Source organism: Bacillus sp. CGMCC 1.16541, assembly GCF_003184905.1.
Classification (GTDB): Bacteria; Bacillota; Bacilli; order Bacillales; family Bacillaceae_H; genus Priestia.
This window is the reverse complement of the sequence record NZ_QFRU01000011.1, coordinates 1-57671: the sequence shown is the minus strand read 5'-3', so window position 1 is coordinate 57671 and position 57671 is coordinate 1. Positions and strand designations below refer to the sequence as shown.

The window sequence follows — 57671 nt, the reverse complement described above, 5'->3', positions numbered from 1 at the left end:
AGATTATAGTTATTTTCAACTATATGCGTTAAAAAGCACGCTGCAGACGGATATGTTTACAATTGTTGGTGACTTAGCGCAAGGTATTCATTCGTATCGAGGTATTCAAGATTGGAGGATTGTGCAACGCGAGATCTTACCGAGAGCCACGTATAAAACACTACAAAAAAGCTATCGTACGACGGTTGAAATTATGAATACAGCGAATGGTGTGTTGCAGTTGTTAAATTTACAATTGCCGACCGTTGAACCCGTTGTTCGTCACGGATTAAAACCGAGGTTTCAGCTAATGAGTGAAGAGGCGAACGATTCCATTGCATCGCTAGAACGTACGATTGAACAATTATATGAAGAAGGGCATCAAACAATTGCGATTATTAATAAGACAAATCGAGAATGTAAGAAGATGGCACAGTGGTTTAAGCGCTATTCAACGAAAAATGTTCAACTGTTAAAAGAAAATGAAGAGATTAATAAAGAAGCGGTAGTCATTGTGAGTTCGCATCTATCAAAAGGGTTAGAGTTTGATGCGGTCATCATTTGTTTAGTAGATGAAGTGTATGAAGACAATGAGATTGATATTAAGCTTCTATATGTATCCATGACAAGGCCGTTGCACCGACTTGTTTTATACGGGAAGAGAGAAGAGGACTTGCTGCTAGACCGGATTGACGGGGAATTGTATGACTAAACCGTCCTTTCTAAAAGAGAGTAGATTGTTGAAACTTGTTTGTGGTTCATTGGAGCAGAAGGTGCGAGACTCCTGCGGGAGCCGAGACAGGTGAGACCAAACAAGAGCTTACAAATAGGAGGCTTACCGCACGCCCCGCGGAAAGCGAGCAACCTAGAGCGGAAAAGAACCATGACCCACTACTCATTCGTTCAAAAGAAAATGGACAGATAGAACAAAAAAAGAAGGAGCTGACTCCGAATCAGCTCCCATTCAACTAAGGGGGAATACATTTATAGTATTGCCCCTTTTTAATTGTTTATACATGTCTTTTATGTTTCATAGACAAATAGTTTATACATTTGCTTTTGCGAGTTCATTTTGGCGCAATTCGATGCGGCGAATCTTGCCTGATGTTGTTTTCGGTAAATCTTTGACGAATTCGATTTTACGTGGATACTTGTATGGAGCGGTTAATTCTTTTACGTGTTCTTGTAAAGTAGGAATTAACTGCGCATCGTTTTCGTCGATGTCATCTTGAAGTACGACGAACGCTTTGACGATGCTACCACGAATTTCATCAGGGCTTGCGACAACTGCACATTCTTTTACGAAAGGATGTTTCACAAGTGCATCTTCTACTTCAAATGGCCCGATTGTGTAGCCAGAACTAATGATAATATCATCACGTCGACCTTCAAACCAGAAATAGCCGTCTTCATCTTTACGAGCGCGGTCACCAGTAATGTAGTAATCGCCTCTAAACTGCATCGCTGTACGCTCGGCATCTTTATAGTATTCTTTGAATAAAGCAGGTGTTGATACGTGAACGGCAATATCACCTACTTCGCCAATTGGACATACGTCGCCGTCATCGTTAATAACTTCAACTTGGTTTCCTGGTGTTGGTTTCCCCATTGATCCAGGCTTAATTTCCATTCCTTTTAACACACCAACAAGAAGTGTGTTTTCCGTTTGGCCGTAGCCATCGCGCACTTCCACGTTAAAGTGTTTTTGGAATGTGTCGATGACTTCACGGTTTAACGGCTCACCTGCAGAAACAGCGCTGTGAAGAGCTGTTAGTGAATAGTGGTGAAGACCATCTACTTTCGCCATTAAGCGGTATTCAGTTGGTGTACAACACAGTACGTTTATTTGATAGTCTTGTAGAAGTTGTAAATATTTCTTTGGTTCAAATTTACCCTGATAAACATAGCCAGTCGCCCCGCTACCTAAAACCGATAAGAACGGACTCCAAATCCACTTTTGCCAACCAGGTCCAGCTGTTGCCCATACTTTATCGCCTTCATTAATTGCGAGCCAGTGTTGAGCAGCAGTGCGTAAATGTGCGTATGCCCATCCATGTGTATGTACAACACCTTTTGGATTGCCTGTTGTACCAGATGTATAGGAAAGGAATGCATGACTATCACGCTTTGTATCTGCTAGTGGAAGTTCACCAGATTGTTTGACTGCTTCCTCTTCTAGTGAATACCACTCATCTTGTGTACCATCTACGATAAATTTTTGTAATTCATCGTACTCATTAAGGCCTTTGAATTCTTCTACGTACGGTGCAAAAACAACTAATCCCTTCACATCCCCATGTGTCACACGATATTGTAAATCTTTTGTACGTAGCATCTCAGAGCTCGGAATGACCACAAGCCCCGCTTTTAAAGCGCCTAAATAAACGGCATATGCATCAATTAAGCGAGGAATCATGACTAACACTTTATCACCAATTGTTAACCCTTTTGATAATAAAGCGCTTCCAAAACGATTCGCTTTTTCGAGAAGGTGAGCATATGTAATCTCTTGCTTTTCTCCTTCTTCGTTCTCCCATTGAAGTGCTAGCTTTGTCGGGTCTTGTGCGAATTTTTCTACCTCACTTACAAGATTGTACAGATCTGGAGCAATAAGTTCATCTCTTAGCATACATTTTCCCCCTTTGTTAGCTTTCTCTTAAATTATACAAAATATTTAGATTTTTTAAACAGTTAATTCGTATAATCATTCAAGAAAATTCGACAAGGATAGTTGAATGTATTGTCGAATTCCTTATGTGGTAGGGTAGGAGAACTAATATGATAAGGGAAAGTAGTATTTTTATTGAGAGAAAAGAGGGGTTCGATGAGTGAAGTGACACTTCGGTTAGTAAATGAAAAGGAGTTTAATCAATTTTTAGAAGAAGAAAAAGTACGTTACGCTCATAATGTTGCAAAAAGTCGCAACATATCGTTTGAAGAAGCGTTTGAAAGAGGGAGTAAGCAAATTGAGGAGCTACTTTCAGAAGGAATTCATACGCCCAGTCATTATGTGTTTTTAGTAGAAGGACAAGAACAGGTTATTGGAAACGTATGGCTTTATATTAATGAAGAAAATCACAGTTCATTTTTGTACAATATCTTTATTGATGAAAACAAGCAAGGAAAAGGATTTGGAACAGCTGCGTTAAAAGAAGCCGAGAAGTGGTTAAAAGAAAAAGGTGTAAAATCATTTGGTTTACACGTTTTCGCTCACAACACAGGCGCAAAACGACTCTACGAACGACTAGGCTTTGAAGTTACCAGTGTCAATATGATGAAGAAGTTTAATTAGAATAGAAAAACGAGTAACACATAAAAAGAGACTGGTACATAAGTGTTTCAGTTGATAAGATATCCGAACTATTTTGAGTTATATACTCTTGATAATTCAGATGTTTTTTGATTAAAGAAACAAGTTTAAAAGAATAGTGGAATGGAGCGCAATGGAATGAACTTGTTGTTGCAACCTAACAATTATAGAAACGTCATTGTTCGTTTTTGAGAAGGAATTATTTCATTATGTCCCACCCACCGTAAGACAAATAGCTGTAATCTCCCATCGCTATGTCAACAATACAAACGGTTATCCAGTCATTCTACAAAGTTCCCTCAAAGGTCTAAATCAAGAGGGATGACGGCTCTTCCGTCATCCCTCTTGATTTAATATCAATTTAAAACAATTTAGTTGTCCATGACTCGCAGTTCCAAACATCTGTCACCACATCTTGATAAAATTCAGGTTCGTGACAAATGATGAGGATGCTTCCTTTGTATGCTTTTAACGCACGTTTTAGTTCGTCTTTTGCATCGACGTCTAAGTGGTTCGTCGGCTCATCGAGTACTAAAATGTTTGTTTCGCGGTTGATGAGTTTGCATAGGCGTACTTTTGCTTTTTCTCCACCACTTAACACTTCGACTTTACTTTCAATGTGTTTCGTTGTTAATCCACATTTCGCAAGAGCTGCGCGCACTTCGTATTGCGTGAATGATGGAAACTCATTCCATACTTCATCAATACATGTGTTGTAGTTGGCATTTTTAATTTCTTGCTCGAAGTAGCCGATTTCTTGGTAATCACCTTTTTCAACAGAACCAGAGAGGGGGCTAATTTCACCAAGGATACTTTTTAAAAGAGTCGTCTTTCCGATTCCGTTTGCGCCCATTAACGCAATTTTTTGACCGCGTTCCATGCGTAAGTTTAACGGTTTTGATAGTGGCTCATCGTATCCAATGACCAAGTCTTTTGTTTCGAAAATTAACTTACTAGACGTTCGAGCTTCTTTGAAGTTGAATTCTGGCTTTGGCTTTTCATGCGCAAGCTCAATCATATCCATTTTATCGAGTTTCTTTTGACGAGACATGGCCATGTTTCGGGTTGAAACACGCGCTTTGTTGCGAGCAACGAAGTCTTTTAAGTCAGCAATTTCTTGCTGTTGCTTTTTATAAGCAGATTCTAGTTGTTGCTTTTTCATTTCATAGACTTTCATAAAGTCATCATAGTCTCCAACGTAACGATTTAGCTCTTGGTTTTCCATATGATAAATTAAGTTGATGACGCTATTTAAGAATGGGATATCATGCGAAATTAACACAAAGGCATTTTCGTATTCTTGTAAATAACGCTTTAACCACGTAATATGCTGCTCATCTAGATAGTTGGTTGGCTCATCAAGTAGTAAAATGTCTGGCTTTTCAAGTAAGAGCTTTGCGAGTAAGACTTTTGTACGCTGACCACCACTTAAATCGTGTACATCACGTTCAAGACCGATGTCTTCAAGGCCAAGTCCACGTGCAATTTCTTCTACTTTCGCATCAATAATATAGAAATCATTGTTTGTTAAGCTATCTTGAAGGACACCCACTTCTTCAAGTAATTGTTCAAGTTCTTCAGGTGTGGCTTCACCCATTTTTTCATAAATCTCGTTCATTTCTGCTTCCATGTCAAATAAGTACTGAAACGCACTTTTTAACACGTCGCGAATGGTCATGCCTTTTTCAAGTACTGTGTGCTGATCAAGGTAACCAACACGTACTTTTTTGGCCCATTCTACTTTTCCAGCGTCAGGTTCTAACTTACCTGTAATAATATTCATAAAGGTTGATTTACCTTCACCGTTTGCTCCAATTAATCCGATGTGCTCACCTTTTAAGAGACGGAATGAAACGTCGTTAAAAATGGCGCGGTCACCGAAGCCATGGCTTAAGTTTTTGACTGTTAACACACTCATGTTTACACATCCTTGAAATTTATTTAAAACGTACAACGTTATGCGACAAATGGTTTCACAAACTCGATTATATATGAGTTTCTTGGACTTTTAAACTAATTTCTAGACCTATGTAGAAGAGAATAATTGGAACAGTCAAGCGATATATATGGTAGGGAAGGAAGAAGGAGGAAATCATGTGCGATATGAGGATATTCAAGTAGGAGATTGCGCTTCATTTTCAAAGACGATTAGTGAGAGTGATATTTATCAGTTTGCAGGTATAACGGGTGACTTTAATCCGGTCCATGTGGATGCGGAGTATGCAGAGCAGACGATGTTTAAAGAGCGAATTGCTCATGGATTGCTGACAGGAAGTTTTATTTCGACTGTGCTTGGGATGAAGTTACCAGGGCCAGAATCCATTTATCTGTCACAAACTTTTTCATTTAAGGCACCGGTTAAAATAGGTGACACCATTACGGCGAAAGTGACAGTGTTAGAAAAGAAAGAGGCGAAACGGATTATGAAGGTGAAAACAGAGGTGTATAACCAATTTGATAGCCTCGTCATTGATGGAGAAGCAGTAGTGATGAAGTTAGTAAGTAAAAGGCGCTAATGATGAGCGTCTTTTTTATATCTAAAAAGAAAACGCTTTCAAAAGGCGTTGTGCTCACATAATATAGAAGGTGAGGGTCGTTTATGTTAAGGGGGAGAAGAAATGAAAAAACGGTTTGAAACATCAGTCATTCACGGGGGATATGATTCAAAGGAGCATTTGGGAAGTTTAACGGTTCCTATTTTTCAAACGTCTACGTTTACATTTGATACCGCAGAACAAGGGGAAAAGCGGTTTGCAGGGGAAGAGAACGGGTATATTTATTCAAGACTTGGAAATCCAACAGTTACGGTATTAGAAGAGACGATCGCGACGTTAGAAGGAGGAGAGGTTGGCTTAGCCTTTAGCTCTGGGATGGCTGCTGTATCGGCGGTTTTGCTTGCTTTAACGAAAGCGAATGATCATTTAATTTGTTCACCTGGATTATATGGATGTACGTTTGGATTATTAAAATTAATGAATGAAAAGTACAACATTTCTCATGAATTTTGTGCGATGCAAAATGAAGAACAAATTCGCCAGGCCATTCTTCCTGAAACGGTCTGTATTTATGTCGAAACGCCCATTAATCCGACCATGAAAATGATTGACCTTGAGATGGTGGTGCGAGTCGCAAAAGAGTACAACATAAAAGTCGTCGTCGATAATACCTTTTCCTCTCCTTATCTGCAGCAACCACTTACATTAGGATGCGATGTGGTTGTGCATAGTGCAACGAAATACATTTGTGGTCATGGAGATGTAGTGGCAGGCTTAGCTGTTGGAACGGCTGCACTCATGCATGAAGTGGCGATGACCACTCAAAAAGACATTGGTGGTATTATTTCTCCATTTGATGCGTGGTTGTTGTTGCGAGGAATTAAAACGCTACCTGTCAGGATGGATCGTCATTGCGCAAATGCGATGCAACTTTATCAAGCGTTAAAAGAACATCCGAAAGTAAAAGCTGTTTACTATCCAGGAGATAAAGAACACGCTGATTATGAGATTACGAGAAAACAAATGAAACACGGTGGCGGATTGATTTCATTTGAAATAAACGGCACAAAACAAGATGCTCAGAATTTTCTAAATGCTTTACGAATGGTGAAAATTGCGGTGAGCCTTGGTGATGCAGAAACGTTGATTCAGCACCCTGCGACGATGACTCATTCGGTCATTCCTGCTGATGTGCGAGAACGGATGGGGATTACGGATCAATTGATTCGGTTATCTGTTGGACTTGAAGCGTGGGAAGATATATGGGAAGATTTAAATCAAGCATTCTATCAAATTAAGATGGCCGAAACGGTATAAAACATCCTTTCTAGGGCGAGTGGTTTTGCTCGCTCTAGAAGAGTTTCATACATACTTTTCGTTCTAAAGAGGTGTTTCTTTGTATTTACATGTTGAAAAGCTAGCGAATCTTCTTTTACAAGGAGATGAGGATCGTGCGTGGAAGCTAATTTTAGAAGAACATCGTAAAGGTATGAGTAGTGTAACGCTGTTTCAGGAGCTGATTGCGCCATCCATGACGTATATTGGTGAGCTGTGGGAAACGAATGAAATAAAAGTGGCGGATGAGCATTTAGCAACGATGACGTGCGATTATTTGCTTTCTCGTTATCAAATGCTTCAACAGAAAGATCAAAACAAACAACATGTGAAAAAAGCCATGTTTTTATGCCTTGAAGATGAACAACATTACCTCGGAATCAAGATGGTTTCGCTTTTGTTTGAAGAGCATGGGTGGGATACACAGCTTCTTGGAGCGAATCTTCCACTTGAATATACACTTTCAGCGGCAAAAAAGTGGAAGCCTGATGTGATTGGTTTATCGTTTAGCATTCTCTATCATGCGACCAAACTTTCTGAATATGTGATAGAATTGGAGCAGTTAGACCATAAACCAATGATAGTCATTGGTGGTAGATTAGTCTCTCATTATGATTTTTCAAATTATAGCCAAAACCAAACAAAAGTTATTCAGTCTCTAACAGAACTAAGTAATTGGTTGAGCTATGACAAGGGAGGAAAGAAGGTTGTCGACTAACAAATATTTACCTCTTCCCTATTTCAAGATCAATTCTTCCTTTGAGATTCTAGACGTTTCAGATTGTGCGAAACAGACATTTCACATTGGACGTCAATTCTTAGATTTGGTAGATGATGAAAGTAAAGAAAAAGCTAAAAATCATCTTTTACAAAGCGAAGAATTAGAAACAGAGCTTGTCTTGAAAACAAACCGGTCACCATTTGCCCTATTTAAAGTATGTACGAACTGGGTAGCAGAGATTGGACACATTCTTTGTATTGAACAAGATCAACATATTGAGAACTTAATGAAAAAGGTAAATGAGCATAGACAGCGGTTAGAGGAAACGGACATGGCTCTTCTTTTAAAAAAAGAGGAATTAGAAAAGTCACTACAACGAATTATTTTACTGTCAGGTCCAGCGATTCTATTATCGAAGGATACGGTGTTAATTCCGTTATTTGGTGATTTAACAAAAGAACTCATTGAAGGTAATCGCAACAAGTTGTTAAATAGTATAGACAATGAAGACGTTGAGCGCGTCATCATCGACTTTCAAGCAATTGGGTCGCTAGACGAAGAAGGCATTAAGGTGTTTGTTAAATTAATTGCTGACTTTAAGCTGATGGGTGTAACTCCTTATCTTTCAGGTTTAACACCTAAACATGCTGTGACGTTAAATCAAATTGAGATGGATGTAGAAATCGAGTATCTATCGAATTTAATGGAAGCTGTTAATCGGTTTCTTGTGCAACCGTCTTTACAACTATCTGTAAATTAAAAAAAGCGTATGTTCACGATTGTGGGCATACGCTTTTTGTGTCCATTATTCGTCGCTGGCAAGGGTAGTAGCGGATTGGTTCTTTTCAGGTAATGGATCGATCCGGGTCGAGTCTTCACTGTGTAACGCGTTGCGGACAAAGTGAAGGAATACACCTCCGAGCAATAATAAAAGCAAGACTAATGATAGTGTGGCAAGCCAAAGTGTTAACATAGTATCGCCTCCCTTTTGTACACTTATATGCTAGAACAATGATTTTCTTTCCTTCATAATGAGAGAAAGGTAGAACGTAAAAGGGAGATGGGAGCATGAACATTGAACGTATTTTAGTGACGGGACGATTATATAAAGAAATTGAACACATCGTGGAACAGAAGTCACTTCATCAAGAATTTCGGTTTCTTGCAGAAGATGAAATAGGGAAAGAAGATGTGCAGTGGGCAGATGCTTATGTAAGTTTTGGACCAACTGAACAGATGAGTAATTATAAAGGTGTAAAATGGGTGCACTCGTTAGGTGCCGGCGTAGATTCCTTTTTAAGAAGGGGAACGTGGGATGAAGAAGTGTTATTAACGCGAACGATTTGTTCATTTGGTCAGCGAATGAGCGAATATTGCTTAAGTTATGTATTGAGGGATGTGCAACAGCATGATGTCTATGCGAAGCAGCAAAAACAAAAGGAGTGGCATTCACTTGCACCTGTTATGTTGTCGACTCAAACGGTTGTGATTTACGGAACCGGTGAGATTGGGTCGCACATCGGACGGGTGTTATCACAGTTAGGCGTCACCGTCTATGGAGTGTCAGCAAGTGGGGCTCAAAAAGATGGATTTAAACAAGTGGTGTCTCGTTCTAATGAGAACGAAGTGGTAAATGAAGCGAACTGGATCATTAGTACACTTCCATTGACGTCAGAAACAAACAAGATATTTAATGAAGCATTTTTTAGTCAGTTGCGGTCTGCTTGTTTTATGAATGTAGGGCGAGGTGGCACTGTAGAGCTAGAAGCATTACGAAAAGCGCTTGAGACAGGATTTGTTCGTCAAGCGGTGCTTGATGTGTTTGAAGAGGAGCCTTTGCCAAAAGATTTGTGGTTGTGGAATCATCCGAATGTGGCTGTGACGCCGCATATTTCAGCAGTGACAACGCCAGAAGAAGCGGTTGCTTGTTTCGTTGATACGTTAGAGCGAATTGAAAAAGGACAACCTCTTTCTAATAAAGTAAATGTGCAAAGAGGATACTAAAAAGGTTCATGAAATTGAAAAGGATCGGTGCGTGTTTCGTATAAGCAGAATGTTATACTTAAATAGATGAACTGAAAGAGTGTGAGTGCTATCATGTCAGATTCTTTCGAGGTTTGAGAGAGTTTAAGCAAGTATGCGTTCTCTCTTTTTACGAAGTGATGTTTTAGCTAGGAGGAAATCGTCGTGAGTGAACAACGTCTGCTTTATGAAGAGGCAGAGCATTTTATAACCATTTGCTATGAAGAGTTTGGAAAGACGAGTGAGCAAATTCAAGCAAGATTAGCTGATATAAAAGAAGAAATTAACGTACATGGGACATATACGCATACGTTTGAAGAGATTGAGCATGGGGCGCGGTTAGCATGGCGAAATAGTAATAAATGCATTGGTCGTTTGTTTTGGCAGTCGCTTCAGGTTATCGATGCGCGGTCACTGCAAGATGAGAAAGCCATTTTTCACGCGTTAGTGGAGCATATTGACTATGCCACAAACAACGGAAAGATTCGCCCAACGATTACGGTGTTTCAACCAAAGGTGAACGAACAAGATCAAGTACGAATCTGGAATCATCAATTGCTTCGTTATGCTGGATACGAAACAGAATATGGCATAATAGGAGATCCTGCATCACTTGCGTTTACGAAAGTATGTGAGGAACTTGGCTGGCAAGGAGAAGGTACTCATTTTGATTTGCTTCCGCTTGTGATTCAAGTGAACAATCAACAGCCAAAGTGGTATGAGATTCCAAAAGACGTGGTGATAGAAGTACCGATTCAGCATCCAGAGCTTGCGGCGTTTAATGAGCTTGGTATTAAGTGGTATGGGGTGCCAATCATTTCAGATATGCGTCTTGAAATTGGCGGCATCGACTATGTGGCGGCTCCGTTTAACGGATGGTACATGGAAACGGAAATTGGCGCGCGTAATTTAGCAGATGAGTATCGTTATAATTTACTGCCAAAAGTTGCAGACATGATGGGGCTGAATATGAGCTCAAATGCAACGTTATGGAAAGATAAAGCGCTGATTGAGCTAAACATTGCGGTTTTACAATCGTTTAAAGAAAAAGGAGTTAGTATTGTCGATCATCATACAGCCGCTCAACAATTTAAGTTGTTTGAACAGCGTGAACAACAAAGTGGCCGCGATGTCACAGGTGACTGGACGTGGCTCATCCCACCTGTTTCACCCGCGACGACGCACATTTTTCATAAGTCGTATCGAAATGAGATTGTAACGCCAAATTATTTTTATCAGGACCAGCCATTTGAGAATCAGAACTAGCAGATGATTTATATACCTTGCCTTTGACGTTTAGCACCGTCTTTGGGCAAGGTATTTTAGTAAGGACATACAGACAAAAGAGGTGAGTAAGATGAATTCAAAAGATCAAATTCGACATCGCGTGTGGGATGCACTTGTCGAAAACAAACTCGGACGGTTTCCATTTCCGCTTCATAACCGAATTCCAAATTTTAAAGGAGCGGAACAAGCCGCCAAATATATTGTTGAGATGGATGTATATAAGCAAGCGAATGTTGTGAAAGTGAATCCGGATGCACCGCAATTACCGTTGCGAGCGCAAGTGTTGCGGGATGGGAAGGTGTTGTTGATTCCCACACCACGGTTAAAAAATGGGTTTGTTCAAATTAAACCAGAATGGGTGCCAAAAGGAGAAGAACGAAAAGCAGCGAGCTTGAAGCATATGAATTCGTATGGGACGGTGTTGTCTTTAGAGGAAATGCCGCAAATCGATTTGATTGTCGTCGGTTCGGTGGCGATGCATCGTGATGGAAGACGTATTGGAAAAGGAGAAGGTTATGCTGACCGAGAATATGCGATTATTCGAGAGCTTGGTAATCGCCCTGTGCCTGTTATTACATCGGTGCATAGCACACAAGTCGTAGATGATGACTTACCGCGTGATGCGTATGATTTAACAGTCGATTGGATCGCGACTGAGGAAGGATTAATTGAAACGCACACACCGTATGAAAAGCCAACAGGCATTCTGTGGGAGCATGTAACGGAAGAAGAGAAAAAGAAAATGCCTGTGTTGCAAGAGGTGTGGGATATGACACATAAACGGTAAGAATACATAAAAGCCCTGTTACTTTTGACGAAAAGTAACAGGGCTTTTCACTTATTTTCTATGTTTATCTAATAAGTTGGCTAAGATGTGAGTTTTGTAGCTTTCTACTTTTCGGTCTTCGTAGCGACGAACACCTCGTTTTTTTAACTCTTGTACGTACCAACCTTTGCTTCCAGCGTGCATGCTAAACACCCTTTCTTTTCTTATTTCTAGGAATCGAATGAGGTTCATTCTTTGCTCAAATGGAAGACGTCTGTCTTTCCTTGGGCGTTCATTGTAACATCTGAGAAATGCTGAAAAAAGGGGCGATTCGAAAAAAGTTGTTATCAATTCTTTCTTTGGTTTTTAGGAAATGGTTTACAAGATTTTCAAGAAGGGAATAGGTGTACAAAGAAGGGAGAGATGGTGATGAAAGAGCGTTATTATGTAGCGGTTGAGACAGGGGTTATTCATAAGAAGCCATTTGATGATCAAGTGAACTATTATGAAATTAATGCAACGACGAGAGAACATTATGATCTGCAACACATTTTTACAGAATTACGAGAGCTAGAGTATGAGTTTACGCCGATTTTATTAAAACCGTTGAAAGAAAGTGAAGGAATCGAGCGAAGAGAAAAACAACATCAGCTTATCACCAACTTATTCACCGTTCTTTATGATCTTGGAACGGATGAAACGAAAATGAAAATTAAATCGCTTCACATTTTAGACGAGCTGCATACAACGTAAGCTCGTTTTTTTTTGTTTGAGTCGTTTTCTAGAAGGTTTATTTGTTTGCTGAAAGGAAGCAACCTGAAACGAAAATCACTCACTTCTCATTAGTTAGGAAGAAAAACTGATACATACGAAAGAAGCTTTAAATGAAAAAGCGGCTGGGACATAAGTGTTTCAGTCGATAAGACATCCGAACCATTTATAGTTATATTCTATTTATAGTTAGGATGTTTTTTGATTAAAAACAAGTTTAAAAAAATAGTGGAATGGAGCGTAGGACACTCGACTCCTGTGGGAAATAGAGGAAAGGCTGAGACTCAACAGGAACGAGGAGGCTCAGGTTCCTCGCCGCGGAAAGCGAGTGGCTAGAGCGAAATGGAACGAACTTGTTGTTGTAACTTAACGATGATAGAAACGGCATTGTTCGTTTTTGGAAAGAAATCATTTCTTTATGTCCCACCCTCGAGTGAAAAGATTATGTGTCAGATGAACGATTTGATGAAAATAAAAAGGCAAGTTCGTCTTGGTTTTGAATCAGGTCGGCTAACGTGTATTGATCAAGAACGTGGATAAATGCTTGTAGGGCCTCATGTAATACGTTCTTTAGCTTACATGAAGGAGACAAAATGCATTGATTTCCTTCTCGGTTAAAACATTCAACAATATGAAAGTCTTCTTCTGTTTTTCGCACGACGGCACCAATGTTAATGTCAGAAGGAGATTTAGCTAAACGAATGCCACCGTTTCGACCTCTTATCGTTTCAATTAAACCGAGCTTTCCTAGTTCATGAATGACTTTCATTAGGTGATTTTTCGAGATGTTATATGCATCTGCAATTTCTTTTATATTACTTAATTCATCGGGCTTGTATGTGGCTAAATATAGTAATACTCGCAAGGAGTAGTCTGTGTATTGCGTCAACCTCATAAGAAAACCTTCTTTCTTATTAACAATATCTTTATGATAGCACGATAAAGTGCTAAATTGGAACGCTTCTGACTCAAATGTAAAGAAACTGGTAATAAATAGATTTTTCATCTAACTTTGAAGGGACTTAGTAAAACAAGGTAATTGTGACAACTTTTTAAAAGATGTATACAAAATATATCTTTTTTCTTTCTTCTTTATATAATAAAGGTGTATCTAAAATACATCTTTTGAAGTGGATGGGGGAAAAAGCTATGTTAAGTGAACAAACGATTCAAATTGTGAAAAGTACAGCACCCGTTTTACAAGTACACGGAAAAGACATTACAATGCGCTTTTATGAAACATTATTTCGTGATCACCCAGCGCTTTTGAATATTTTTAACCAAACGAATCAAAAAGCAGGACGCCAACAAACAGCACTTGCCAATACAGTGTATGCAGCGGCATTACACATTGATCGATTAGAAACATTGCTTCCGGTGGTGAAGCAAATCGGACATAAGCACCGCAGTATCGGTGTCAAAGCGGAGCATTACCCAATTGTGGGTGAATACTTACTTCGTGCAATTAAAGATGTGTTACAAGACGCAGCGACAGATGACATCATCCAAGCGTGGGGAGAAGCATACGGTGTCATTGCTGATGTGTTCATTCAAGTCGAAAAAGACATGTACGAAGAAGCAGAGCATCAAACAGGTGGATGGGAAGGTTATCGAGATTTCTATGTAGATCAAGTAGTAAAAGAAACGTCTGAAATTACGTCTTACTATTTGAAGCCAAGTGATCATCAACCGCTTGCGACATTTGCGCCAGGACAATATGTGAGTGTGAAGCTAAGTGTTCCACATGAAACATATACGCATATTCGTCAGTATAGTTTATCTGATGCGCCAGGAAAGAATTATTATCGCATAACAGTAAAGCGAGAAACAGGTGTAGAAGAGGGTGTTGTATCGACGTACTTACATGAGCAAGTGAAAGAAGGCGACATTTTACCGTTAAGTGCGCCAGCGGGTGATTTTGTGTATGAAGCGAACGGTGAAAAGCCAGTTGTGTTTATTACCGCAGGTGTAGGAATTACACCGGTTGTGAGTATGATGAAACAACTTGTGAAGGATAAGTCTGCTTCATCAATTACACACATTCATGCGGTGAAAAACAGTGCACATTTCGCATTAAAGAGTGACGTAGAAGCCTTAAAGAGCAACATTCGCTCGTATGTGGCGTACAGTCAACCAACAATTTCAGATTACGAACGCAACGAGTTTGATCTTGAAGGCCGAATTGCTCAAGACGTATTAAGTCAATGGATTGAACAAAGAGATGCGCTTTATTATGTGTGCGGATCAGAAGGGTTTATGAAGTCCATTTTACACACATTAAAGGAGTTAGGTGTACAAGATGAGAGCGTTCATTATGAGTTTTTCGGACCAAAACAAGGTGGATTGATCTAAACAGCTGGACATAACGGAAGGGCTGTTATGTCTCGCTGTTTAGACCTAAGGTTATGACGCCCCCCTTGCGGGGTTGGCGTCATAACCTTTAGGAGATCTTTGTGGGTGTGTTCGGAGAGGTGTGTTGTTTGGGGTATATGATTTGATTAAATAGAATGAAAAAGGGGTAAAGAGCTAATAACGATTACGTTGTTAGCTCTTTTTGTATGGCGGGGCATGTTCTAGAGGTGCTTCGTTTAAACTAAGAGCAACTTATGGAAAGAAGGAAGTGGTAAGGTGAAGCAGAAACGATATGATGTGATTGGCATCGGCATTGGCCCGTTTAATTTAGGGCTTGCGGCACTTTTAGATCCAGTAGATGAGATTGATGCGTTGTTTTTTGATAAAGATCCTTATTTCGAGTGGCATCCTGGCATGCTCATTCAAGGAACAGATTTGCAAGTGCCGTTTATTGCAGATTTAGTGACATTTGCGGATCCAACAAGTCCGTATACGTTTTTAAATTATGCACATACACACAATCGATTGTATTCATTCTTTTTCTTTAATCGCTTTGATATTCCAAGGCAAGAGTACAATGAATATGCAAAGTGGGTGTCCAAGCAGTTGACGTCTTGTCAGTTTGGGAAACGTGTGGTTGATGTAAAGGATCATCAAGGAGACGATGCTTATTATGAAGTAAGCGTGATGAATGTGAAGACCGAAGAGATGGCCACATTTTATGCCAAGCACCTTGTTCTCGGAACAGGAAGTGTTCCATTAGTGCCAGAAAAGTTAGAAGAGGCTTTAAATGAAGACCTTTTACATACAAGTTCATACCTGAATCGTAAAGAGGATGTTAAGAGAGGTAACGTGATTACCGTTGTTGGCTCTGGGCAAAGTGCAGCGGAAGTGTTTCATGATTTATTGAAAGAGCAAGATCGCTGTGGGTATCAGTTGAATTGGTTAACGAGGTCTCCTCATTTTCAACAGCTCGAAGAATCAAAAATCGCACAAGAAGTGTTTTCACCGGATTACGTAAACTATTTTCATTCTCTGTCGTTTGATGAACGCATGAATACGTTAGAGTCGTTAAGACCGTTACGAAATGGTGTCGAAAAGGCAACATTGCAGCAAATTTACGATCTGTTGTATCATCGTTCGGTGACAACAACTGACTTGTCCGTGACGATTCAAGCTTCAACAGAAGTAAAAAGTGTGCAGTCCGTGAAAGACGGTACGTATTCGGTGTCGTGCTATCAGCATCAAACAGATCAAACGTTTGAAATGGAGACGAATAAGCTGATTTTAGCAACAGGGTACAAGCCGTATGTACCTAAATGGTTAGACAACATGCGTGATGAAATTGTATGGGAAGATGAGAAGCGCTTTAAAGTAACGAGAGATTACCGCATTGCGTTTAAAAAGGAGCGAAATAATCATCTGTTTACTCTGACTAATTTAGAGCATTCTCACGGAGCAGGGGCTACAAACTTAGGATTGTCTGTGCAGCGCAATCAGCATATTATTAATAAAATTACTGGGAAAGGGGTTTATCCAATTCCGCAGAACACTACATTTCAGCAATTTACACCAAACACAAAATGACACCGTTCATTTTGTGTTTTTTACGTTTTTTCGGTATAATAATCAGTCAGACTTTTGGCACGTGTCGATGGTGAGAAAGAGTGAAGGGCTAGCTGTAATTGTGTCCATAAATTCTCATTTACAACAAGCAGTCAAACGACTGAGATTTATGGTATGATAAGAAAATATTTTTGAAGTAAACATAAATGAGGTGAAGATTGAAAGTGGATTGGTTTCAAATCATTGATAAAATAAACGAAGTTTTATGGGGTCCATTTATGCTTGCGTTCTTATTAGGAGCAGGGATTTTATATACGTTTCGGCTACGATTTATTCAAATAACAATGGTCAAACAGGCATTTTACCAAACGTTTGGTGGATTGTTTAAAAAGAAAGGAAACGAAGAAGGCGGCGGTATTACATCGTTTCAAGCGCTAGCCACGTCTATTGCTGCTCAAGTAGGAACAGGAAATTTAGCAGGTGTCGCAACTGCAATCGCAGCAGGTGGTCCAGGGGCGATTTTTTGGATGTGGATTAGCTCGTTTTTAGGAATGGCGACGATTTTCGCAGAAGCGGTTTTAGCGCAGAAGTACAAAGAAGAAAAAGATGGTCAAGTTGTTGGTGGACCTGCTTACTATATTCAAAAAGGAGTAGGGAGCAAGGCGCTTGCTGTGTTTTTTGCGGTATCGATTATTTTAGCACTTGGATTTGTCGGAAACATGGTGCAGTCAAACTCAATTGCAGCAGCTTTTGATACGTTTAATGTTCCGAGAATTGCAATTGGAATCATTGTAGCTATCTTAATTGGGTTTATTATTTTTGGTGGCATTCAGCGTATTGCCAAAATTGCGTCAACAGTTGTACCGTTTATGGCGTTATTTTATATTAGTGGAAGTTTAATTATTGTCGTAGCGAATTTTGCTGATGTGTTAGCAGCCTTTGAATTGATTTTCTATGCAGCGTTTAATCCAGAAGCCGCAACAGGTGGGGTGATCGGTGCGACCATTAAAGAAGCGATTCGTTATGGAGTTGCGCGTGGGTTATTTTCAAATGAAGCGGGAATGGGTTCAACGCCTCATGCTCATGCTGTAGCGAAAGTGAAACATCCAGCGGAACAAGGGTTAGTGGCGATTATGGCGGTCATCATTGACACAGTCATCATTTGTACGCTTACTGCTCTTGTGATTATTTTAACAAAGTCGTATGAATCAGGGATGACAGGTATTCAGCTTACGCAAGAAAGCTTTACGCGTGGATTAGGTGAATTTGGTTATCCGTTTATTGCGATTTGTTTATTCTTCTTTGCCTTTACAACCATTTTAGGTTGGTACTATTTCGGGGAGACAAATGTGAAATACTTATTTGGTCAAAAAGGAATCAATCCGTATCGGACACTTGTTCTTTTATTTATTGTGGTAGGTACAACGATTAACGTTCCTCTCGTATGGGAGCTTGCGGATACGTTTAATGCACTGATGGTGTTTCCAAACATTTTAGCACTCTTCATCTTAAGTCCAGTAGTTGTAAAAATCTATAAGGATTTTAAAGCAAAATAAGTGTAAAGGGGCTGGGACATAAGTGTTTCAGTCGGTAAGAAATCCGAACTATTTATAGTTATATTTTATTTATAGTTCGGATATTTTTGATTAAAAAACAAGTTTAAAAGAATAGTGGAATGGAGCGTAGGACACTCGACTCCTGCGGGAAATAGAGGAAAGGCTGAGACCCCACAGGAACGAGGAGGCTCAGGTTCCTCCCCGCGGAAAGCGAGTGGCTGGAGCGAAATGGAACGAACTTGTTGTTGTAACATAACGATGACAGAAACGTTATTGTTCGTTTTTGAGAAGGAATCATTTCGTTATGTCCCACTCTCTTTTTTTTGTGTGCGTGTGTTTAGAAAGATGTCTGTAGGGTATCTTATTTGTGTGATACATGTTCAGGATTAAAAAGAAGGAGTGGTTGAATCATGAGTAAAAAAATTGCTGTTTTGATTACAGATTTGTTTGAGGACTCGGAATACACAGAACCAGCCGACGCATTTAAAGAAGCTGGACATGAACTAACAACGATTGATGTGGAAAAAGGAAAAAGCGTAAAAGGAAAACAAGGAGAAGCGACAGTTACAATTGATAAAGGAATTGATGAGGTCAATCCTTCTGATTTTGACGCGTTGTTTTTACCAGGTGGCTTTTCACCAGATATTTTACGTGCTGATGATCGCGTTGTGGCGTTCACAAAAGCATTCATGGATGACAAAAAGCCTGTGATGGCGATTTGTCATGGACCACAGCTGTTAATTACAGCAGAAACGCTAAAAGGGCGCGATGTGACAGGATATAAGTCGATTGCGGTTGATTTGAAAAATGCAGGTGCGAACTTCCATGATAAAGAAGTGGTTGTATGTGGCAATCAATTAGTGACAAGCCGTACACCTGATGATCTTCCTGCATTTATTCGTGAGTCAGCAAATTTGTTGAAATGATAAGTGAGACATGTTAAAAAAAGATACAGGGCCTCTAGATGCAGAGGTCCTTCTTTTTGTTGTTCATGAAAGAAACATAGGATTTTCGGACAACCTATAAGCAATAAGTATGAATAAAGGGGAGTTTTTATGAAGCAGATTACAAGTGTCTTTTGGATTACGCTTACGCTTGTTGCGATTTTAGTAGCATTTGGCGCAGCGTTTCCAAAGGGTTTAGAATCCTCCACCGCAGCGCTGCAAGGAGGCATTATTGATAGCTTTGGTTGGTATTATTTAATCATTGTGACCGTGTTTGTGGTCTTTTGTATTTATCTTATTTTTTCAAAGTTTGGTGATGTGAGACTAGGAAAGCCAGATGAAAAGCCAGAATATAAAAATCTCACATGGTTCTCGATGCTGTTTAGTGCAGGAATGGGAATTGGACTTGTCTTTTGGGGAGTAGCAGAGCCGATCAATCACTATTTAATTAATGCTCCAACCGCTGAAACAGGTACACCTGAAGCGATCCGTGAGTCGATGCGCTATACGTTCTTTCATTGGGGGGTTCATGCATGGGCCATTTATGCGTTAGTCGCGCTTTGTTTAGCTTATTTCAAGTTCCGTAAAGGTGCACCTGGCTTGATTAGTGCGACACTTATGCCGATTTTTGGCGACAAGATGAAAGGCGGACTTGAAAAAGCAATCGATGTGATTGCGGTATTTGCGACGATTGTTGGGGTTGCGACCACGCTTGGTTTTGGGGCCGCGCAAATCAATGGTGGATTGTCATTTTTATATGATATCCCATCAAGTTTTACCGTTCAGTTTATCATCATTGTCATTGTCACCGTTTTATTTATGATTTCGGCTTCTACAGGCTTAAATAAAGGAATTAAAATTTTAAGTAATACAAACATGGCGATTACGGCGCTGTTATTTCTGTGTGTGTTATTCCTTGGACCGACTCAATATATCTTAAATACATTTACAAACACGCTTGGTGCTTACTTGCAATACTTACCGCAGATGAGCTTTCGCATTGCGCCAAACTCACCAGAAGCACGAGAATGGATCAATGGATGGACGATTTTTTATTGGGCTTGGTGGATTGCATGGTCACCATTTGTCGGGATCTTCATTGCACGTGTATCTCGCGGACGAACGATTCGTGAGTTTTTAATTGGTGTCCTACTGTTACCTTGTTTAGTTGGATTTCTATGGTTTTCAGCGTTTGGCTCAAGTGGGATTAACCTTGAACAAAACGGCCTTGCGAATTTAGCGGATTTAGCAACAGAAGAGATGTTGTTCGGACTGTTTGCAAACCTTCCGCTTGGAACTATCTTATCCATTATCGGTATTCTTTTAATTGGTACGTTCTTTATTACATCAGCAGACTCTGCAACATTCGTTTTAGGGATGCAAACGACAAACGGTTCGTTAAACCCGTCATCAAGTGTTAAATTAACGTGGGGAATCGCGCAGTCTGCTATCGCAGCAATTCTACTATATACAGGCGGACTTCAAGCATTGCAAAATGCACTCATTTCAGCAGCATTCCCGTTTTCAATCATTATGATTTTAATGATGTACTCACTGTACAAAGCATTAAATGAGGAGAAAATTGAACGAGTGAAAAAGACACGAATATAAAAGTGATGAAAAGCCTCTTTGCAAATCAGCAAAGGGGTTTTCTTTTTGAGATAAAACGACAAAAAGATACATTATTTGTAAGGATAGTTGACAATGTTTTAAAATTTCAGATAACATATAATTGTATAAACATAAAGGGGGAAGCTTATGGGAGAAGTAATTCAGTCAGTATGGGGGAAAATGTGGGGGATACATCACAAAGCGAAAAAGACATTGATGATGTCGAGTGATGCGCCAACACCAACAACGGAGTCAGCTAAAGGGGAGCTGAACAACGTAAACAGAGAAAAAAAGCCGAACTATACAACGAGACAAAAAGTAGGGTTGTTTTTAGGGCCGGCGTTGTTTTTATTCATTTTGTTGTTTTTAAGTCCAGAAGGTATGTCGAAAGAAGCCTTAGCCGTTTTAGCGAGTACGGCATGGATTGCCACATGGTGGATTACCGAGGCTGTTCCGATTCCAGTTGCTTCATTGTTGCCGATTGTGTTGTTTCCATTAACAGGAGCAGTTGAGTCAGCAGGTACGATTACGAGTGCGTATGCCGATGCGAATATTTTTCTTTTCATGGGCGGTTTTATGATTGCGCTTGCGATGGAAAAGTGGAATTTGCATAAGCGAATTGCGATGAACATTTTACTTGTGATGGGGACAAGCACAGAGCGTCTTATTTTAGGATTTATGGTGTCTACAGGCTTTTTATCGATGTGGATTTCAAATACAGCGACAGCGATGATGATGATGCCAATTGCGTTAGCGGTTATTTATCAAGTACAAGATTCAATGAAAGAGTCAAAAGAACAAACGACGAATTTTAGTAAAGCGATTATGCTTGGGATTGCATACGGAGCATCAATCGGTGGGCTTGGAACGTTAATCGGAACACCTCCGAATACGATTTTCGCATCTGTTGTGAAGCAAATGTATGGCATTGAAATTTCGTTTGCGAAGTGGATGATGTTTGGGGTACCGTTAGCGGTTATTTTATTAGGAGCAACATGGTTTTACTTAGTGAAGATTGCTTTTCCTACTAAAATGAAAGAGCTACCGGGTGGAAAGCAAGTGATTCAAAACGAAAAGAAAGCATTAGGCACACCAAGCTTTGAAGAACGCTTAATCTTTGTCGTATTCGTTTTTACAGCATTTTGTTGGATGACACGTACGTTTATTTTAACGAAGTACATTCCCAATTTAGATGATACGATGATTGCGATCTTTGCAGGAATTCTTCTCTTTTTACTACCAGCGAAAAACAAAGGAGAAACGCGTATTTTAGCGTGGAGTGACGCAAAGAACCTTCCATGGGGCATTTTGCTTTTATTCGGAGGAGGTCTTGCGATTGCGGCTGGATTTAAAGAAACAGGATTAGCGACGTGGATTGGAGAGCGATTAACAATTTTACAAGGTGTTCAATTTATTATCGTAGTAGCGATGGTTACGGCACTTGTTATTTTCTTAACCGAGCTAACATCCAATACAGCGACAGCAACAATGATGTTCCCAATCATGGCATCATTAGCGTTAGCACTTAATGTTCACCCGTATAGTTTAATGATTGCAAGTGGTGTGGCAGCATCTTGTGCATTCATGATGCCAGTAGCAACGCCGCCAAATGCGATTGTGTTTGGTTCAGGTATGATTAAGATTGGCGATATGGTGAAAGCTGGGTTCTGGATTAACCTCTTCTGTATCGTATTAATTACGTTAATGATCTTTTACGCCCTTCCAACGATTTGGGGAATTGATTTAACGACATTTCCAGAAGCATTAAAAGGATAATTATCCATAAAGTTGTAGGAAGACCTTATTTTAGGACGTTCTGAAGAGGAAACAACCTTTTTAGAGCGTCTTTTTTGATGACTTATATAACATGCATATTACAGTTAAGTTACGGAAGCATTTGTTTGCATTTTTGACATTTTTACGAGCCTTACAGCCTCAAGTGCTGAGCGTGGTGGAAAAGTTTTGAAACTAAATTTAGCTAAATTATAGTGAATATTGGTAGCGATAAAAGGTTGATAGAGTACCAGTTTTCATGAAACAATGAATGTGCGTTACAAAACAGCGCAACAAATTAGCGCGTTGCTTTTTAACGAAGTTCAGTAAGACTTACAAGTAAACATGTTAAGGAGGAATTCACTTTATGAAAAAGAAATTCCGCGTAGCCGCAATTGCAGGTGCCGTATCATTAGGGTTGTTAACAGCGGGACAAGCAAGTGCAGCCACTCCAAATTGTAATGTAGGTCAAGCCCCAACTCCACAACAAGGGCAGCAAGAACAAGTTCAACAAATGCAACAAGTTGATCTACAACAATTATTTAATCAGTTAGGTGTGAATGTGTCAGCGAAATAAAACAACATTGATTGTTTTTTCATAGATCGATTCATTAAGACGTACGATTAAACATCTTAAGGAGGAATTCATTATGAAAAAGAAATTTCGTGTATCAGCAATCGCAGGTGCCGTGTCATTAGGTTTATTAACAGCAGGACAAGCAAGTGCAGCAACGCCAAACTGTAATGTAGGTCAAGCTCAAGCGCCACAGCAAGTACAACAAGAGCAAGCGCCACAAGCGCAACAAATTGATTTACAGCAATTAATCAATCAATTATGTCAAACTGCTCCAACGAAGTAAGACTATCTAACGTTTCGTTTTTAATAGAGTAAGAGTTTTAATTAAAAAATGACTATTGGTCATAAAATCCAAGGAGGAATTTTTATTATGAAAAAGAAATTTCGTGTAGCCGCAATCGCAGGTGCCGTATCAGTAGGTTTATTAACAGCAGGACAAGCAAGTGCAGCAACACCAGCAACTCCAGACTGCAATGTACCTAAAAACATCACAGTAAAAGATGCACAAGCGGCACAAAACATTAACGTAGACGAGTTAATGAAAAAGTTTAACGTTCAAGCACAAGCTCAAGCACCACAACAAGCAGCACCAGCACCAGCACCAGCGCCAGAAAAACAAGCTGAAGCTCAACCACAAGAGCAAGCACAAGCACCACAGCAAGCTGAAGCGCAACCAGCACAAGAGTCAGAGCAAACAGAACAAAAAGCTGAAGCTGGTGATGTAAGTGAGTATGAGCAACAAGTCGTTCAATTAGTAAACCAAGAGCGTGAGAAACAAGGTTTAAAACCGTTAGAGTTAGATAAAGAGTTAAGTGACGTTGCACGTGAGAAATCAAAAGACATGAAAGAAAAAGGATATTTTGATCACAATTCACCAACGTACGGTTCTCCATTTGATATGATGAAGCAATTTGGCATTGAATATACAGCTGCAGGTGAAAATATCGCAAAAGGTCAAAAAACACCTGAAGAAGTAATGGAAGGCTGGATGAACAGTGATGGTCACCGTAAAAACATCATGAGCCCTGACTTCACACACATCGGTGTAGGGTATGTAGAAGGTGAAATGCCTCACTGGACTCAAATGTTTATCGCGAAGTAATGAATGGTAATTAAATGAAAAGCTCACTCCATTTGGGGTGAGCTTTTTACATGTTTTCTGTTTGAATTTTAGGGTATAGTAAATATAAGAAATCGTAATGAGAGGTGTCGAATGATGAGAAAACTAATTCGTCGTATTTTAGTGGCAGTCTTTCCGATCCTTGTAAAAGAAGGATATAATTATTATAAAACAAGAAAACGAACGCCTAGAGGGCCTAAGCATTATAAATAAGCAAATCTAGATGAAATCATCTTTTTTAAAATCCAGTACATAATGGATTTAATAAAACATAATGAGTACATGAAAAAGCAGTTCTATTCAATTGAATTAAGGTCCCCTAAAAGTAAGATATGGTTATTCCGCTAGGTAGCTTTCTCAAAATGAGTTCGGTATTGCACCGGACTCATTTTTTTATCTAAAATAGGCGAGAAAACCTCTACTTCAAGGAATGCTAATGAGTAAGTGAGGGTAGTTCAAACATTTAAGCTTATTGAATAGTAGTTGTTTAGTGATAAATCAAAAGCTGATGAAGAAAAGGTGAGCTACGTGAAAAAGGATTTAACTATCAAACAGCGAATAAAGAAATCAGTGCTATTATGGGAGATGATTCACATGAAAATAATGATTAAAGAATTACCAAAATATGAGGTAGCATTTGTTAGACGAACAGGAAGTTATTTTGAGCCACAAGATCATTGGGGAAAATTATTGCATTGGGCAAACGAACGTGGACTTTTTCCACCTGATCAATCATTTATTGGCCTATCATTAGATAACCCTGATGTTGTTGAAAGTCATCATTGTCGTCATGATGCTTGTGTTACGATTCCTGAAGGCTTTCCAAAAGAGAGTCATCCTACTATGCGATTCAAAACATTAGATGGCGGGAAATATGTATTGTATCCCTTTTATGATCAGCCTGACAAGTTGAATATCGCTTATAAATATATGTTTGAACAATGGTTGCCATGTAGTGAGTATGAAGCAGATGACAATCGATATAATCTAGAATTTACGATGAATAACCCGTGGGAAGATGCGGAAGGAAAATTAAAGGTTGATTTACTTATACCAATAAAAAAGCGAACAAGCTAAAAACTCGAAGCATCGATTGCTCCGAGTTTTTGTTTGCTCATTCTTTAAGCCTGTTGTCATTTCATTATTACTTATCAATCTTCCCATGTTCCATGTATTCAAATAAGAAAGATTGTCCGTTTCGGTAAAAGCGTGGGTCATAGATACCGAATGTGTTGTCGTCTTCAACGACAACAACAAATGGTGCCCATTCGTATAGTGTTTTGGCACGTGGGTTTTCGGCAAATAATTGGTCAAGGTTTGCGTCATCACTTGATTTGATGACGTCTTTAATCTTGCCTTCTGTGAAAATTGTTTCGTCAATGATGTTCACTTGATCGCCTGATTTAGCAATGACGGAAAAATTCCATGGTACAAAGCTAGCAGAAAGCGCCACTTGCTCGTAATCTTTGTCGTATTTGTGATAAAGGGCATAACCTTGAGCGGATTGAATGAAAACATGCAGGGCGATGAGCGCCCAACCGACTCGGTAGATTTTGACGCGCTGTTCTTTTTGCTTTCGTGATAGAAGAAATGCCGCAAGAAACACGAACCAAATGACAAAGTCGACAATAGGAATTGTCCCTAGTGTAAGGCGAGCGGTTGAAAATGGCTCTAGATAACCTGTTCCCCACGCATTAAATACGTCACTTGTGTTATGAATGATGACGGCAATGAGTGCGGTGAAAAAGATGGTCTTGCTTTTAAATTTAAATAGAAGCCAGCTCACGACGTAAAACAGAATAGCCCAAATTGGTGTAAGGAAAATTGAATGTGTAATGCCCCGATGCCACATTTGGTAGCGGCCGTCTGTATCCCAAAGTTGTGAAATGACGTCAATGTCCGGGATTTGACTTGCGCCAACAGCGGTTAAAAGGAGCACACGTCTTTCTTTTTTGGACATGTGCTCTTTATTAATGGCTCCGTAAATACCAAGCCCAAACAGCGTATGTGTAATAGTATCCATGTGATCACCTGCTTTCATGAAGGATAAGCATCTTCATTATAAGGGCACGTGGATAGACTGTAAAAAAATAAGCCTACGCTTCCACCTTAAGATGTTGAAACGTTTTAACATTAAATAATCCTTTATCGGTTAATTTTAAAGACGGAATGACTGGTAGACTTAAAAACGAGAGCGTTAATAACGGATTAAATGCCTCGGTCACGTCAAGCTCATGTAACGCTTCGTGCACATGTGTAAGTGTGTCGTTTACTTCATTTACGTTTTGCGTGGACATTAAACCACCGATGGACAGTTGAAGTGAATGAAGCACGCAACCGTCTTTTACAAGCACAATACCTCCGCCGATTTGTTGAATCGTTTGGACCGCAAGTACTAGATCTTCATCGTTTGTACCAACTGCGACAATGTTGTGAGAGTCATGCGCAATCGTTGTCGCAATCGCACCGCTTTTTAGCTCAAATCCTTTCACAATGCCTAATCCAATGTTTCCTGTGAGGTGATGGCGTTCAATGACGGCCATTTTGAGCTGATCACGCTCGGTAGACGGCTCAAAGTATCCGTTTGTTGTTTGAACATCTTCGACAAGGTGGTTCGTTACTAAACTGTTTGGGATGATCTCCATTACATTCGCTTTTCCCGTTGAAATCGGTAACTGAAAGGATGTCGTTGTAATTTCTGGTAAGTGAACTGATTGCTGCAGGGATGATGAGTCTGTTGTTTTGTTGGAGTCGTTTAGGAACTCATTCTTTTTAGCGACAAGCATTCCGTTTTTATAAACACTGTCAATTTCAAGTGTGTGAAGATCGTTTAGTAACACCAAGTCTGCATCGTACCCTGGTGCAATTGCGCCTTTTCCGTTTAGTTGGTAGCACTCGGCTGCATTTAACGAAGCCATTTGAATCGCAATCAGTGGGTCAAGTCCTTCTTTAATCGCTAAACGAATGTTGTGATCGACAGATCCTTCTGTTAATAAGTCGTCTAAGTGCTTATCGTCTGTGCAAAATAAAAAGCGCCGCGCGTTTCGTTCTGTGACCGCAGGAAGAAGCTGTTTTAAGTCTTTTGCGACAGAGCCTTCGCGAATAAGGACGTACATGCCACGTTTCACACGATCGAGTGCTTCGTCAGCTGTGATGCATTCGTGATCCGTTGTGATGCCTGCTGTTCGATAAATGTTGATACCTGTTGCATCTAACCCCGCACCGTGACCATCAATGACGGCACCGCGCTTTTTCGCCATCAACAGCTTATCAAGCATGTCATTTTCGCCATCGCGAACCGATGGAAATTCCATGACTTCTGCTAGTCCAAGAACGCGAGGATGTGAAAAGAAAGGTTCTAAATCGGCAGCACGTAAAACGGCACCTGCGTTTTCAAATGGTGTGGCCGGTACGCTTGATGGTAAATTGACGAATACATCAAGCGGAAGATCTTCTGAATCATCAAGCATGAACTGAATGCCTTTGCTACCAGCGACATTCGCAATTTCATGAGGATCGGTGATGACGGTCGTCACACCACGAGGCACAACTAATTTCGCAAACTCACTTGGTGTAACCATCGAAGATTCAATGTGAACGTGGCCGTCAATAAACGTTGGTGAAATATATTTTCCGTTCGCATCAATCGTTTGAATGCCTTCATAATCACCAATTCCAACGATTTGACCATTATGAATGGCAATATCACCTTCAATGATACTGAGTGTAAAAACATCGATGATTTTTCCGTTTTGAATGACGAGATCAACTGGCATTTGTTTGTTTGCACTTGCAATTTGTTTTTGTAGAAAAGTGTTATTCATGAGAAACGCTCCTTTATTTTAGAATAAAGGACTAAAAAGAGTAGAACATCCTGAAGATAAAATGAGGGTATGAAAATGTTCAACTCTCGTAGTCCAACTATTTACGGTAGTTTGGTAGAGACTCTTGGACCTTATTTCCAAGATTATACGAGAAAAATAAAAAGTATTGCGGTCTATTCTATAAGGGATCCAATCATTCGTCAATCCTCTTTGTGCAGGAAAATGAAAGGAAACGGTAAGAGAGTAGAGACAGTATATGCAGGCTATTATAAAAAAACTCACATGTAGCGGGTACATGTGAGGGGAAAGAAGCACTTTGTTCTGTTATCTAAATTCAATCAAGATAGGGTAATGGTTGATTTCTGCTTCAGGTTGCTCGCTTTCCGCGGGGCGTGCGGTGAGCCTCCTCGTCGCATAAAGCTCCTGTGGGGTCTCACCTGTCCCGCTGCTCCCGCTGGAGTTTCGCACCTTTCGCTTCAATCAATCACGTCTAATGTTGCGGAACGAACTATTTGCTAAAATACATTACAACGTGCTATCAAGATCTTCATCGAATCACCCAAAAAGGTCTAAAAAATACACCGTGACAGCTCTACCGTCACGGTGTATTTTTTAGATCAATTTATTTACGTAAAGAGCCTAGTTCTTCTGCGATGGCTTGCATTTCGCTCGGACTGAACGAGTCTTTTTTCATGACCATTTCGTACAGGTACTTTAAGTCTTCGTATGTTTCTTCGTCAAACGCGGAGCCTTTAATGGCACCCATGTTTAACATGCGTAGTTTTTCACTAATCGCGTTTACCATGTATTCAATGTTTTCAGGTGTGTTTTTTGATAAATCCACTTTGTTCATCCTTCCACGTTCTTTTTTTCTTATTGTAACACGTTTTCACTGAATGAACAGGCTGTTTCAAATTAAGCTTGTTCTGTTGGTGAAAGGGGAGTGTCATGCGAATGTATGGTGTATAATGTTTGTAAAAAGCAAAAGGAGTCGAGACTATGATTAACGTATTATTTGTGTGCCTAGGGAATATTTGTCGTTCTCCAATGGCCGAAGCGGTATTTCGGGATTTAGTCGAAAAGAGAGGGCTCTCACATAAAATTCAAGTCGATTCTGCCGGAACAGGCGACTGGCACATCGGTCACCCGCCTCATGAAGGAACGCGAAACATTTTAACGAAAAACAGCATTTCGTTTGAAGGAATGAAAGCAAGACAAGTAGTTGAGAAAGACTTATCTTCGTTTGATTACATTATCGGGATGGATGCAGAGAATATCGGCAATGTACGTCGACTTGCTGGATTCAACAAAACAGGCTACATCGGTCGTTTGTTAGATTTTGTTCCAGAAGCGAAAGTAGAAGATGTACCAGATCCGTACTTTACAGGTAACTTTGATGAAGTTTATGACCTTGTAACAGAAGGGTGTCGTCGATTACTTGATCACATTGTAAGCGAAAAACTAGATGTTTAAGAAAAGAAAATAAAGGAAATGAACAAATAGGAGAGTGAAACAATGGTGAAGAAGAGTAAATTACTTGATGGGATTTTAATTGGTGCATTGGTTGGGGCAGCTGTCTCGATGTTACATAAAGAAACACGTGAACATACCATTCAACAAAGTAAGAAATTAAAAGACAAAACGATGTTTGCCGTTCAAAACCCACAAGTGGTGACGGCAACGTTAAAAGAAAAGTATGAAGACGTCCGAACAACGATTGAACAAGTATCAGAAGATGTGGCATTTATTGCTGGCAAAGTGGAGCAGCTAAAAGAAGCAACACCACAAGTGATGGAAATTGTGCAAGATACGAAAGAAGCGTTTACCGCAAAAGCACAAGTAGACGACGAGAAGTAACTTGAAAAGAGAGGTGAAAGGATGGGCGATGTAAAGAAACGATCTGTTTTATCGTTTGGAAAAGAGTTAGTAGCGCGTATTCAACGAGACGAAATCCCGAGTTTGTCAGCCGAGCTCGCGTATTACTTTCTACTATCAATGTTTCCGTTTTTAATTTTCTTGATTACGCTAATTGGCTTTTTACCTCTCCAAGTTCCTGATATTTTACAAATGATTGATGAGTTTGCGCCTGAACAGACAATGAGCATGATTGAAAGCAACTTAACGACCGTTATTGGTCAACAAAACGGCGAGCTCTTATCGATTGGTTTAATTGCGACGATTTGGTCTGCATCAAACGGAATTAACGCGATTGTCCGTGCGTTTAACCGAGCGTATCAAGTAGAAGAGAATCGACCGTTTATTGTCGCAAGAGGCATGTCAATTTTATTAACGTTTGCGATGATTTTTATTATTGTCGTTGCCTTGTTGCTTCCTGTGTTTGGTCAGATGATTGGGTTGTATTTGTTTTCAACGTTAGGATTATCGGAGACGTTTTTAGCCATTTGGTCTGCGTCAAGGTGGATTATTAGTTCCGCTATTTTATTTATTGTCTTCATGGCTCTTTATTATTTTGCGCCTAATAAGCATTTACTTGCACGTAATGTCGCAAAAGGTGCGGCGTTCGCGACCATTGGTTGGATGGCCGTTTCATTAGCATTTTCGTATTATGTGAACAATTTTAGTAACTACACCGCGACATATGGAAGTCTTGGTGGAATTATTGTGCTTCTCATTTGGTTGTACCTTTCAGGAATGATCATCGTCATCGGTGGCGAGATCAATGCGATGTTTTATGAGCGTCGCAAACGAGAAGCGTAGACACATATTGGCAACGTGTTTCCTCTTTCTTGCGCACATACTAAGCGTACAAGGAAGGAGGGGTACACAATGACAAAACATACGAAAAAAGATGGAAGCAACACAAAGCAAAATAAAAAAAGTAGCCCTAAACATAAAACAAGCAACAGCCAAAACGGACAAAACGGTTATCACTAAACCGTAGGCTTTGCATACGAAAAGGCCCCGCCACATGAGGACGGGGTCTTTGTCTTATTTCAGTAATCGTAATCCATTTAAAATAACAAGAATTGTACTACCTTCATGACCGATGACGCCAAACGGCATATCTAAAATTTGCAGGAAGTTCGAGCAAATTAATAACACGATGACACTAATTGAAAAGATAATGTTTTGTTTGACAATGCGGTTCATTCGTTTAGACAGTTTCACCGCTTCTGCGATTCGTGATAAATCATTTTTCATTAACACGATGTCGGCTGTTTCAAGGGCGACGTCTGTTCCTTCGCCCATCGCAACGCCAACGTGAGAGGTGGCAAGGGCAGGAGCGTCATTAATGCCATCTCCCACCATTGAAACGGTATCATACTTTGTTTTTAATTGTTTAATGTGTTCCACCTTGTTTTCAGGCAAGCATTCTGCGATGTAGTCATTGACGTGTGTTTCTTTTGAAATGGCTTCCGCTGTTTTTTCGCTGTCACCTGTTAACATGATTGTATATACACCAAGCTCTTTTAACTGTTCAATTGCTTGAATCGCTTCTTCGCGCACGATGTCTTTTAACGCAATAAGACCGACAATTCCTTCATCGTCTTTTGCGTAGACGACCGTTTTTCCTTCTTCAGCAAGTGTGGATGCGATATTTTGCTCAAAGTTTTCAACCAGCTCTTTTCCAACAAAATCCGCTTTTCCAATCTTCCACGACTCATTACCAACCGAACCAATGACGCCCCAACCTGGTACATCTTCTAATGAATCTGGCTGCACGAGTTGAAGTCCTTTTTCAACACGTACGTACTGTACAATTGCTTGAGCAAGCGGGTGATTTGATTGACGTTCGATTGAGCCGATTTTGATTAAAAAGTCGTCTTCACTGATAGATGGACGAACTACAACGTTTGTAACTTCAGGTGTTCCTTTTGTCAGTGTTCCTGTTTTATCAAATGCGATTGCTTTTAAGTGAGCGAGTCGCTCGAGATGAACGCCACCTTTAAACAGCATTCCTTTTCGCGCGCCATTTGAAATCGCTGATAGTGACGCAGGTGTAATTGATGCGACAAGCGCACAAGGGGAGGCGACAACGAGTAAAATCATCGCACGGTAAAATGTTTCCGTCCAGCTCCAGCCAAGTACGTAATGAGGAAGAACCATCATAATAGCAACAAATGTAAGGACGAGTTTAACGTACAGCCCTTCAAATTTTTCGATAAACAATTGCGAAGGTGATTTTTCGTCTTGTGCACTTTGGACGAGTTGAATGATCTTTTGGAATAACGTATCTTCACTCGTTTTTGTGATTTCAACGGTAATGGCACCTTTCATATTTACCGTTCCTGCGAACACGTCCATGCCGATGTTTTTCAGAACAGGCACCGATTCACCAGTAATGGCCGCTTGGTCAATCGTTGTTTGACCTGAGACGATCGTTCCATCAGATGGAACACGCTCTCCTGGTTTGACTAGAATACGGTCTCCGATGCGTAAATCAGCCACTGAGACGATTTCTTCGTTACCGTTTGTAATACGCGTTGCTTCTTGTGGCTGTAGTTCCATAAGGGCCGTGATTTCACGGTTACTTTTGTTCATTGTATAGGTTTCAAGCGCACCACTTAAGGCGAAGATAAAGATCAACATCGCCCCTTCTGCCCAATAACCGATAATTGCTGCGCCAATGGCTGCAAAAATCATGAGCATCTCGACGTTTAATTCTTTGTTTTCGATCGTTTCTTCAATACCTTCTTTCGCTTTGGCGAATCCACCAATTACATAAGCTAATACAAAGAATGTAACAGATAACGTTCCTTGATCTGCTTTTGATAATAGCCAAGCAATTAAAATAAGTACTCCACTTGTAAGTGCGGCGATTAATTCACCGTGTGTCGTAAGAGAGGAAAGAAATGGAGATTGACCTTCCTCTTTATCTCGACTTTTTATTGAAACTTTTGCTTCCATACACATCTCTCCTTCTTTTTCTGTTTTTCATTGAGAAGAATAATCACAATCATTACCCCTAAAAAAGCACGAAAGCTGCCATCTAAGCGATAGCAGCACATTTCATTGGTTTTATATCTAGTTGTTTATTTTATTTAGAATCATTATAACATGTGCATGGCCTTCTATAAATAGAAAAAATAAAAAATGCCCTTGCTTATGACGAGATAAGCAAGGGCATTTGATTATTATTCAGCGATTTGCTCATAGAAGTAATAAGTTGAGTTATAGATGTGTTCAACGTCTGCGTCTGTCATATACATTAATGTTTCGCGGTCAGTCCCTTTCATTCTCTCAATAAAATCGATCATGTTTTTCCGTTCTTGTCTGCTCATGTTTATTTCCCCTTTCAATCTGTTTTAATACAGTTTATTATATTTATTTGTATTATATAACAGAAAAATGATTTTGTGTAGACTTTTTTTCAAAATAGGCAAAAAAATAGGCTGTACTCATAGATATTCATGTTTACTAGGTGTAAGAATCCGTATCGTTCACGCAACTGTTATAGAACTGTAAAACAGACAACAACAAACAAGCACTCCGCTCTAGAGTGCTTGTTCGTTCTGTTCCATTGAATTTGTTGCGACGACTGTTCCTTTTTTTGAAAAGAAAACGGCACAGAAGATAAGTAAAATGAGCCCGCTTAAAATATGAAAGAAACTTAGCTGTTGGACGTATTGAATAAAAAAGCCACCAACGAATGGTCCAATTAAGCTACCGATGCTAAAGAAAATGCCGCACATGAGGTTTCCTGTTGGCAATAAATGAGCTGGCGTTAAATCAGTCATATACGAAATACCGAGGGAGAAGGTCGATCCTAACAACATTCCTGCAAACGATAAGCAAATGACGAGTCCGATAAAGGAATTCTCCATAAAGCTTGCGCCCAAAAAAGCAAGGAAGCCGAAGAATAAAATGAATGTTAAAATGTTTCGGCGGCCGTATCGGTCACTAATGATGCCCAATGGCAATTGTGTCAAAATGCCTCCAACCGCAAACGCAGTGAGTAAAAAGGAGATCTCCTTTACTTCCATGCCGATTCGTAATCCATAAACAGGGAAAATCCCGTTAATCGATGTTTCTAAAATTCCATAGCCAAGCGGAGGCAAAAATGCAACCCATGCATATTTCCATGCTTGTGAGAATCGTTTCATGCTTTGTGAAAACGAACTGACGCCCATATCTTGTTCGGGGTATTCGTTTTTTAAGAAAAACACAAATGCCCAGCCGATGAGACAAAGAGCTGACGATAACATAAACGGTAAGGCTGGATTAATGTCCACAAGAGGTGTCATTAACGGTCCAGCGGCAAAGCCAATGCCAAAAAATAAGCCATATAGTGCAATGTTACGCCCGCGACGTTCGTGTGGAGAAGACGATGTAATCCACGTTTGTGTTGCAAAGTGCAGAGCGTGATCTCCAATCCCAATAAATAAGCGTAAAACAAACCAAAACCAAAATGAGTGCCAAAGTGGAAATAACCCAATCGATACAAATACAAGCAGTCCACCAAAAATGATAATTGGTCGGTACCCAAACTTTCGTAAAGGCTGTTCCATAAAAGGTGATGCGAGTAAAATTCCAATGTATAAAGCGGCCGCGTTCAAGCCATTTAGAGAGGAAGACGTGCCGCTTTTTTCGAGCATCACCGCTAAAAGCGGCAACAGCATGCCTTGACTAAATCCTGAAATGGCGACGATGCTAACTAAAATCCAAAATCGAAATTGATTCATAGCGTTACCTCGGTTGATGTGTAATAAGTGTTCTTATTCCGTTCCATTGTTCAGTATAGCAGACAAACCTTGTCCACATATATGGATTTACAAAATCTTAAGACGGTATATTTGTGAAAGAAAGGAAGACATGATATAAAGAGAAAAATGAGTGCAAGAGAAGGAGTGTTCGTCATGGAATTTAAAATGAAACAAGAACTTGGGTTTACAACGGAACTATCATTTGGTGAGCTTCATGTCGCAGGAGACGAGGCGCACGGCTTTCGTCCCTTTCAATTAATGGTGTCATCAATTGCGGTTTGTAGTGGTGGCGTGTTGCGTACGATTTTAACGAAAAAGCGCATTGAGATTGAGGACATGACGATTAAAGCAGATGTGACACGAAACGAAGCGGAAGCAAATCGCATTGAAAAAATCCACCTTCACTACATGATTAAAGGTGAAAACCTTCAGGAAGACAAGATTGAGAAGTCAATTGAACTGGCTCGTAAAAATTGCTCGATGCTTCAATCGGTTGTAAATAGCATTGAGGTAACGGAATCATTTGAATTAGTTTAGTATAAGCAAAAGCCCCTTACGCATGTGAGGGGCTTTTTTCTGTCGTTAAATCTCTTCAGCTTCACTACCTGCTTTATCGAAGTAAAGGATGCATTCAGGCGTTAGTTGCAGCAACACGTAGTTTGGATCATCCGGGCCGCTAATCCATTCACGTAAGTGGTCGTTCCAGAACTTTTCTTTTAATTCGCTTCGTTCTTCGACGTTTGCTTTTGCTTCAATTTCAACATAAGCGTCATTCCACCCTTGTCCTTCATAGCCAAGTAAAACATGTACGTATGGATTTTCTTCAATATCTTCGACTTTATGTGTGTTCTTGTTTGTTGCCGTATAAAGCACGAGATCTTCATTAAAAAACATCATGAAACGAGAGTACGGCTTGCCATCTCGAATGGTTGCGAGTGTTCCAATTTTATGATCTTGAAAAAGTTTTAACACTTTTTCTTTCGTATTGTTTGCCATGTGTTCAACTCCTTTTGATCATTTCTCTCTTTAATGTCTGTCGTTTGCTTGGTTTTTAAACGTATAAAACATGCCAATCAATAAAAACGAGCGAGATTGAATATTCTATGGATAGTGTCATTTCTTTACATATTGAACCAACAAGAAAAGAGGGTAAGCACATGGTGAATAAAATCTTTTTTATAACCGTTTTAGCGGGTGTTCCGCTATCTGTTGTGGGGCGGCTTTTGCATTGGTCGGAAGTGCTCATGTTTATCATTTACTGTTTAACGATTGTAGCGCTTGCAGGCTATATGGGTCGAGCAACAGAAAGTTTAGCGATTGTATCAGGGCCGCGTGTTGGAGGGCTTTTAAATGCGACGTTTGGAAATGCTGTCGAATTGATTATTTCTATTTTTGCGTTAAAAGAAGGGCTCGTTGCGATCGTATTAGCTTCACTGACAGGTTCTGTTCTTGGAAACTTGTTATTAGTAGCTGGGTTGTCCTTTTTCGTAGGAGGCTTAAAGTACAAACGCCAAGAGTTTAATGTGTACGATGCAAGACATAACTCAGGGTTACTCATGTTTGCGGTCATTGTCGCATTTGTTATTCCCGAAGTGTTTGCACAAGGGATGCCAGAAGGGAAAACGATGGCGATGAGTATTGGGGTTTCCGTGATTTTAATTACGCTTTATCTTGCTGCTTTATTTTTCCGCCTTGTTACGCATCGAGGTGTGTACCAAACACAGGGAGAAGAAGGAGCGGGGCATGAAGAAGAACCAGAGTGGACGAAAGGAAAAGCACTGCTTATTTTACTTGTAGCCACAGGAGCCGTGGCATTTGTTTCGGAAAGCTTAGTTCACACGTTTGAAACGGTTGGAACGCGCTTTGGCTGGAGTGAATTATTCATTGGGGTCATTATCGTAGCGGTTGTCGGAAATGCAGCGGAGCATGCATCAGCAATTATTATGGCATATAAAAACCGCATGAACGTAGCGGTAGAGATTGCGATTGGATCGACGCTTCAAGTCGCGATGTTTGTTGCACCCGTGTTAGTGCTGTTGTCGCTCTTTTTCAAAGAAAGCATGCCGCTTGTGTTCACGTTGCCAGAACTAACCGCAATGGTGACAGCTGTTTTACTTGGTGTCATTCTTTCAAATGATGGCGATACGAACTGGTTTGAAGGGGCAACGCTGTTGGCGGCGTATCTCATTATGGGAATTGGCTTCTATTTATTGTAGTGCTCTCATATACTAATAAAAAAAGAGCTGCCTCGCTGAAAGGTGTGGTTCTCTCTACGTCGGCGTGATACAGTCTCCCTTACATGTAGTAGGTACCTGTATACAAGTAGAAGAGTCACTAACCCTTTTGGTAGGCAGTTCTTTCTAATGTGGGATTAAAACTCGTTTATCAGTAAGTACGTATGACGTGCGTTATGTGAGCCTCCCTTCCACTGACTTTAGTAGGTGTAGAACCTCCTTTCTAAAAAAGATGTATTAGATAACTATGACGGTATAAAACTTAATATTCTGAAAAATTAAAAGCGTTTTCAAAAAAAGACGAACTGTTGTCATAAATCCCTTTCAATTTGCAGAAACTATGCAAGAATTTATACTCAATTTTGAAAGGGGTACGTATATGCTACGTCAAATCGCAACGCTTGGACTTGCTTTCCTTGTTTGTTTTACTGTCACAACACCATCGTATGCTGCTGAAACAGCTCCAGTAGCGAAACAAGCAAGTATGAAAATTCCGAGCTCGGTTTTAAATATTTCAAAAGAAAATACTTATCCAAACGCAACACAAGATTTGCCTTATTTACAACCGAGTGAGTTCGCAGAAGAATTGTTAAAAGAATCAAAAGTGAAAATTGAAAATCCAGATCTCATTCGTATGTTAAATGAATCAAGCATCTCAAAAACACCATGGGCAATCGGGTTGCGTGCAACGATTTATTTAGGGCAATGGCCGTTAAACTATGAATCGACGGAAACGACGGTAAATTGGGAGTATCAACGTACGAACACCAACCGTTTTGATAACCGAGGTGGAAAGACTCCACATCAAATTAAATATGTGCAAGAAGAGCAACGTCTTGTAAAAGGTGGACTCACAGCGAAAGTACCAAACAGTAATCATGTTCAGTCAATGATGTTGTTAAAAGCAGCGAAAAAGACAGGGTTACCTCTTGGTTTTACAACGATTATCGGTGCAGGTACGAAAAAAGACCAAGTGTACAACATCCCACCGAAAAAAGTGGGATACCTATATAGTTATACACCCGCTGTAAGTGAAAAAGGGAAAGTGACATACGGTGAAGTGTATGTGACAGTCAAAGGAAGCAAGCGATTTATCGTCGTGAAAAATGTGACATCGCAAGGAATTGGAGCATGGATTCCAGTTCAAGATCATGTGTCATTTGGCTTCGCCGCATACGACCAACCGAGATAAATGAAAAGGGTGATTCATCGTTGAAGATGAATCACCCTTTTGGTGTGTTTATTTTGAAATAACGGCACGACGTGTTGAGAAATCGATGTCTTTGTAGTAGCTGTTTTTTACTAAAATGTTTGGACCTAAACACTCAACAGCTGGACAGTGACAGCTTAATTCCTTTGATAATGTAGAAGCTTGCCACGTGTCAAACGCTTGTTGAAGCGCTGTGTGCTGAATGTTTCCAAGCGGTGGCGTGTCGCCAAAGTCCGTCACAATCACATCGCCGTTAAAGATGTTGACGTTTAAGCGCGAGCGGCCGTCTGGGTCGTTTCGAACGGTCACATTTTTAGACGCATGTAGTCGCTCAAGTAAAGCAATGTCGTCAGGGTGGTCACTGCACGCGTAAAACGGCAGTGTTCCAAACAGCATCCATACGTTTTCATCACGAATATCAAGTAAATGATGAATCGCTTGTCTTGTTTCTTCTAATGAAAGAGTTTCAAGTGTGCTAGCGAAATCACTTGGGTACATAGGGTGCACCTCATGGCGTTGACAAAGCATGTCATCGACGATTTGACGGTGAATTTTTTCAATATGAGGCAGCGTTCGTTTGTTCAACATCGTCTCGGCTGATACCGTCACACCGGCTTTTACAAGGGCACGGCTGTTTTCAATCATGCGGTCGAAATATTTCGCACGCTGTTCATACGTTGGCTTTCGGTCCATCATTGCAAAACCGGCTTCAACAAAATCATCCATTGTTCCCCAGTTATGTGAGATATGTAAAACGTCCAGATAGGGAATAATAAGCTCATAACGTGCTAAATCCAACGTTAAATTGGAATTGATCTGCGTACGAATGCCGCGTTCATGGGCATATTTTAACAGCGGCACGACGTAATTTTTCACAGATGAAAGAGACATCATCGGCTCCCCGCCTGTAATGCTAAGAGCACGTAGTGTTGGGACTTCGTCTAATCGTTTTAAAATTAAATCGAGTGGCAATGCATTCGGGTCTTTTGGTTGCAGTGTGTAACCAACCGCACAATGCTCACATCTCATATTACAAAGAGTAGTCGTCGTAAACTCCACATTCGTTAACGTTGGTTTTCCATACTGCTTCATATCTAAGTACGCTTCCCAAGGATCGTACGAAGGGGTAATTGATTGTAAAGTTTTCATAAAAATCTCCTTTAATGAATGTAAAGATCTCATTATTTAACTTGCAAAGGCAAGGAATCAGGTAAAAAAGAACACCAGTGACTATTATGGATTTTATTTTGACAGGTTGTCAATTATGAAATAATTCGGTAGCATGAACAATAACACACCAACGAAAAGGAGTGAACCACTAATGGGAAATGCAGTACGAGATAAAGATTCACAAGTGAAGTATTTAAAAGAACGTTTAAACATGTTTGCAGAAGTGTTAGATTCGATTGAGCCTGAACATACAGATTTAGAAGATATTGATCGTTTGATTGCGATGATTGATGATCTAGAGCTAAAGTGCGAACAATTCAAGAAGTAATTGAATCGAGTTAGAAAAAAGGGACATGGTTGAAGGCGACCATGTCCTTTTTTTCTAACCCTAAGCGCATGGTGTCCCCCTTGCGGGGCTGACACCATGCGCTTAGGAAGGGCTTTGTGGGTGAGTTCGGGGAGGTTTTTTTGGGTGGAGTGGGTTGATGGATTGGAGTGGTGTAAGCGTTTGTGTGAGAGGTTCATCGCCCCGGGGACAGCGAGCAATCTGAAGCGGAAATAAACGACTTCGTTGGAAGGTTATTGACTCTTTTTTTGTTGTTTGATTATGAGGTTAAAGTGCTTTCGAAAATCATTCAACAGAGTGTAATAGTGGGTAGGAAGAGTTAGTTATATACAAAAAGGGACATGGTGGAAGGCGACCATGTCCTTTTTTTCTAACCCTAAGCGCATGGTGTCCCCCTTGCGGGGTTGACACCATGCGCTTAGGAAGGGCTTTGTGGGTGAGTTCGGGGAGGTTTTTTGGGGTGGAGTGGTCTAAGCGTTTGTGTGAGAGGTTCATCGCCCCGGGGACAGCGAGCAATCTGAATCGGAAATGAACGACTTTGTTGGAAAGTTATTGACTCTTTTTTGTTGTTTGATTATGAGGTTAAAGTGCTTTCGAAAATCATTCAACAGAGTGTAATAGTGGGTAGGAAGAGTTAGTTATATACAAAAAGGGACATAGTGGAAGGCGACCATGTCCCTTTTTTCTAGCCCTAAGCGGTGCGTGGTTGACACCATGTGCTTAGGAAGGGCTTTGTGGGTGAGTTCGGGGAGGTGTTGGGGTTAGTGGGTTGATGGATTGGAGTGGTGTAAATGTTTGTGTGAGAGGTTTGTTGCTCCGAGGACAGCGAGCAATCTGAAGCGGAAATAAACGACTTTGTTGGAAGGTTATTAACTCTTTTTTGTTGTCTGATTATCAGGTTAAAGTGCTTTCAAAAATTATTCAAAAGAGTATAATAATGAGTAGAAAGAGTTAGTTACATACAAAGGGGACATGGGGAGGAGTTTTAAGATGATCGAGCAGTTAAAGAAAAGCATGTATGATTTAGTCGTTGAAACATCCACAAAGTTACCGAAAGACGTACGCCGTGCGATTGCGGGCGCGAAGGCACGTGAAAATGCCGGAACGCGTGCAGCGATGTCACTTGCGACGATTACAAACAACATTTCAATGGCAGACGAGAACCTTTCACCAATTTGTCAGGATACAGGACTGCCTACGTTTAAAATTAAAACACCAATTGGGGTTAATCAACTTGAAATCAAAGAAGCGATTTACTGGGCAATCAATGAAGCAACGAAACACGGAAAGCTTCGTCCAAACTCAGTGGACTCACTAACAGGTCACAACAGTGGGGACAACTTAGGACCAGGAACACCGGTGATTAAGTTTGAACAATGGGAAAAAGACTACATTGACGCACGTTTAATTTTAAAAGGTGGCGGCTGTGAAAATAAAAACATTCAATATAGCTTACCATGTGAACTAGAAGGACTTGGCCGCGCGGGCCGTGATCTAGATGGTATCCGTAAATGTATTATGCATTCGGTGTACCAAGCACAAGGACAAGGCTGTAGTGCCGGCGTCATCGGCGTTGGAATCGGTGGCGACCGTACATCAGGCTATGAACTAGCAAAGGAACAGCTATTTAGAAGCTTAGATGATGAAAATCCAAACCAAGAATTAAAGCAATTAGAAGCATACATTATGGAAAATGCAAACAAACTAGGTATTGGTACGATGGGCTTTGGTGGGGAAACAACGCTACTTGGCTGTAAAATTGGCGTGATGAACCGTATTCCTGCAAGTTTCTTCGTATCGGTTGCGTACAACTGTTGGGCATACCGTCGTTTAGGCATCAAGCTTGATGCTGCAACAGGCATGGTTCAAGAGTGGCTTTATCAAGAAGGCGAAGAAATTGATTTCCGTAAAGAAGCGGAACAAAAAGAAGAAGAAGTCGCAGAAGAAACACGTGAGATTGTCCTTCAAGCACCAATTACAGAAGAACAAATTCGCGAGTTAAAAGTCGGTGACGTTGTGCGCATTAACGGCATGATGTACACTGGCCGCGATGCGATTCATAAATATTTAAGCGACAACGATTCACCTGTGGATTTAAATGGCCAAGTCATTTATCACTGTGGACCGGTTATGTTAAAAGACGAAGACGGCAAGTGGCATGTGACGGCGGCTGGCCCGACAACGAGTATTCGTGAAGAGCCTTATCAAGGGGACATCATGAAGAAATTTGGCATTCGCGCGGTAATCGGAAAAGGGGGCATGGGTCCGAAAACACTCGCGGCCTTAAAAGAGCACGGCGGCGTGTACTTAAACGCAATCGGTGGTGCAGCGCAATATTACGCAGACTGCATTAAATCGGTTGAAGGCGTTGACCTGATGCAGTTTGGCATTCCAGAAGCAATGTGGCACTTAAAAGTTGAAGGGTTCACAGCGGTTGTAACGATGGATTCACACGGAAACAGTCTACATGAAGATGTGGATAAATCATCGCTTGAAAAACTATCACAGTTTAAAGAGCCTGTTTTTAAATAAGTATCAACAAGTCGAGTATGAAACCATATAGGTCACATACTCGACTTTTTTGATGGATTAGATGAATGTTTTTTTTACAAGTTATAGTAAGGCAGAAAGAGAAAAGAAAGGAGAGGATAAAATAGGTTGTGTAAAAGGAAGGATATGCCCTCTCTTTTATGCAGCTTTTTTTATGATGAGAGAACGTTACGAACATTCGTTAAACGTTTACGTCTAGAAAGTGATACGTAAGAAGCACTTCTGTTCTCTTTTCTTTTTTAGATGGTAAACACTGTCTCGTATGAACGAATGATGCAAACAGATACTAAACGTAAATGAACATGGAAAGGAGCAACTGTATGCGTCGTGGAATCCTTTTCTTTTTTGCCTTTCTATTCGCATTTACATCATTCGCATCGGCTACCGCTTATTCAAACAAACCATTAAGCTGGGGCTTTAGTAAAAGTAAAAACCATAAACAAGCATCCGCAGGTAAACAGCTTGAAACGCTGTTGACAAAATATGATGGCTTCTATCTTGGAGCTGAGGATCAAAAAAACATTTACTTAACGTTTGATAACGGCTATGAAAATGGCTACACAGAACAAGTACTAGACGTATTAAAAGAGAAAAAAGTACCCGCTGCCTTTTTCGTGACCGGTCATTATTTAAAAGACCGACCCGATTTAGTAAAGCGTATGGTCAAAGAAGGCCACATTGTCGGCAATCACTCGTGGCATCATCCAGACTTAACACAAGTGGACGATGACCGCCTCCGTGAAGAATTAGACCGTGTAAAACGTGAGTATGAACAACTAACTGGTCGCAATGACATGCAGTATTTACGTCCACCTCGTGGTATTTTTAGTGAACGCACACTCGCTCTAGCACGTGATGAAGGCTACATTAGTGTCTTTTGGTCACTTGCTTTTGTGGATTGGTTCACCGACCAACAAAAAGGATGGCGCTATTCTTATGACAACATCATGAGCCAAGTTCATCCAGGTGCGATTTTACTGCTTCATACTGTATCCAAAGACAACGCAGATGCATTAGGAAAAGCGATTGATGATTTGCGTAAAGAAGGATACGAGTTCAAAAGCATTGACGAACTGACCGCAGAAAAAAACATGTCACCGATTTTACGATAAACAGGCTGATCCGAACGGGTCAGCCACGTTTACGTTGTGCGATAATCGGAAAAAGATGAAACGAGGAAGGAAAACGTGTTATTCTTATTTGAGTTGTGTTTGACATGAAAATCACGTAATCGGAGTTGTAAATAGATGAACAAACAAAAAACAGGAGTGAAAGTGGAAAAAGGTCAAAAGTTTCCACTCACGATCAAACGTCTCGGCATCAACGGTGAAGGTGTCGGCTATTTTAAAAAACAAGTTGTTTTCGTACCAGGGGCATTGCCAAACGAAGAAGTGGTCGCAGAAGTGACCAATGTACGTAATAACTTCGCAGAAGCGAAAATCAATAAAATTCGTAAAAAGTCACCCGATCGCACAAACCCACCATGTCCAATCTACGAACAATGCGGGGGCTGTCAACTTCAGCACTTATCGTACAGTGGACAACTAGACGCGAAGCGAGATATCGTCCTTCAAGCGTTCGAACGCCATACAAGTCAACAAAACATCGCAAGTAAAACACGTTTCACAATCGGCATGGAAGATCCATGGCGCTACCGAAACAAATCGCAGTTTCAAGTTGGTTTAGACAAAAAAGGGAAGATCATCGCAGGACTATATGGTATTAACTCACATCGTCTCATTGACATTGAGAACTGTCCGATTCAGCACGAATCTACAAACAAAGTCACAAAGGTTGTAAAAACGATTCTACAGGACTTGAAAATTCCTATTTATAACGAGCGCAAAAGAAGCGGCATCATTCGTACGATTGTGTCACGTGTTGGGTTCCAAACAGGTGAAGTACAAATCGTCTTAATTACCGCTAAACGTGACATTCCGCGTAAAGAGCTACTGATTGAAGAGATTCAACGTCGCTTACCGGAAGTCAAATCGATTGTGCAAAACGTAAACGGTCAAAAAACATCACTGATTTTCGGAGATGAAACGTTTACACTCGCAAACAAAGACGTCATCCAAGAAACATTAGGAGACATCTCATTTGAACTATCCGCGCGTGCATTCTTTCAATTGAATCCGATTCAAACGGTGAAGTTGTATGACGAAGTGAAAAAAGCAGCGGCACTCACAGGTAACGAAAAGATCGTCGATGCATACTGCGGAGTCGGAACGATTGGGCTATGGCTCGCAAAAGACGCCAAAGAAATCCGCGGTATGGACACGATTGAAGAATCGATTGTCGACGCGCGCAAAAACGCCAAACGACACGGCTTCAATCACGCCACGTACGTCACAGGCCCAGCCGAAAAATGGCTCCCAAAATGGGTCAAAGAAGGCTGGAAACCAGACGTCGTTGTCGTCGATCCACCACGAACAGGCTGTGACGACAAACTCCTAAACGCGATCATGCAGGTAAAACCGAAAAAGGTTGTGTATGTATCGTGTAATCCTTCTACATTGGCAAAGGACATAAAACAGCTATCGAAGTTTTATGAAGTGGAATATGTGCAACCTGTGGATATGTTTCCGCATACGGCGCACGTGGAGTGCGTAGCAGGTATATCTCGCATTGATTAAACCCTAATTTATCAATGGTTTAGGCAACCCTGTTAAATAGAAATTTAAATAAAGAATATTCTGTCAACTTAAAAATTCACCTAAGTGATTTAAAGTTTGAAAGCGGTACTCGATTAATGGAGTGCCGTTTTCTTTTACTCGTATACTTTTGATTAACTTATTTACTGTTAGGTTGGTGATATCGGAAGCTGTTGAGATTTCTCTTAATAAAGCTTTAAGGTTTTCAATTTCCTCGATATCGTCCTTCTTATCTAAAATGTATTGCAAATGTGCTTCATCAGTTTTTAATGCATTAATTTCTTTATCTAAGGAGCTAACAGCATGTTGATAATCTAACTTGCTTATTGTTTCTTCCATCAAAAGAGTAAGTAATTTAGATTTTCTAACTTGAACACTTTCAATTTTTGATTTCACTGTTGTTAATTTCTTTAAAAGTCTTTTGTATTCTCTTTGGTTAATTTCTAGTAATCTCTGACTGGTATCTGAGTTCAAGATTAACTCACCACATTGTTTTGTATCAGTTAGGATTTTTTCGATAATTGAAGTTTCCTTAACAGCATGATGTGTGCATGCTTTTTTTGAAAGCTTAACGTAACGGCCACAAATATAACCTTTACGGTTATACTTATAATGCATCGCTGTACCGCAGTCATTACACGTGATAATACCAGAAAACAAATGTTTACAAGAGGAAATACGTTTCTTTGCACGACTTCTGATTAAATCTTGTACCAAATCAAAAGTAGCTTCTGATATAAGAGGCTCGTGAGTGTTAGGGACTATAATCATCTGTTCTTTCGGATTTATAACTCGGACTTTGTTTGTTACACTTAGCGTAGTTTCACGCTGTTGTACAAGGTTTCCTGTATAGTGAGGGTTCTCAAGGATAAATCTTACGCTGCTACCATGCCATTTCGGACTAGAGTTCTTTTTTTCTGCCAAAGTAGAAGGAGAAGTAACCCCTTTAACATATAACTCCTTTGCAATTGCATCAAAACCTCTACCGGAGATGTATTGTTCATAAATCCATTTAACTACTTCAGGAGAACGGTCATCCCTCAAGAATAGCTTTCCATTATGGATTTCATATCCATAGGGTGGATGTGCTCCCTTGAACAACCCCTTTGCAGCTCTTGCTTTTAAAGAACTTTTAACACGCTCACTTGTGCGTTGAGACTCTTCTTCGTAAAGCCATGTATACAGTCCGTACTTACTCACATCACCATTAATACTGTTTATTGCTCCATCTAGAGTAATAATACCAATACGATTTTGTTGAGCAATATCACGAATTTGATAGGATAAACTCCCGTTTCTAGCCAGCCTAGACAGTTCTTTTGCAATAATCACATCAAAATTCTTATTCTTAGCATCTTGAATTAGGCGTTGAAGGTTCTCACGATTTCCAGTTGTTCCAGTCTCTACATCAATATAAAAGTCATGGAGAGACCAATTGTTCTCTTGGATATAATTAATAAAGATATTCTTTTGGTTTGCTATCGATGATTTTTGTTCTTCTTTATCAGTTGAAACACGAATGTAACTTGCACATCTCATTTCATTTTCCTCCTTGAGATGTACCAGCCTTCTTAGGTTAATCTTATAATAGATAATAAACATAAAAATAGTCAAAAGAAAAACCCATGTCTTTTTACAAGACAATGGGTTTAAGATGCTTCTGCTTCACTAAAACGATAGTGAACTTCAAGAGTTTTATCTTCATTTACATCTATCTTAGATATAAACGTATTAACAGTCATGAGATTGAATTTTTTAAATTCAAAAGCATTCATAAGTTCCTTTCTGACTTTAGAATTTGTTTGTGGTGTTTTTAAATAGTCTATTTTAGTTTGAATTTTGGTTATTTCTGCTTTTTTTATAGATAATTTCTTTCGTTGCTTTTGGATAGAATGCATTAAGTCACTTTTTTTTGAGGGCTCATCGAATATATCATCCTCAAGACTATCAATTCGGTTTTCTATAGTTCGAACTTCAAATTGTAATGCTGATAATTGACCATCAAGCTTCCTGATTAATTGTTTCAATTTACGCTCAGCTTTTTGGCTAAGAACATCAAAATTTAATTGATTAAATTTAACTAATTCTTCACTTAACTTTGATATGAGTTTATTCTCACTAACAGCGTGATTGGAACAATATTTAGCCCCTTTCTTTGAATAAGTTGAACATACATATGAACCTTTCCCCCAACCCCTTTTGAAACTAAGTTTACTACCACAGTCTTTACAGTATAGGATGTTTGAAAACAAATGGTGCTGTGCTTTTGCTCCAGACTTAGGTTTGGAAGCTTTTAAATGTTGTACATCATCAAAAACATATTTGGGAATAATTGCTGTATGCGTACCGTCTGTTCTAATAATATTTTCTTCAGATTTTTTCTTGCGTTTACGCTCTTCATTAGCAAAGTATGTTTCTTCAACTGATTGAACAAGATTACCAATATACGCTTCATTTTCAAGTATTCCGTAAATAGTTGTATCATTCCAGTTTGCTGTGGCATTACGTTTCCTAGCAATCATTGATGGTGTAGGAATTTGCTCATCTTGGAGTTCTTTTGCAATACTTTTGGCTCCTTTACCATTAAGGTAACTATAATATATTCTTTGTACAACTTTTACTGTTTCATCGTTCCGTGGATATAGTTTTTTATCTTCAATATAATATCCATAAGGAGCAATTGAACCAGTGAATTCACCTCTTTTAGCATTCATACGAATAGAGTTTTTCACTCTTTTGGAAATTCTTTCTGCTTCTTTTTGTGCATCAGCTCCAATTTGTGTAATACATTCGTATCCTTTTTTAAAGGTGTCCAATTCACCATCCACACTGATAAGGTTAATATTTCTTTTAGTTGCGAGTTCACGAATTTTTTCAAAGGTCGTCACGCTTCTTGCAAGTCGGCTCCCTTCTTTTACAACGATAACTTGAATAAATCCTTTTTCCATATCATCTAAAAGCTTTTTAAACATTGGTCGGTCACTAATTAACCCAGATACTTCATCCTCATAAGTTCCATGTAAGGGCCAATTATTTTCTTTAATAATTTCCATACATAGTTCTTTCTGGTTTCTTTTTGAAATTTTTTGTTCTTCACGTTCTGTAGAAACTCGAATATAAATTGCTGCATTCTTCATTTTAAGCCGCCTCCATAGTTTTCTCTTCGTCGGTGTATTGTTCGTCCAATATTGACTCAATAACCTTTTGTATCTCAATATCCAAAATTGTTTTCATTTTATCCTCAAAGGTAGGTTGATTATTTCCAAAGAATTGTTTTTTTAGTTCCATCTATAAAACCTCCAAATTTTGATTGGATGGTTAACAAGAAGAACAGCGCTGTAATTAAAAGTTAAAACCATCTTGATGTGTTTCAATAATACAAAGAATAAAAGTCGAAAAGTAGAAAAACGCCAAAAACTTTTTAGGACTTTAGACTTATTTTGTAAGTGGGGAAAAATATATTCACAGAAAGATAGATATTAAGATTATATATTAGAGGTGGACTACAGTTGAGTTTACTTCTAAGCTATTTAGCAACATAGAAAGAAATAGAATAACTTAGAAAAACGTAGAAAATCGTTGAATAACATAGAATTTTATGCTTTTTTTCTAAAATCATTTTATCGAACCCTAGTTCGTGTTAAGGTTGAATTATAGAGTAGAGAACTAAGGTAAATAAGCTAATCAATCTATTATTTTTTAGTAGCAGCTTTTCCGTTGCTTCAGCTGTTTTGAGGTAGTCGCTTCTGCGAAGAAAATAATCGGCTCAGGTAGGAGGTTTGTGCTTTTGAAACAAGAATGGGATAAGTATTTGAAAAAAGCGAAAGCATCTTTAGAAGCTGAAGGACTCAAAATAGAAGAACATCACATAAAATTGGTAAAAAAGAATTTAGATGGTGAAATAACAGATGAGGAGTTTAATGAAGAAGTTATCAAAATGGCGAAAGCGAAATGGGGAATACGATGAAAAATTCAATTGCACTATTAGAAGAGGCCAGAGAAGGTTCTTTGAGGTGGATGGAAGAGAGAGAGAAGGAAGTATGTCACTCTCCAGAAGACTTTACTTGGCTTAAAAGATACATGAATGAAATAGTCGAGTTCCTAGATTACTCTGAAGGATTGTCCAAGATAACCGATAGTAATTTAGAAGAAGATAAAAATCACGCTATACAATCAATAGACAACATCTTAGCAACTAATCATTACGAAAAGTACGAAGAGCCAGTATGGAAAGCCATATCGAATAGTTTTGGATTTAATGTAGTGGATAGAATTCGAGCTAATATGTCTGTTTTAGAGCTGTTTCAAGGAGCGATAATAGTGAATAAACACGAAGAAGTCCTAAATACATTGAAAAAGTTGGAAAAACAATGAGCGTTGTATTCTTAACTTCAGAAGAGCGAGATTTGTATGAGCATTACATATTCAAACTAGAAAGCTCAAGAACAGCAGCCGAAGCAAAGATATATCAAAGAAAAATAAAAGCAATTTTGTGGAAAGGTAGGACTAGGAATGAAACTAAATCCTGAAGATAATCGTGATATTTTAAAAGAAATAGTAGAAGACAAGCATTCTGAAGAAAAAATAGAATTCATGAAAGAAGCTAAGCAGATTGTTTCTTCTAGAAAAGACCGTAAGAAATGAAGAGTAATTATTTATCTGTTTATGAAGCTGTCCAGAATGAGCGTAAGAAGATTGCAAAAAGGCTATGCGATAAACTCGATGCAGAAGAGATTTCCGCAGCAACTGGCCTGAAGATATACGAAATAAACAAGCTTATTGAAGAAAAACAAGCCGATTTTTTTCAATGGTTATGCGATAATTTGCCAGAAGAAAATGCCTAAGATACAATTAATAAGACACACAGTTTTCTAGAGCAATCTGTATGTCTGTCAATCAAAAAACCACCTTCTCTCGCAATGTAACAAAGGTGGTTTTTTGACGTTTTTTTATTTAGTTAATAATGTCGTTATTCCATCGGGGACAGGACTCCCGTTTAACTGTTAACTACCATTAGAGCAATAATAATGGTCTGAGCCCTTATAATATAAGGAATAGAGCTATATTGAAACGTAGTTAACAGCAGAAAAGGACTCTCGTTTAACTGTTAACTACCATTAGAGCAATAATAGTGGTCTGAGCCCTTATAACATAAGGGATAGAGCCATATTGTACGTAGTTAGCAGTAGAAGAGGACTCCTGTTTAACTGTTAACTACCATTAGAGCAATAATAATGGTCTGAGCCCTTATAACATAAGGGATAGAGCCATATTGTACGTAGTTAGCAGTAGAAGAGGACTCCTGTTTAACTGTTAACTACCATTAGAGCAATAATAATGGTCTGAGCCTTTGTAAAATAAGGGATAGAGCCATATTGAAACGTAGTTAACAGTGGAAAAGGACTCTCGTTTAACTGTTAACTACCATTAGAGCAATAATAATGGTCTGAGCCCTTATAACATAAGGGATAGAGCCATATTGTACGTAGTTAGCAGTAGAAGAGGACTCCTGTTTAACTGTTAACTACCATTAGAGCAATAATAATGGTCTGAGCCCTTATAACATAAGGGATAGAGCCATATTGTACGTAGTTAGCAGTAGAAGAGGACTCCTGTTTAACTGTTAACTACCATTAGAGCAATAATAATGGTCTGAGCCCTTATAACATAAGGGATAGAGCCATATTGTACGTAGTTAGCAGTAGAAGAGGACTCCTGTTTAACTGTTAACTACCATTAGAGCAATAATAATGGTCTGAGCCCTTATAACATAAGGGATAGAGCCATATTGTACGTAGTTAGCAGTAGAAGAGGACTCCTGTTTAACTGTTAACTACCATTAGAGCAATAATAATGGTCTGAGCCTTTGTAAAATAAGGGATAGAGCCATATTGAAACGTAGTTAACAGTGGAAAAGGACTCTCGTTTAACTGTTAACTACCATTAGAGCAATAATAATGGTCTGAGCCTTTGTAAAATAAGGGATAGAGCCATATTGAAACGTAGTTAACAGTGGAAAAGGACTCTCGTTTAACTGTTAACTACCATTAGAGCAATAATAATGGTCTGAGCCCTTGTAAAATAAGGGATAGAGCCATATTGTACGTAGTTAGCAGCAGAAAAGGACTCCTGTTTAACTGTTAACTAACGTTTTGATAGTATTTTATTCACCATTAGGAACGTTATGCTGTTCACGTAACACCCACATAATATCCAGTAGAGTAAATTGGTTCTGTAAATCCCTATCTATTTGAAATGTTTTGTCATTGAAAATATCATCGACTAAATTAAGCAGTTTGGATTTTTCATTCTCGGCTAGACCTTCGACAAATGTATCAAACAGCATCTCTTTTGTGGTTTCTTCTGATATCTTATTCTGAATGGTATTAAGAACTTCATCTTCATTAATATTTGAAAGAATTGTTTTCAAACTTATAAATCGATTTTTATTGTATTCAACTCTTCTGTTATTTGTAATTTCCTCGTAGCTTAACATGTGATATCCTCCCAAAAGCAGCTTCTAGATGTATAAAAGTCTATTTTATTAATATCTTAAATTGTTGGCAAGGGTAGAGAACTTTTTAGTGTGTTAATCGAGATGTGACTTAAAGAGGCTTATCTATCCAGTAATATAATCATGCTCAGCAAAATAATATTGATATTTCAACCATTTTTGATGAAATTCATATGTTTATTGTTAAAGTAATTCAAAAATATAAAGGGATTGTATTTGGTGAAGTTTACATTAAAACAAAAAACTATTGATTAATAATAAATAACAATTTTAAAAGTTGCCCTAGGAAAAAATAAATTTACTTGAAAATGATAAATAGGAACAATTTAGTATGTGGCGAAGCGCTCCTCATTTGGGTGGTAGGCATCCTCTGTGTTGTATAAAAGACGGCAAACTAATTATCCGAAGGCATCCCGTCTTGCCTTTGGCTCCGGCTAACTGCCGGTGTTCTCCCGTTAGATGGGCATCACATTTCCCAGAGTAGCAACTAAGAGTTAGTTGACTACACATCCCGTGCCTGTCGCTTTTGCGAGGTAGTCTAGAACGTTTACTGTGGTAGTAAGTTTGGTAAAGCAGGACCTGTGGCAAATTGAGCAAGTTTACTTGTTCAGCGTTTTAGTTGCAATTTTTTATGCATTTTCTACCCTTTAGTAAAGGGGTAATTTTTTGACGCTGCGCTTTAGTATTCAATCAACTTATAAAAACAAACCTTAAACATTAAAAAAACAAGGGATTAGGAATTATTTATAATTCTAAATCATTGATAGACCAGTTTAGCCTAAGTACTATTTCAATTGAATAATCTTGTAATAGTATTCTCGCAAAACTGCTGTATATATCAAATAATAGAGTAAGGTCAGATGGATAGTCCAAATATCGTGTTAACCATGAGGAACCTACTACAACGATTAAAAAATGAATATAGTAACAATACATAAAGAAGTAAATACAAAAAGACACTTTCATTAAAAAGTGTCTTTTTGTATTTACTTCTCGATTGTATCTAAGGGCACTGTGTTTTTCTAATTTTAGAAACGTAGCATCCCTCGTTTAAAATAATCATACGCATCATACCTTAGCTTCAAGGCCCTTACATAATATCAGAAGCTGCAAATTATGCAACAATTTATCACTTTTCTTATTAGTAGTATTTGTTGTTAGTTAGAGAAGATTTGTACAGTTAATTTACTATATCTGTTAAAATAGGTATATAGAATGAGAGCATTGTCGGTAAATAAGGGGGATTGCTAAGTGGGATTATCAGAAGCGGATACAAGAAGTAAGTTGATTGACCCTAAATTAAAAGATGCCGGTTGGAATGAAGCACAAATACAACGTGAATATAAAGTGACAGATGGACGGATTACGTTCGATGGTAAAAAAGGTGTTCGTAGCAATCCACAATACGCAGATTATTTACTTCGTTATAAGTCATCAGTACGGATTGCTTTAATAGAAGCCAAGAAAGAAGAACTTGGTCACTTAGAAGGCTTAAAGCAAGTTAAGGATTATGCTCTGAAAATGGGTATTCGTTTTGCTTATACAACTAATGGTCACGAAATTGAGTTCATTGATATTGAAAACAATACTCAAGAAACGGTCCAGTCCTTCCACTCGCCAGAAGAACTGTGGAAAATGTACCAAGAAGGCTTAGAGCTAAAAAATAAAGACTGGGTTAAAGCATTGCTTCAAGATTACTATGAGGAGACAGGGATAGGAATTAATAAAAGAAGTCCACGCTATTATCAGGAAAAAGCAGTTCAAAAGGTAATAGAAGCGGTAATTGAAGGAGAAAAGCGTGTTCTAGTAAACATGGCAACTGGAACCGGTAAGACATTTACATCTGTTCAAACCATCTATAAACTATGGTCTTCTAAAGCTGTAAAAAGAATTTTATTTATAGTGGATAGAAATATTTTAGCTGACCAAGCTTTTAAAGATTTTGACACTGCTTTTGAAAAAGGAGCTTGTTGGAGATTAAGGCCTGATGAAAAAAGTTTTAATAAGGGCAGGAGCGTATACTTCGGTATTTATCAGAGTCTTGTAGGGACGGAAGATGATGAAGGAAACCCAACTGGTAAAAGAGAAGACAGGTTTAAAGAGTTTCCTCCTGACTTTTTTGATTTAATTGTTATCGATGAGTGCCACCGGGGGGGTGCAAATGAAGAAGGGCAATGGTTTAGGTTATTAGAATACTTTAAGTCAGCGGTTCAAGTTGGATTAACTGCTACTCCGAGGAGAACAGAGTCAGTCAACACCTATTCATATTTTGGAGAACCAGTTGTAACTTATAGTTTAAAAGATGGAATTAATGATGGTTATCTTGCTCCTTATGTTATTAAGCGAGTTCGCTCTGAACTTGATACCTTTGGTTTTCAACCTGAAGGATATCTCCTAGATGTTCATGGGAACGAAATTGAGGAAAAAAACTTTGAAATGAAGGACTTTGAACGTAAGTTGTCATTTCCTGAAAGAACTCGTTTCTATGCAAAGCATTTGATAAATCATTTATATAAGACTGATTTGTTAGGGAAAACGATTATCTTTTGTGTAGACCAACGACATGCTGCTGATATGGCTAAGTATGTAAATGAAGCATATAAGAAGCTAGTAAAAGAAAAAGGTTTACCAGAAATTACTGATTATGCATTGCGAATTACAAGTAATGATAAGAGCCAAAATGGACGATATTTAGACCTTGAACGATTTCAAGACCTAGAACAACAAGTGCCAGTAGTAGTAACAACTTCAAAATTACTGACTACAGGAGTAGATGTTAAAAACATAAAAAACATCGTAATCTTTACCCAGATAGGCTCTATGTCGGAATTTAAACAGATTATTGGTCGTGGAACCCGGATATACGATACTGGCAATGAATTAACTCAGAAGCTTGGCTTCACCATTCTTGAGTATGGAAATACATCAACAAGTCTTTTCTATGACCCGGAGTTTGACGGAGAGCCTGAGTTTATTGACAATGAAGATGAGGACGATACTGGCAACGGAGATGATGGTGACAATGGGGGAGACGATGATTTTGGAACTAATGGTGGAGATGACGAAGAAGTTGTAAAGCGAGTAAGATATCGTCTATCTGACGATTTCATGCGAGACCAAGTTCGAGAGTCAATGGAAGTTCTAAATCTTCTTGGAGAAGATGGTCAAACGCTATCTCCTTCTGAGTTCATTCAGTATCATTCAGGAAAGATAAGAACAATGTATGCTGATGCAGAAGCATTTAGGCAAGCATGGGAAAATCCGAAATCGAGAAAAATGATATTTGAAAAAGTAGAAGAGATGAGCATCAAAGTTGATACATTAGCAGAATTATTCTGTATTGAACATGACCGCAAAGATGTTGATTTATTTGATATAATAATGAACTTAGCCTTCGGTTATCAATTTAAGTCAAAGTCAGACCGTATAAAAGAATTTAAAAAGCAACATAAAGAGTTTTTTAAAAAATACAAAGAACAGGCTAGTGAAGTGTTAGAGACAATACTTGAAATCTATGAGTATGAAGAGTATAAACCACTGCAAATTAGTCCAGATGTGTTCAGAACTAGCCGTTTCAGAGACTTAAATATAAGCACGATAAATGATGTTCAAGAGGTCTTTGGTTCAAAAGATGAAATGTTGTCGGCATTTAAATATGTTCAGTCGCATTTTTATGAAGGGAAGTATACAGCATGACAAGAGATAGTTTAGAGAATTTAATAAAAAATTGTACAAACATTTTAAGAACCGATGATGGAATTAGTGGTTCTGTTCACTATACGGAGGCATTAAGCTGGATTTTGTTTCTGAAATTTCTTGATGACCAAGAAAAAGAGGCAGCTCTTGAAGCTGAAATGGAATTTGAAGAATACGATTACATTCTTGATGAAAAGTATCGCTGGGGAAGCTGGGCTAAGAACCCGGATTTAACGGGTACGGAGTTAATTAAATTCGTTAATGAAGAACTCATTCCTTATCTGGCAGCACTTAGGGGAGAGAAGAAGGCGGATAGACGTGAAGTTATTAGTTCTATTTTCTCTGAGGTTACAAACCGTGTGAATAGCGGATATTTACTTAAAGATGTGCTATTAAAAATTGATGATATTCAATTTAATAGTTCTGATGATATTCATACCTTATCAGTATTATATGAAAGCTTACTTCAAAAAATGGGTGATGATGGTGGTAACTCTGGTGAGTTTTATACACCTCGCCCAGTAGTACGCTTTATTGTTGAAACAATTGGTCCGGAAATTGGACAGACAATTTTTGACCCAGCTGCGGGTTCCTGTGGTTTCTTAGTAGAGAGTAATGATTACTTGAGCTCTAAAGCTGATACTGCAGCAAAAGTAAGAAAATTAAAAGAAGAAACATTCTATGGAAAAGAAAAAACTCCTTTAGCGTACCTTTTAGGACTTATGAATATGCTTCTTCATGGCGTCGACTATCCGCAGATTGAGAAGACCAATACTTTAAACGTAAATATTAGAGAAATCGATGAGTCAGATAAATTCGATATCATTATGGCTAATCCACCATTTGGTGGAAAAGAGCAAAAGATTATTCAACAGAACTTCCCTTACCAAACACAGTCGACGGAAGTTCTCTTCCTTCAATATATAATGAAATCATTAAAGTTCGATGGGAAAGCTGGTGTAGTTGTTCCAGAAGGTGTGTTATTTCAGACTAATAACTGTGCTTATAAGGCTGTAAAGAAAGAATTAATAGAGAAGTTTAATTTACATAGTATAGTGAGTTTGCCCAATGGAGTATTCCTGCCATACTCACCTGTTAAAACTTCTATACTATTCTTTGACAAAACTAAAACAACTAAAGACGTTTGGTTTTATGAAATACCGTTAATTGAGGGGAAAAAACTAACAAAAAATAACGGTATTTCTTTAAAACATTTTGAACATGCAAGTAAAATCTTTAAAGAAAGAAAAGAGACAGAACATAGTTGGTTGGTATCAACAGAAGAAATATTTGGAAATGATATAAACCTATCTGCAAGTCAATATAACCCTCACAAGAATGAGGAAGAGGACTTAATGGAACCAGAAGATTATTCAAAAGAAATTCAAATTTTATTAGAGGATGCTCTATCGTTGGTTTCTTCCTTTGATATAAGTGGTGATAGAAAGTGAGTAAAAAATACGAAAAATTTATTGATAAAGCAATAGTTCCTCTTGAAGAACAACCTTATGAACTGCCTGAGAGTTGGCAATGGGTTTTACTTGATAGTGTAGGAGAAATAAATCCTAGAAATAAAGTCCTTAAAGATGATGATATTGTTTCATTTGTTCCCATGGCTTCTGTGGATGACAAAAAAGGTATATATCTTGGGGAAGAGAAAAAGACTTGGGTAGAATTAAAAAAAGGTTATACTCATATGGCTGAGAATGATGTGATTTTTGCTAAAATTACTCCTTGTATGGAAAATGGGAAGTGTGTAGTTTTAACAAACCTAGTAAATGGTTATGGGGCTGGTTCAACAGAATTTCATGTATTCCGTTCAGTTGGTGCAACTGTTCCAGAATTTTTACATGCATTTTTAAGACAGAAATCTTTCAGAAAATACGCTGAAAAGAATATGACTGGCTCTGCAGGGCAAAAGCGTGTGCCTACAAAGTGGTTTAAAAATATTTGCTTCCCTTTACCTCCTATTGAAGAGCAAAGAAGGATTGTTGAAAAGTTAAGGAATTCCTTTGATATTATTGATAATGCCAAAGATAAAATTAATCACGCTAGAGAATTAATTTCCAGACGTCGCGAAGCCTTATTTAGAAGAGCTTTTAGAGGTGAGTTAGTCCAACAAGAAATTGAAGAAGGGAATACTAATGAGTTATTACAAGAAATTGAACAATACCGGAGCGAAGGAAAGAAAAAGGTAGAAATTGTACCGATAGGTATTGAAGAATATCCTTATGCAATCCCAGAAAGCTGGAGTTGGGTTCAAACACAAGATTTAATGAAGTGGTCCTCAGGTGGTACTCCAAAATCAAGTGTAAAGGAATATTATGGTGGAGAAATACCTTGGGCAGTTATAGGCGATTTAAATAATAATGTCGTTATTAAAACTGAGAAAACAATAACAGAAGAAGGTTTTAAGAATAGTAGTGCAAAGTGGATAAAACCCAACGCGGTTATGTTTGCTATGTATGGTGCGAGCGTAGGTAAAATGGGAATTGCGGGTGAGAGATTAACCAGCAACCAAGCCATTGCATTTACTGATGAAATATATCAAGGTATTTATAATAAGTCACTAGCGTTGCATAAATATAGTTTGAATTTTCAGTTTAATACTTTTTCGGATTTA

At 39.0% G+C, this 57671-nt stretch carries 54 protein-coding genes and 1 riboswitch (1 of these 55 running past the window's edge); of the genes, 37 read left to right on the top strand and 17 right to left on the bottom strand.

Going from position 1 to position 57671, the window contains the following annotated elements; all coding sequences use genetic code 11:
* On the top strand, positions 1-691 hold the end of the coding sequence (gene helD, locus DIS06_RS12245) for an RNA polymerase recycling motor HelD (RefSeq protein WP_110113566.1). It extends 1598 nt beyond the left edge of the window; 691 of the gene's 2289 nt are visible here — the last part of the coding sequence; the start codon falls outside the window, past its left edge; its stop codon occupies positions 689-691.
* A 333-nt stretch (positions 692-1024) separates the two neighbouring features.
* Here helD and mbcS read toward each other — a convergent pair whose 3' ends face one another.
* Entirely contained in the window at positions 1025-2608 is a 1584-nt protein-coding gene (gene mbcS, locus DIS06_RS12235) for an acyl-CoA synthetase MbcS (protein ID WP_110113564.1), read from the bottom strand.
* A gap of 195 nt (positions 2609-2803) precedes the next feature.
* On the opposite strand from mbcS, the gene DIS06_RS12230 reads away from it, so the two are divergent.
* On the top strand, positions 2804-3271 hold the full coding sequence (locus DIS06_RS12230; protein WP_110113563.1) for a GNAT family N-acetyltransferase: 468 nt from the start codon (positions 2804-2806) through the stop codon (positions 3269-3271).
* A 379-nt stretch (positions 3272-3650) separates the two neighbouring features.
* On the opposite strand, the gene abc-f is transcribed toward DIS06_RS12230, so the two are convergent.
* Complete coding sequence (gene abc-f / locus DIS06_RS12225) at positions 3651-5207, bottom strand: ribosomal protection-like ABC-F family protein (RefSeq protein ID WP_110113562.1); 1557 nt, start codon at positions 5205-5207, stop codon at positions 3651-3653.
* A gap of 178 nt (positions 5208-5385) precedes the next feature.
* Here abc-f and DIS06_RS12220 point away from each other — a divergent pair, with 178 nt between their 5' ends.
* From DIS06_RS12220 to DIS06_RS12205, 4 genes are all read left to right on the top strand, one after another.
* Complete coding sequence (locus DIS06_RS12220; RefSeq protein ID WP_239422046.1) at positions 5386-5805, top strand: MaoC family dehydratase; 420 nt, start codon at positions 5386-5388, stop codon at positions 5803-5805.
* 102 nt (positions 5806-5907) lie between these two features.
* Positions 5908-7101, top strand: coding sequence for a methionine gamma-lyase (megL, locus tag DIS06_RS12215; RefSeq protein ID WP_110113560.1), 1194 nt, complete (start codon positions 5908-5910; stop codon positions 7099-7101).
* 79 nt (positions 7102-7180) lie between these two features.
* Complete coding sequence (locus tag DIS06_RS12210; RefSeq protein ID WP_239422044.1) at positions 7181-7837, top strand: cobalamin B12-binding domain-containing protein; 657 nt, start codon at positions 7181-7183, stop codon at positions 7835-7837.
* A complete protein-coding gene (locus DIS06_RS12205) occupies positions 7827-8600 on the top strand; it encodes an STAS domain-containing protein (RefSeq protein ID WP_162595969.1) in 774 nt (257 codons plus the stop codon). The genes DIS06_RS12210 and DIS06_RS12205 overlap by 11 nt, the downstream gene beginning before the upstream one ends.
* A gap of 45 nt (positions 8601-8645) precedes the next feature.
* Here DIS06_RS12205 and DIS06_RS20405 read toward each other — a convergent pair whose 3' ends face one another.
* A complete protein-coding gene (locus DIS06_RS20405) occupies positions 8646-8813 on the bottom strand; it encodes a hypothetical protein (protein WP_204166796.1) in 168 nt (55 codons plus the stop codon).
* A gap of 95 nt (positions 8814-8908) precedes the next feature.
* Between DIS06_RS20405 and DIS06_RS12200 the strand changes: the two genes are divergently transcribed.
* The 3 genes from DIS06_RS12200 (at position 8909) to DIS06_RS12190 (ending at position 11936) form a co-directional block, all read left to right on the top strand.
* A complete protein-coding gene (locus DIS06_RS12200; RefSeq protein WP_110113558.1) occupies positions 8909-9844 on the top strand; it encodes a D-2-hydroxyacid dehydrogenase in 936 nt (311 codons plus the stop codon).
* A gap of 183 nt (positions 9845-10027) precedes the next feature.
* Complete coding sequence (locus DIS06_RS12195) at positions 10028-11128, top strand: nitric oxide synthase oxygenase (protein WP_239422042.1); 1101 nt, start codon at positions 10028-10030, stop codon at positions 11126-11128.
* Between the two features lie 91 nt (positions 11129-11219).
* Positions 11220-11936 (top strand): 5-formyltetrahydrofolate cyclo-ligase, encoded by a 717-nt coding sequence (locus tag DIS06_RS12190; protein WP_110113557.1) that lies wholly within the window; start codon positions 11220-11222, stop codon positions 11934-11936.
* A gap of 51 nt (positions 11937-11987) precedes the next feature.
* On the opposite strand, the gene DIS06_RS12185 is transcribed toward DIS06_RS12190, so the two are convergent.
* Positions 11988-12119 (bottom strand): YflJ family protein, encoded by a 132-nt coding sequence (locus tag DIS06_RS12185; RefSeq protein WP_110113556.1) that lies wholly within the window; start codon positions 12117-12119, stop codon positions 11988-11990.
* A 225-nt stretch (positions 12120-12344) separates the two neighbouring features.
* Between DIS06_RS12185 and DIS06_RS12180 the strand changes: the two genes are divergently transcribed.
* Positions 12345-12668 (top strand): hypothetical protein, encoded by a 324-nt coding sequence (locus tag DIS06_RS12180; protein WP_162595968.1) that lies wholly within the window; start codon positions 12345-12347, stop codon positions 12666-12668.
* Between the two features lie 460 nt (positions 12669-13128).
* On the opposite strand, the gene DIS06_RS12175 is transcribed toward DIS06_RS12180, so the two are convergent.
* Entirely contained in the window at positions 13129-13581 is a 453-nt protein-coding gene (locus DIS06_RS12175; RefSeq protein ID WP_110113554.1) for an RrF2 family transcriptional regulator, read from the bottom strand.
* Between the two features lie 254 nt (positions 13582-13835).
* Here DIS06_RS12175 and hmpA point away from each other — a divergent pair, with 254 nt between their 5' ends.
* From hmpA to DIS06_RS12125, 10 genes are all read left to right on the top strand, one after another.
* A complete protein-coding gene (gene hmpA / locus DIS06_RS12170) occupies positions 13836-15038 on the top strand; it encodes an NO-inducible flavohemoprotein (RefSeq protein WP_110113553.1) in 1203 nt (400 codons plus the stop codon).
* A gap of 276 nt (positions 15039-15314) precedes the next feature.
* Positions 15315-16625, top strand: a complete 1311-nt coding sequence (locus DIS06_RS12165; RefSeq protein WP_110113552.1) for a lysine N(6)-hydroxylase/L-ornithine N(5)-oxygenase family protein — start codon at positions 15315-15317, stop codon at positions 16623-16625.
* Between the two features lie 203 nt (positions 16626-16828).
* Positions 16829-18160, top strand: a complete 1332-nt coding sequence (locus DIS06_RS12160) for an alanine/glycine:cation symporter family protein (protein ID WP_204166795.1) — start codon at positions 16829-16831, stop codon at positions 18158-18160.
* A gap of 410 nt (positions 18161-18570) precedes the next feature.
* Positions 18571-19086, top strand: coding sequence for a type 1 glutamine amidotransferase domain-containing protein (locus DIS06_RS12155; RefSeq protein ID WP_110113551.1), 516 nt, complete (start codon positions 18571-18573; stop codon positions 19084-19086).
* A gap of 129 nt (positions 19087-19215) precedes the next feature.
* A complete protein-coding gene (locus tag DIS06_RS12150) occupies positions 19216-20715 on the top strand; it encodes a glycine betaine uptake BCCT transporter (protein WP_110113550.1) in 1500 nt (499 codons plus the stop codon).
* 147 nt (positions 20716-20862) lie between these two features.
* A complete protein-coding gene (locus DIS06_RS12145; RefSeq protein WP_110113549.1) occupies positions 20863-22491 on the top strand; it encodes an SLC13 family permease in 1629 nt (542 codons plus the stop codon).
* 364 nt (positions 22492-22855) lie between these two features.
* Entirely contained in the window at positions 22856-23065 is a 210-nt protein-coding gene (locus DIS06_RS12140; RefSeq protein ID WP_110113548.1) for a hypothetical protein, read from the top strand.
* 73 nt (positions 23066-23138) lie between these two features.
* On the top strand, positions 23139-23348 hold the full coding sequence (locus DIS06_RS12135; protein ID WP_110113547.1) for a hypothetical protein: 210 nt from the start codon (positions 23139-23141) through the stop codon (positions 23346-23348).
* Positions 23349-23435: 87 nt separating this feature from the next.
* On the top strand, positions 23436-24167 hold the full coding sequence (locus DIS06_RS12130) for a CAP domain-containing protein (protein WP_110113546.1): 732 nt from the start codon (positions 23436-23438) through the stop codon (positions 24165-24167).
* A gap of 612 nt (positions 24168-24779) precedes the next feature.
* Complete coding sequence (locus DIS06_RS12125; protein ID WP_110113545.1) at positions 24780-25262, top strand: AraC family transcriptional regulator; 483 nt, start codon at positions 24780-24782, stop codon at positions 25260-25262.
* 67 nt (positions 25263-25329) lie between these two features.
* Here the strand turns inward: DIS06_RS12125 and DIS06_RS12120 are convergent, their stop codons facing one another.
* The 3 genes from DIS06_RS12120 to DIS06_RS12110 all read right to left on the bottom strand — a co-directional run bounded on the left by DIS06_RS12120 (position 25330) and on the right by DIS06_RS12110 (position 28853).
* Positions 25330-26208, bottom strand: a complete 879-nt coding sequence (locus tag DIS06_RS12120; protein WP_110113630.1) for a metal-dependent hydrolase — start codon at positions 26206-26208, stop codon at positions 25330-25332.
* A gap of 73 nt (positions 26209-26281) precedes the next feature.
* Entirely contained in the window at positions 26282-28009 is a 1728-nt protein-coding gene (gene ade, locus DIS06_RS12115) for an adenine deaminase (protein ID WP_110113544.1), read from the bottom strand.
* A gap of 69 nt (positions 28010-28078) precedes the next feature.
* A riboswitch (purine riboswitch) is annotated at positions 28079-28180 on the bottom strand.
* Between the two features lie 451 nt (positions 28181-28631).
* Complete coding sequence (locus tag DIS06_RS12110) at positions 28632-28853, bottom strand: DUF1128 domain-containing protein (protein ID WP_110113543.1); 222 nt, start codon at positions 28851-28853, stop codon at positions 28632-28634.
* A gap of 155 nt (positions 28854-29008) precedes the next feature.
* On the opposite strand from DIS06_RS12110, the gene DIS06_RS12105 reads away from it, so the two are divergent.
* From DIS06_RS12105 to DIS06_RS12095, 3 genes are read left to right on the top strand one after another with little or no spacing between them, the layout of a single operon-like run.
* Positions 29009-29482 (top strand): low molecular weight protein-tyrosine-phosphatase, encoded by a 474-nt coding sequence (locus tag DIS06_RS12105; protein WP_110113542.1) that lies wholly within the window; start codon positions 29009-29011, stop codon positions 29480-29482.
* A 42-nt stretch (positions 29483-29524) separates the two neighbouring features.
* Entirely contained in the window at positions 29525-29866 is a 342-nt protein-coding gene (locus DIS06_RS12100; RefSeq protein WP_110113541.1) for a YtxH domain-containing protein, read from the top strand.
* A gap of 21 nt (positions 29867-29887) precedes the next feature.
* Complete coding sequence (locus DIS06_RS12095; protein ID WP_110113540.1) at positions 29888-30727, top strand: YihY/virulence factor BrkB family protein; 840 nt, start codon at positions 29888-29890, stop codon at positions 30725-30727.
* 231 nt (positions 30728-30958) lie between these two features.
* Here the strand turns inward: DIS06_RS12095 and DIS06_RS12090 are convergent, their stop codons facing one another.
* The 3 genes from DIS06_RS12090 to DIS06_RS12080 all read right to left on the bottom strand — a co-directional run bounded on the left by DIS06_RS12090 (position 30959) and on the right by DIS06_RS12080 (position 34653).
* Positions 30959-32884, bottom strand: coding sequence for a heavy metal translocating P-type ATPase (locus DIS06_RS12090; RefSeq protein ID WP_110113539.1), 1926 nt, complete (start codon positions 32882-32884; stop codon positions 30959-30961).
* 221 nt (positions 32885-33105) lie between these two features.
* Positions 33106-33252, bottom strand: coding sequence for a BH0509 family protein (locus DIS06_RS12085; protein WP_110113538.1), 147 nt, complete (start codon positions 33250-33252; stop codon positions 33106-33108).
* Between the two features lie 213 nt (positions 33253-33465).
* Positions 33466-34653 carry an MFS transporter gene (locus tag DIS06_RS12080; RefSeq protein WP_110113537.1) on the bottom strand — a complete coding sequence of 396 codons (1188 nt, stop codon included), beginning with the start codon at positions 34651-34653 and terminating at the stop codon, positions 33466-33468.
* 174 nt (positions 34654-34827) lie between these two features.
* On the opposite strand from DIS06_RS12080, the gene DIS06_RS12075 reads away from it, so the two are divergent.
* Positions 34828-35211, top strand: a complete 384-nt coding sequence (locus DIS06_RS12075; protein WP_110113536.1) for an OsmC family protein — start codon at positions 34828-34830, stop codon at positions 35209-35211.
* Between the two features lie 45 nt (positions 35212-35256).
* Here the strand turns inward: DIS06_RS12075 and DIS06_RS12070 are convergent, their stop codons facing one another.
* The gene (locus DIS06_RS12070; RefSeq protein ID WP_110113535.1) at positions 35257-35670 is read right to left on the bottom strand and encodes a pyridoxamine 5'-phosphate oxidase family protein; all 414 of its coding nucleotides are present in this window, start codon (positions 35668-35670) and stop codon (positions 35257-35259) included.
* Positions 35671-35831: 161 nt separating this feature from the next.
* On the opposite strand from DIS06_RS12070, the gene cax reads away from it, so the two are divergent.
* Together cax and DIS06_RS12060 are read left to right on the top strand one after the other, a co-directional pair.
* Positions 35832-36890, top strand: a complete 1059-nt coding sequence (cax, locus tag DIS06_RS12065) for a calcium/proton exchanger (protein ID WP_110113629.1) — start codon at positions 35832-35834, stop codon at positions 36888-36890.
* Positions 36891-37287: 397 nt separating this feature from the next.
* Positions 37288-38100 carry a YfkD famly protein gene (locus tag DIS06_RS12060; RefSeq protein WP_110113534.1) on the top strand — a complete coding sequence of 271 codons (813 nt, stop codon included), beginning with the start codon at positions 37288-37290 and terminating at the stop codon, positions 38098-38100.
* A gap of 48 nt (positions 38101-38148) precedes the next feature.
* Here DIS06_RS12060 and yfkAB read toward each other — a convergent pair whose 3' ends face one another.
* Positions 38149-39267, bottom strand: a complete 1119-nt coding sequence (yfkAB, locus tag DIS06_RS12055) for a radical SAM/CxCxxxxC motif protein YfkAB (protein WP_481746862.1) — start codon at positions 39265-39267, stop codon at positions 38149-38151.
* Between the two features lie 172 nt (positions 39268-39439).
* Between yfkAB and DIS06_RS20400 the strand changes: the two genes are divergently transcribed.
* The 4 genes from DIS06_RS20400 (at position 39440) to rlmD (ending at position 44820) form a co-directional block, all read left to right on the top strand.
* A complete protein-coding gene (locus DIS06_RS20400; protein WP_204166794.1) occupies positions 39440-39616 on the top strand; it encodes an SE1561 family protein in 177 nt (58 codons plus the stop codon).
* A gap of 1008 nt (positions 39617-40624) precedes the next feature.
* Positions 40625-42166 (top strand): fumarate hydratase, encoded by a 1542-nt coding sequence (locus tag DIS06_RS12050; protein ID WP_110113533.1) that lies wholly within the window; start codon positions 40625-40627, stop codon positions 42164-42166.
* 338 nt (positions 42167-42504) lie between these two features.
* On the top strand, positions 42505-43296 hold the full coding sequence (pdaA, locus tag DIS06_RS12045; protein ID WP_110113532.1) for a delta-lactam-biosynthetic de-N-acetylase: 792 nt from the start codon (positions 42505-42507) through the stop codon (positions 43294-43296).
* 135 nt (positions 43297-43431) lie between these two features.
* Entirely contained in the window at positions 43432-44820 is a 1389-nt protein-coding gene (gene rlmD / locus DIS06_RS12040) for a 23S rRNA (uracil(1939)-C(5))-methyltransferase RlmD (protein ID WP_110113531.1), read from the top strand.
* Between the two features lie 63 nt (positions 44821-44883).
* Here the strand turns inward: rlmD and DIS06_RS12035 are convergent, their stop codons facing one another.
* From DIS06_RS12035 to DIS06_RS20170, 3 genes are all read right to left on the bottom strand, one after another.
* Complete coding sequence (locus DIS06_RS12035; protein WP_162595967.1) at positions 44884-46377, bottom strand: recombinase family protein; 1494 nt, start codon at positions 46375-46377, stop codon at positions 44884-44886.
* Positions 46378-46487: 110 nt separating this feature from the next.
* Positions 46488-47975: a recombinase family protein gene (locus tag DIS06_RS12030; RefSeq protein WP_110113529.1), complete on the bottom strand. Its 1488-nt coding sequence runs from the start codon at positions 47973-47975 to the stop codon at positions 46488-46490.
* Position 47976: 1 nt separating this feature from the next.
* Complete coding sequence (locus tag DIS06_RS20170) at positions 47977-48126, bottom strand: hypothetical protein (protein ID WP_162595966.1); 150 nt, start codon at positions 48124-48126, stop codon at positions 47977-47979.
* Positions 48127-48625: 499 nt separating this feature from the next.
* Here DIS06_RS20170 and DIS06_RS12025 point away from each other — a divergent pair, with 499 nt between their 5' ends.
* The 4 genes from DIS06_RS12025 (at position 48626) to DIS06_RS12015 (ending at position 49682) form a co-directional block, all read left to right on the top strand.
* On the top strand, positions 48626-48805 hold the full coding sequence (locus tag DIS06_RS12025) for a hypothetical protein (RefSeq protein ID WP_110113528.1): 180 nt from the start codon (positions 48626-48628) through the stop codon (positions 48803-48805).
* A complete protein-coding gene (locus DIS06_RS12020; RefSeq protein WP_110113527.1) occupies positions 48802-49212 on the top strand; it encodes a hypothetical protein in 411 nt (136 codons plus the stop codon). Before DIS06_RS12025 ends, DIS06_RS12020 begins: the two co-directional genes overlap by 4 nt.
* Positions 49213-49350: 138 nt before the next feature.
* Positions 49351-49482 (top strand): hypothetical protein, encoded by a 132-nt coding sequence (locus tag DIS06_RS20755; RefSeq protein WP_275425429.1) that lies wholly within the window; start codon positions 49351-49353, stop codon positions 49480-49482.
* Positions 49479-49682 carry a hypothetical protein gene (locus tag DIS06_RS12015; RefSeq protein WP_110113526.1) on the top strand — a complete coding sequence of 68 codons (204 nt, stop codon included), beginning with the start codon at positions 49479-49481 and terminating at the stop codon, positions 49680-49682. The genes DIS06_RS20755 and DIS06_RS12015 overlap by 4 nt, the downstream gene beginning before the upstream one ends.
* 1319 nt (positions 49683-51001) lie before the next feature.
* On the opposite strand, the gene DIS06_RS12010 is transcribed toward DIS06_RS12015, so the two are convergent.
* On the bottom strand, positions 51002-51334 hold the full coding sequence (locus DIS06_RS12010) for a hypothetical protein (protein WP_110113525.1): 333 nt from the start codon (positions 51332-51334) through the stop codon (positions 51002-51004).
* A 1269-nt stretch (positions 51335-52603) separates the two neighbouring features.
* Here DIS06_RS12010 and hsdR point away from each other — a divergent pair.
* The 3 genes from hsdR to DIS06_RS11995 all read left to right on the top strand — a co-directional run.
* Complete coding sequence (gene hsdR / locus DIS06_RS12005; RefSeq protein ID WP_110113524.1) at positions 52604-55048, top strand: EcoAI/FtnUII family type I restriction enzme subunit R; 2445 nt, start codon at positions 52604-52606, stop codon at positions 55046-55048.
* The gene (locus DIS06_RS12000; RefSeq protein WP_110113523.1) at positions 55045-56499 is read left to right on the top strand and encodes a type I restriction-modification system subunit M; all 1455 of its coding nucleotides are present in this window, start codon (positions 55045-55047) and stop codon (positions 56497-56499) included. Before hsdR ends, DIS06_RS12000 begins: the two co-directional genes overlap by 4 nt.
* On the top strand, positions 56496-57671 hold a 1176-nt coding region (locus DIS06_RS11995; RefSeq protein WP_110113522.1), incomplete at its 3' end, for a restriction endonuclease subunit S. The genes DIS06_RS12000 and DIS06_RS11995, both read left to right, overlap by 4 nt.

Coding starts and splice junctions, on each gene's coding strand:
- DIS06_RS12185 (WP_110113556.1), bottom strand. CDS start 12,119: ATGCACGCTGGAAGCAAAGGTTGGTACGTACAAGAGTTAAAAAAACGA.
- DIS06_RS12080 (WP_110113537.1), bottom strand. CDS start 34,653: ATGAATCAATTTCGATTTTGGATTTTAGTTAGCATCGTCGCCATTTCA.
- DIS06_RS20170 (WP_162595966.1), bottom strand. CDS start 48,126: ATGGAACTAAAAAAACAATTCTTTGGAAATAATCAACCTACCTTTGAG.
- DIS06_RS12190 (WP_110113557.1), top strand. CDS start 11,220: ATGAATTCAAAAGATCAAATTCGACATCGCGTGTGGGATGCACTTGTC.
- DIS06_RS12155 (WP_110113551.1), top strand. CDS start 18,571: ATGAGTAAAAAAATTGCTGTTTTGATTACAGATTTGTTTGAGGACTCG.
- DIS06_RS12135 (WP_110113547.1), top strand. CDS start 23,139: ATGAAAAAGAAATTTCGTGTATCAGCAATCGCAGGTGCCGTGTCATTA.
- pdaA (WP_110113532.1), top strand. CDS start 42,505: ATGCGTCGTGGAATCCTTTTCTTTTTTGCCTTTCTATTCGCATTTACA.
- ade (WP_110113544.1), bottom strand. CDS start 28,009: ATGAATAACACTTTTCTACAAAAACAAATTGCAAGTGCAAACAAACAA.
- cax (WP_110113629.1), top strand. CDS start 35,832: ATGGTGAATAAAATCTTTTTTATAACCGTTTTAGCGGGTGTTCCGCTA.
- DIS06_RS12150 (WP_110113550.1), top strand. CDS start 19,216: ATGAAGCAGATTACAAGTGTCTTTTGGATTACGCTTACGCTTGTTGCG.
- DIS06_RS12050 (WP_110113533.1), top strand. CDS start 40,625: ATGATCGAGCAGTTAAAGAAAAGCATGTATGATTTAGTCGTTGAAACA.
- hmpA (WP_110113553.1), top strand. CDS start 13,836: ATGTTAAGTGAACAAACGATTCAAATTGTGAAAAGTACAGCACCCGTT.
- DIS06_RS12100 (WP_110113541.1), top strand. CDS start 29,525: ATGGTGAAGAAGAGTAAATTACTTGATGGGATTTTAATTGGTGCATTG.
- DIS06_RS12035 (WP_162595967.1), bottom strand. CDS start 46,377: ATGAGATGTGCAAGTTACATTCGTGTTTCAACTGATAAAGAAGAACAA.
- DIS06_RS20400 (WP_204166794.1), top strand. CDS start 39,440: ATGGGAAATGCAGTACGAGATAAAGATTCACAAGTGAAGTATTTAAAA.
- DIS06_RS12010 (WP_110113525.1), bottom strand. CDS start 51,334: ATGTTAAGCTACGAGGAAATTACAAATAACAGAAGAGTTGAATACAAT.
- rlmD (WP_110113531.1), top strand. CDS start 43,432: ATGAACAAACAAAAAACAGGAGTGAAAGTGGAAAAAGGTCAAAAGTTT.
- DIS06_RS12090 (WP_110113539.1), bottom strand. CDS start 32,884: ATGTGTATGGAAGCAAAAGTTTCAATAAAAAGTCGAGATAAAGAGGAA.
- DIS06_RS20405 (WP_204166796.1), bottom strand. CDS start 8,813: ATGTTAACACTTTGGCTTGCCACACTATCATTAGTCTTGCTTTTATTA.
- DIS06_RS12075 (WP_110113536.1), top strand. CDS start 34,828: ATGGAATTTAAAATGAAACAAGAACTTGGGTTTACAACGGAACTATCA.
- DIS06_RS12125 (WP_110113545.1), top strand. CDS start 24,780: ATGAAAATAATGATTAAAGAATTACCAAAATATGAGGTAGCATTTGTT.
- DIS06_RS12020 (WP_110113527.1), top strand. CDS start 48,802: ATGAAAAATTCAATTGCACTATTAGAAGAGGCCAGAGAAGGTTCTTTG.
- DIS06_RS12085 (WP_110113538.1), bottom strand. CDS start 33,252: ATGAGCAGACAAGAACGGAAAAACATGATCGATTTTATTGAGAGAATG.
- DIS06_RS12130 (WP_110113546.1), top strand. CDS start 23,436: ATGAAAAAGAAATTTCGTGTAGCCGCAATCGCAGGTGCCGTATCAGTA.
- DIS06_RS12015 (WP_110113526.1), top strand. CDS start 49,479: ATGAAGAGTAATTATTTATCTGTTTATGAAGCTGTCCAGAATGAGCGT.
- DIS06_RS12175 (WP_110113554.1), bottom strand. CDS start 13,581: ATGAGGTTGACGCAATACACAGACTACTCCTTGCGAGTATTACTATAT.
- DIS06_RS12060 (WP_110113534.1), top strand. CDS start 37,288: ATGCTACGTCAAATCGCAACGCTTGGACTTGCTTTCCTTGTTTGTTTT.
- DIS06_RS12180 (WP_162595968.1), top strand. CDS start 12,345: ATGAAAGAGCGTTATTATGTAGCGGTTGAGACAGGGGTTATTCATAAG.
- mbcS (WP_110113564.1), bottom strand. CDS start 2,608: ATGCTAAGAGATGAACTTATTGCTCCAGATCTGTACAATCTTGTAAGT.
- DIS06_RS12230 (WP_110113563.1), top strand. CDS start 2,804: ATGAGTGAAGTGACACTTCGGTTAGTAAATGAAAAGGAGTTTAATCAA.
- DIS06_RS12030 (WP_110113529.1), bottom strand. CDS start 47,975: ATGAAGAATGCAGCAATTTATATTCGAGTTTCTACAGAACGTGAAGAA.
- yfkAB (WP_481746862.1), bottom strand. CDS start 39,267: ATGAAAACTTTACAATCAATTACCCCTTCGTACGATCCTTGGGAAGCG.
- DIS06_RS12000 (WP_110113523.1), top strand. CDS start 55,045: ATGACAAGAGATAGTTTAGAGAATTTAATAAAAAATTGTACAAACATT.
- DIS06_RS12120 (WP_110113630.1), bottom strand. CDS start 26,208: ATGGATACTATTACACATACGCTGTTTGGGCTTGGTATTTACGGAGCC.
- DIS06_RS12200 (WP_110113558.1), top strand. CDS start 8,909: ATGAACATTGAACGTATTTTAGTGACGGGACGATTATATAAAGAAATT.
- DIS06_RS20755 (WP_275425429.1), top strand. CDS start 49,351: ATGAAACTAAATCCTGAAGATAATCGTGATATTTTAAAAGAAATAGTA.
- DIS06_RS12095 (WP_110113540.1), top strand. CDS start 29,888: ATGGGCGATGTAAAGAAACGATCTGTTTTATCGTTTGGAAAAGAGTTA.
- megL (WP_110113560.1), top strand. CDS start 5,908: ATGAAAAAACGGTTTGAAACATCAGTCATTCACGGGGGATATGATTCA.
- DIS06_RS12070 (WP_110113535.1), bottom strand. CDS start 35,670: ATGGCAAACAATACGAAAGAAAAAGTGTTAAAACTTTTTCAAGATCAT.
- DIS06_RS12140 (WP_110113548.1), top strand. CDS start 22,856: ATGAAAAAGAAATTCCGCGTAGCCGCAATTGCAGGTGCCGTATCATTA.
- abc-f (WP_110113562.1), bottom strand. CDS start 5,207: ATGAGTGTGTTAACAGTCAAAAACTTAAGCCATGGCTTCGGTGACCGC.
- DIS06_RS12145 (WP_110113549.1), top strand. CDS start 20,863: ATGGGAGAAGTAATTCAGTCAGTATGGGGGAAAATGTGGGGGATACAT.
- DIS06_RS12105 (WP_110113542.1), top strand. CDS start 29,009: ATGATTAACGTATTATTTGTGTGCCTAGGGAATATTTGTCGTTCTCCA.